The following is a 57,671-nucleotide window of genomic DNA, read 5'->3' on the forward strand; positions in this document are numbered from 1 at the left end:
GAGCGGGGAGATATCTGGCCGTACTCGGGGAATCCCGTGGCCGCAGATTGCGCCGTATGTGGCCGCCAGCTGGGAGGATGCCACGGCCGCCGTCAGTGCACAACCACAACGCGGGATCGCCCCGGAACGTGATCCAGGCGAAGAACATCGGCGCCGTCTATCTCGGCTCCGCCCCCGCTCCCCGACACGGAGGACCAGCCCTCGCCGACACCGAGGAAGACGCCTTGGAGGGGTTGGCCCGCGAGGTCCTGGAGCAGTGGCTTGACGAGGCCAACGTCCGCGGTCTGCGGGAGCGGGTTCCGATGCTGGTGCCGTGGGAGCTGGAACAACCACACGGGAGCGAGTCGCACACGGGGCTGCCTGAGCAGCTCGGGTTCGAGGACGTGGTCACTCGGGTCCGGGCGCTCGCACCGCACCAGTTGGTGGTCACCGGTCCTGGCGGGGCGGGGAAGTCCTCCCTGGTCGTCCTGATCGTGGTCGAGCTGCTGGAAACCCGAGCCAGGGTCCCCGGCTCACGGGAGAGCGTCCCGGTGATCCTGTCGATGTCCGACTGGGAGCCGGGGATCAGCATCCAGGACTGGGTCATCAGGCGTATCGGCGAGGAGTACGGGGGTCGCGTCGCAGGTCTGGATCGGCCCACCGTCGAGTCCCTGGTGCGGGGTCGGCGGATCGTTCCCGTGCTCGACGGCTTCGACGAGCTGTTGCCGCTGGCCCGCGAGAACGCGATGGAGGCGCTGAAGCGCGCACTCGGCACGAAGGACTCCCTGGTTCTGACGTCTCGGCCGGAGGCGTACCAGCACGCCGTGGACTCCTCGCCGGTGCTGCGCGGTGTGCCCGTCCTGCGCGCCCGCCCTGTCCCGCCGCAGGCCGACAGGGCCTACCTCGCCCAGATGCGCCATCAGGACCGCCTCGGCCCCTGGCAGTCGCTCTTCGACGCGATGGAGGGCGACCCCGAGGGCCCGGTCGCCACCGCCCTGTCCTCTCCGCTGATGCTCTGGCTCGCGGCGACGGTGTACGCGCCGAAGGAGTCCGATCCTCGGGAGCTGCTCGATGCGACGCGGCTGCCCACGCAGGCGGACATCGAAGGCCATCTCCTGGACGGGCTGATCCCGGCCGTCTGCGCGCAGGGGCCGCAGCCGTCCTACCTGCCCGGCCCGGTGCGCCGTTGGAGGCTCGACAGCGCGCCCGCGTACTTTCGCTTCCTCGCCGACGACCTCCACCGCCGGCGCACCCAGGACATCGCCTGGTGGCAGCTGCGGAGCCTGCCGACCGAGCCGGGCGTCTGGGGCGCCGTCGTCCTCGTGGCCGTGGCCACCTGCGGTACGGCGGCCGGCTACGCGGTCGCGGGACTGGCCGACCTCCTTGGGGCCGCTCCCCCGCGGCCCGGGCTCGGGATCCCGGGAGTGGGCCAAGTGCTCGGGGCAGTCGCCGCGGTCGCCATCATCGCCACGGCGTTCGGGCGGGTCTTCACGCCGCACTTGTTCAGCGGCTTCGACCACCGCCCACGACGGCCGGCGGCCGGAGTCAGCGGCCGGGTGCTCCTGGCCGCGTCGGCCGTTGCCACCACAGCCGTCGGCATAGCCCTGCCCGGCAGCACGCTGGCGAGCCTGTGCGTCTTCTTCCTTCCCGTCCTCTCCGGTGTGCTCCTGACGCGGTCGGCCGAGTTGGACATGGCCGCCAGGCCGAGGCAGTTGTTGCGCGACGAACGCAGGATCGCTCTTGTCGAAGCCGCACTGGTCGCGCCGGCCGTCGCAGGCACCTCGCTGGCGTTCTTCCACTGGCTCAACGGCGATCCGCTGCTCATCGGTGGCGGCCTCGTCATCAGCTCGTCGTGCTCGGCCGTGGTTCTGATGGCCCTCAGCCGGTGGGGCCGATGGACCGCCACGCTCCTCGTCCTGGCGGGGAGGCGACGTCTGCCACGGGACGTACTGGGCTTCCTGGAGGACGGCCGCCGGTTGGGCGTGCTGCGGCGGGTCGGCGGGGTCTACCAGTTCCGGCACGCCGAGTTGAGGTCACGGCTCACCGACGGGGCGCCGGGCGAAATGCCCGGCGGTGCCGTAGGACCGCACGAGGTGGTACTCAGAAGCAGTGTGCGGAGCTTCGGGGCCCTGATGGCATTCGCGTTCGAACTGTTGGCACTGGTCGCCGTCTTCCTCCTGGTGGTCTCCCCGATGTCCTCGGGATCGGGCTTCCTGGACGACTGGTACCGGACCTGGCTGTTGACGGTGCGCCAGGGGCCTGTCCTGCTCGGCTCGCTCGGCGTCCTCGTCCTGACGGCACTTGCCCTGCGGGTGGTCGCGACGCGGCTGCGCATCAACGGCGAGGGTGTGGAACTCGACGGTGGCCGCAAGCTGCGGCTGCGATGGGACGACGTGGCTGAGGTACGGGTGCTCAGGATCCGGTCCCACAGGAACAGGGAGACCGGCTCCCTCGGTCTGATCAGCTCGTACTACCTCGTGATGAGGCCGATGCCCGGACGGGAGTCGCCGCGATTCCGTACGACCTCGGACGGCTGGGTCCGGGTGTGGGAGCTGGGCCCCACCGAGGTGGTGCCGCTCGACCTGGAGGTCGCGCTGACCCGGTTCGCCGGCGACCGCTGGCGCCGTGACGTCTGAGGTCTGAAGACTGGAGCCCGCGCCAGGAATGCATCGGCCTGCCTTGATCGGACGCCCCGCGGAACCGACGGCGGCGGAACTCCCGCAGCTCAACCCTGACCGTCCGCACGGTGCTCCGCGGCTACTCGGACCGCATTGCCTCGCCGCCCTCCGGATGCCTCAGGATTTTCCGCGGAAAATTCCAAGGCATCCGGAGGGGCCCGGGCAGCACCGCGGTGTCGGGGTCCCGGTTCACGCGCTCGTGCGGGGGAGGCTGGACACGTCACTGCCGTGGGCGCACCGGGCACGAGGAATTTTCCGCGGAAAATCGTGCCCGCCTGCCGAGAGCCGCCCGGCAGGGCGATCCGTTCGGTACGGCTTGAGCAACTGTTGCCGCGTGGCTCTGTCGTACGGTCGGCGTCTGCGAGGGCTGGCGCTTGGACGGCCGATCGCTAAGGGCCGGGGCATTCGGCGGACGTGTACTCGTCCGCGATGGTGAAGACGCTGGCACAGCGTGGGCATTCGGCACGGCCGAAGAGATACCTGATCCCGGCGGCGAGTGCCTCCTGCCCGTCCCGGACGGCAGTGTCGTGCATCCATCGACCGCTCCCCGAGAGTTCCTCGCCAGCCGCCGACCGCAGGTCGCGTCGCTCCACGTCGCCCAGGTTCCAGTCCCGGATCGCCGAGTAGCGCCCGTAGCCACCGATGGCGATCGTCACCTCCGCACCGCAGTGGGGGCAGGCCAGGTGGTAGAAGTCGTCCGTGAAGTCCCCCAGGGCGGCGCTCCAGTGGTACTGCGCATTGACCGCCAGCAGGTCGCGGAACGCCGCGAGGTAGTCGTCCGGCCGCGACATCAGGTACTGGTCCAGCAATACACGGAACTCGGCGATCGTCCCGGCGCAGTCGGCGAACAGATCGTCGCAGCCATGGTGCCCTGCCGCGCGCCGTACGATCGTGCCGGCCAGTGCGCGCGCCCGAGGATCGCTCGACGCGAGCCGCACAAGGCGGGGAAGGGCTGCGAAGCTCGCGGGGAAGACGAGGTCGCCTTCCAGGCACAGCCGGTATCCGAGTTCCGTCCACGCCTCGGCATCGCCATCCTGTTCCACGCGGTCCAGAAGCTCGGGAACGCGATCAGCGTCCCCATAGCAGTCGTACATCCGTGTCCAGTTCGCCACCCGGGCATTCAATCGTCTGGAGGCCCGAGATGAATCCCCCGGGTACCGGTCGGCTCTCCTGGTAGCCGATCGGCGGGCCGACCGATGACAGGGGCGGACAGCTTCGACCGAACAAGAGCCGCAGAATTTTCTGCGGAAAATCGGTGAGGCCACGAAACGGCCGACCCCTCGGCGCCGGGAGTGGAACCGCGTCCTGCCGATCCGGGCCGGGCACGCATCGCGGTCTGCGGGCACTGTCCGTGCCCGTCCTTAGAGTGGGCTGATGTGAGATCACCTGAAGAGCTGCAGACGATCGACTGGCCGTCTTTGGGGCACTTCTTCGGCGACGGCCGTGACGTCCCTGGCTGGATACGCGCCCTGTACTCCGACGACGGGCACCTGGCGGACAGGGCGCTGTCCGAGTTCTTCGGCCGGGCGTTGCACCAGGGGTCGGTGTCCTCGGCCGCCGTGGCGGCCGTTCCCTTCCTCGCGCACGCGGCGGTGCACGCCCGCCACGAACGGGCGGACGTGCTGGCGGCTCTGGCCGGATGCGGAGGCACCGAAGCGGAGCCGAAGCACGAGGACGAGGTGCGGGGGTGTGCCCGGGTCGCCGCCGAGGTGACCGGGCTGCTGCACCTGTTGCGCGACGAGGACCCGCTGGTGCGCCGCAACACGGTGCGTGTTGCCCGCCGGGCCACCGGCGAGACCGTCCCCGTGGTGCTGCGTGAGCTGACCGCCTGCTCCGTGTCCGACCCGGCCGCCGCTGTCCGCGCCGAGGCGCTCACCGTCCTGACGCTGCTCGACCCGGACGGCGGCGCGGCCCGCCGCCGTCTCCGGTCGGCCCTGACGGATCCGGTGCCGGCTGTCCGCGCCGCCGCCGCTCTGGCTCTGCTGGAACGTTCGGAGGAGCCCTACCCGGTCGACGTGGTCGCCGTCCTGGCCGAGGCCGGAGGCGACCCCGGATTCGACCTCGGCAGCCACGAGTTCGCGCCGGGCATCGGCAGCACCGACGAACGCATCTGGATCCTGACCGAGGACGCGGACGCCCTGGCGACCGTGGCCCGTGGCTGGATCGCCCAGGGGGACCACCAGGGCCGGGGCACGCGCCGCGCCCGACACCTGTCGGCGATGTGGCGCGACCGCGAGGACGAGACCATCGGTCTGCTCGCCGAAGCCCTCCGCCACGAGCACGACCTCCGGGACCTCGGCGGCCTGCTCGACGTGATCTCCCAGTGCCTGTTCGGGACTTCCCACCCCGACCCGGCACTCGCCGACAACCTCCTCCCCCACGTCCACACCGGCACCCTCGCCGGCCGCCGCGCCCAGATGATCCTCGGTCAGCTCGGCGATCCGCGCCTCCTCACCGATGTCCCCGAGCCGGTCCCGGAGGCGCTGGCCGCGCTGGCGGTCCGTACCCGCGACCCCGAGCACCAGCGCCTCGCCCTACGGCACCGGGACGCCACCCACCTGGACAGCCTCTACACCGATCTCTCCGCCGAGGAAGCCCGCACCCACCTGCCCGACCTCACCCGCCTGCTGCGCGACCGCCCCACCCGGACCCTCGTCCGCCGGTTCAGCGACTGGGCGATCCGGGACGCCGGACTCCTCGACCCTCTGGAAGCCCTCACCCACGCAACCGATGACGAGCTCGCAGTCGCGGCAGCCGTCACCACCGCCCTCCTCACCGACGACCCCGCCACCGTCCTGCGCCTGCTGGCGCACCGGCTCGCCGAGAACAGCCGACACCTGGAGGAGGCCGGACGCCTGGGCGATGCCGCCGCTCCCCTGCTGCCGCTGATCGAGTGCTACCTCGTCGACGGCTACGACTGGACCCGGCTGCACGCCGCCGAGGCCCACTGGCGGATCGCCGGCGACCCGTCCGTCGCGCTCCCCGTCCTGACCGCGCTGGTCGACCCGTCCCGCCCCGTGGGCGTACGGGCCCTCCAGGCACTCCACCGGATCGGACCGCCCTACCCGCCAGACCTGCTACCGCAACTGCCGCACTGGGCGACCAGTGAACGCCGGCTGCTGCGCGAGTACGGCACCGGCTTCCCGGCCCAGCGGCACCGCGACGACCAGCTGCGCGAGACGGCACACCGGATGCTCGACTGACACCGGCACCAGGGGAGACCGAGCCCGACCCTCCGAGGGAAAGCCTGAACACCGGGGACGCCCTCCACATCCGCCCGGGTCCGCCGGGAGTGCCCTCGACCCGCACGGAGAATTTTCCGCGGAAAATCCGCGACCGCCGGTAGTCGCACCTGAGGACGTACGTCCTGCGGAGAGGCGGCACACTGCGGACGGCCAGTCGTACCGAGTTCCTCACAGCTCTCCGCCCCACGGAATTTTCCGCGGAAAATCGGAGGCCCTTCCCTGAGATCACCGCCGCGTCGGTACGCGACTGTTGCCGTTCGAGGAAGCTGACGGCCCGCCGTGGCGGGAAGGACAAGGGAGGGACGGCGCGGGGGAGGCGCAGTGATGCGGACGGCGCGGGTGGCGGGGCAGGCGGCAGCAGCGGTGGTGTTGGCCCTGGGAGCCGCGGCCTGTACGGGGCATGACGATGGAAGCGGCATCGGTTGGGGTTACGGCACGGTGCACTCGCCGGCCGTCGTCGTGCGGCCGACGCCGACGGGGCACGGGGTGACACTGTCGGAACCGGCCCCGGCGTCGGCGCAGTGGATCGTGGACGCCACGGCCGAACCGGGTGCCAGCCCGGAGAACTGTCCGGTGCCGTCCCTGGCGGACATGATCGTGCTCGACGACGAAGCCGGACACAGCCGCGCGGCCGCGGTGTGGCTGGGGGACGGCGGCGTCGAGTGCCTGGTCACGATCAGCAATCGCGACGGCATCAACCAGATCGTCCTCGCGACATCGCTCGACTCCCTGGCGGACAGACCGGTCCCGCTGTGGCTCGGAGGATGGGCGATCTTCACCGTCTTCCCCGGTGACGCGGGACGAGTCGTGGTCAAGGACGACGACGACCGCGTCTTCGGCCCGCCGCACCAGCGGTTGGTGGACTTCGGTGGCGGCCGGGAGTTCACGGTCGTCGAGTACGCCTACCTCCGCACAGGCCCGGAGCCCGAGGATCCGGCCTTCTCCGTCCGGGCGCGGGTGTGCCCGGACAGCACCGGCCCGTGCCTCCCGGCGCGCTGGATCGCCCCGTCGGCCTCACCGCTGCCGCTCCGGTCCACTTCCGAGGACCGCCCGCGACGGCACGTAGGGGCGGCGGGGGTCCTCGTGCGGAATGTTCACGGTGGACCGTGCCGGTGAACGGGTTCCGAGAGCGCGGTCCACTCGAAGGTGGGGAACCATCGGGCTGCGGAGTGACGCCGTTGACGACGGTACGGCCGTCCGGAGCGGCGGACGGCGGTGGGGGTGAGCTGCCGGTCGATCCGACGCCGGCGGTGACGGCCGGTCGCCGGCGGCGCGCCGCTCTGCCGGGTGGCCGGTCCACTCCTTCGTCGATTCCGGCGAACAGGGCAACCACCGGATCCCAGGGGTGACAGGATGACCGTCCACATCACGTTCTGGGAGGGGAAAGTGACACTACGTTCGGACGAGTGGGCAGTACTCGAGTCCCTCGCTCGGAAGAAGCAGGGCTGGACGATCGGCGAGCAGCCGTTGGAGGCCCGGTACCGGCCGAGCAGTATCGTGCGGACCCTGTCGGAGAAGGGCTTGTCCAAGCTCGCCACCGACCGCCGTCTCGACGCCCTTGCCAGGGACGGCGTCCGGCCCCCCTGGGCCGCGCGCATCACCCGGCTGGGCCGCAGCGTCCTGGAGTATCGGGCCCATCAGGAGAGCCCGCCCGAGCCGGTGCCGCCCGCCCCGACCTCCGCACCGGGTTCGGAGATCAACGTGCGCGCCGTCGACATGGACTTGTTCCGGACCACCCTCGCGGCCGCCGAAGCCGGCTCTCTCACCGACATCGACGTCACCGCGCTGCAGAGCGTCGTGTCCAAGGCCCGGCCGGTGCCGGGAACCCACCGCCATGCCCTGGCCCCGGACAAGGCCGAGCTGGCGGTGGTTCTTCACGTTCTCTTCCTGGAGTCCCTGTACCGGGATGCCTCGGGCTACCACCAGCTGCTGCGGGAGCTACCCATGTCGTGGCGTAGAGGGAGGCGGCAGGTCGTGATTCGGACGCCGCTCGACCGTTCCGCCGCGATCACCGCCCTCTGATGGATTCAGGAAGCGCATGACCTCCCGGGGCACAGGTACCTCATCCGCCTTGGGCGCCCAGGCGGCTACCCGGCAGACGAAAGCGCGGTGGCCGTCAGGTCGCGACCGGCCGACCACAATCGCGCCGCCTCCGCCGGGACGGACGGCGGGCCAGGGACGGGCGTCCTTGTGCGGACCGACGACGCTGTCTCCCTGAGGCAGTGGAATTTTCCGCGGAAAATCATCCGCCCTCAGCCTCAAAGCACCATCTGCAGCACGTTGCCGGGCTGGAAGTCCCGGTGCAGGAACCGCCCTTCGTAGCGCGGCGCGGGCCTGCGGATCACGTCGATCGCGGTGGCCCAGGCCGCGGCGTCGGCGCCCTCGGGGGTCACGATCGTGTCGGCGGTCGTCAGCGCCACGTACTCCCGGGGCCGGACGGCCGGCCGCACCGCGTGGATCGCCACGAGTTGACGGGCCAGCAGGGGCAGACGCGTCGCCTGCCCTCCGTCGTCGAGGACCGTCCGGCCCGGCAGGTGGGTCATGAGGAGCGAGGGGTACTCGCAGTGCGCGGCGGTCGGATCGACGGCGACGAGTCCGGGAGCCGGCACGCCGGTTCCGGTGAGCGTGCTCAGGGCGTCGGCCTCCCTGTGCAGGAGTTCCTCGGCAGGGCCCTGCCGGGTCGGGTCGACGAAGGAGCGCAGTACCAGGTACCGGGTGCCCCCGTCCCGCGTGCCGACGATCAGCCTCCGCATATCGGCGGTGGCACCGCCGTGCAGCACCTCGGCTCCGACGATCCGCTCGCCGGACTCCAGGTGTCGGCGCACCCAGGCCAGTGCCAACGGCCGGACGGTCGCCGCCTCGTCATGATCGGTCACCGTGCCACCTCAACATCCGGACGGCGGCACGCGCGAACCCTTCTGGGCCCGTCCGCACGTCAGTGCCGGTGGTGGGTGGGAACGTCAGGCGAACAGGACTGTCCGCACCCGCAGCGAGGGGTGGGGAACCTCAGGGCTGTCCACACATTTCGTGAAGGTCACGGGGGTGAGGGCGAAGAGGTGATCGAGGGTCGTCCAGGCCGCCGGTTCGGAGCCCCGGGGCTGCTCAGACCTCCGCACTGTGTACCGTCCATCGGGTGAATCGTCATCTTGCCGATGCGCCTGATGGGCTCTCCCGCCGGGCTCGATCCTTCGTCTCCGCGCACGGCCTCCGAGTCGGCAGCACGGGGATCGAGCAGTATCGGAGCCGCTGGCTGGAGTGCGGGATTCCGGCAGCGGAAGTCGACCGGGCCAGGGCCTTCGAGGAACGTTGGGGTGGCATGCTGCTTCCCCCGGCGCCGATGTATGACGGCGGACCGAGAATCCTCCGCCCGGACACGCCGGAGCGGACGCCGACGGACGGGTGGTGGTTCGAGGCTGGAGACCAGCGGACCGCGGTGCCCTTCTCCTTCATGATCGGCCCCCGTGGCGAGTTCGGAATCCATGCCGAGAGATGGGTGCCGCTGCATGCGAGCGTCGAAGGATGGGTCGAGTCGGTCGCGCTCGCACATCACGCCGCCATGTGGGCCATGCAGATCACCAAGGTCACCGGCGAGGACGTCGACGCCCTTCGACTCGGGCTCTACGAACCGGTTCCGGAGGTAGGAGCACTGGCCGATGGATGGTGGCGAGGCACGGACTCACTGATCGCGGTCTACATGTTGCTGACGCCTTTAGTCGACACATAGCGGGGATAGTTGTCACCAAGATCTAAAAGGCCCAGGCGAGCTTGACCCGATCAACCATGCCTCTGGCGCGCGAGCCTCACCGAAGCAATATCGGGCCATCCCTGCTGTCCATCAGCAATCGGCGGATTGCCGCCAGGCGTGGCCGCGTGCTGTCCGGCCCGTCGCAGTACCAGCGCCGGGCCCCGGGCTCCTCTTGCACCTTGGCCGTTCTCCTCGGGCCGCGTTCCGAAGGGTTCGACCCGGCCGGCGCGCATGCATCTGTTCTCCGCCCGCCTGCCAGGGTGGACCAGGATGCATGCACAGCCGATGATTACCGGTGTCGGCGCCCTGCGGCAGCCTTCAGCCTCATGGGCAGCCAGGCGCGGTAGCGGCGCAGGGCCTGGCGCTGCTGGCGTTGCTCCGCGAGGAGGGCGATGGCCGGGTGGATGCGGGGCCTGGGCTCGCTGCCGCGGGCGATGCGGCGCAGTTGGCGGCGGACCTGGGCCATGCTGGCGGCGGAGGCGAGGGGCTTGTCCTTCCAGGTGACTGGTCGCATCTGGCGGTCGGCTTCGCGGCCGACTGCCCAGCGGTTGGGCAGGTCTGGGGTGACGGCGAGGGCGGTGCCCATGCCGATGATTGCGACGCCGCTGGCCAGGACCTGTTCGGCGGTGGTGCGCCGGGTGATGCCGCCGGTGAGCATCAGCGGGACGGGGCTGGTGGTGACCAGGTCCTTGGCCAGTTCGAGGAAGTAGGCTTCGCGGGCCTGGGTGCGGGTGTCGGTGGCGCGGCCGGTCATGGCGGGGCTCTCGTAGCTGCCGCCGGAGAGCTCGACCAGGTCGACGTCGAGCAGGGACAGCCACTCGATCACCTGGCGGGCGTCGTCGGCGTCGAATCCGCCGCGCTGGAAGTCGGCCGAGTTGAGCTTCACGGCGACGGTGAAGGACGGGGAGACGGCGGCGCGGACGGCGCGGACGGTGTCCAGGAGCATCCTGGCCCGGTTCTCCAGGGATCCGCCCCAGGCGTCGGTGCGCATGTTGACCAGGGGCGACAGGAACTGCGACAGCAGGTAGCCGTGTGCGGCGTGGACCTCGACCCCGTCGAAGCCGGCCTGTTCGGCGCGCGCGGCCGTGAGGGCGAAGCGCTTGACGGTGGCGTCGATCTGCTGGGCGGTCATGGTGGTGGGGCGGCCGAAGCGGCCGCTGTGCTTGCCCAGGTCGACGCCGAGGTCGGACGGTCCCCAGACGACGCCGGGCATGTCGGAGGCGACCTGGCGGCCGGGGTGGTTGATCTGCATCCAGATCGCCCCGCCGGCGGACTTGCCGGCCTTTGCCCACTCGATGAACGGTTCCAGGGGTGCGGCCTCGTCCAGGACGACGCCGGCGGGGCCGGTCAGCGCTTCGGCGTGGACCATGACGTTGCCGGTGATCAGCAGTCCGGTGCCGCCGCTCGCCCAGCGCTGGTAGAGCCCGATCAGCTGCTGGTCCGGGAGCTGGCCGGTGCCGGCCATGTTCTCCTCCATGGCCGCCTTGGCGATCCGGTTGGGCAGCACCGCCCCGGAGCCCAGGCGCAGCGGCGTGAACAGTTCGCTGGCCATCTGATTCTTCCTCTTCCATCGACTAGGATGTGTACAGCGTTTACATTAAGGCAAAGAATGTAGGCACCGCAAACATCGGAGAGGGTGACCCATGACACAGGCGAATGCCTCGTACCATCACGGCGACCTGCGCGCAGCGTGCCTGCGCGCCGCCCGGGAGCTCCTGGAGGAGGACGGCAGCGCTGGCCTGTCCCTGCGGGCCGTGGCGCGACGGGCGGGGGTGTCGGCGACCGCCCCCTACCGCCACTACGCGGACCGCGACGCGCTCGTCTCCGCGGTCGCGGCTCAGGGCTACGTCGAGCTCGCCGACCACCTGGCGGCGGCGCACCCCTCACCCCGCACGCCCGAGGACCTCGCCGAGGTCGCCGTCGCCTACGTCCGCTTCGCCCTGGAGCGTCCGGCGCTGTTCCGGGTGATGTTCGCCGAGCCCTGCGACCCCACGAACGACGAGCGGGTCGCGGCGACCGCCGCCATATGGGAGTACGTCCGCGGCATCGTCCACGGCGTCTTCCCCGATTCCGACCCCGAGGCCCTGTCCACCGCCGTGTGGGCCGTCGTCCACGGCCTGGCCTTCCTGCACCTGGACGGCAAGCTCGACACCTCCACCCCCGAGACGGTGTCCGCCCAGGTTCACGCCGCCGTCCGGGCACTGCTCGCCGCGACCCCGGCACAACCCCGGCCGGAGGCCGGGGTGGCGGATCAGGTCGGCGCCTGACAGCGCGGGACGGACCGCTCCGGCCCGTCCCGCGAACCGCGGCCGCCCCCAGAATGTTGACACTGCACACTTTGCACCCTAATGTATGCAGTGAATACATTGGCTTGCCCATGCGAACGGACTTGCACCATGAAGGCAATCACGATCAAGGAACCCGGCGGCCCTGAGGTCCTGGAGTGGACCGAGGTCGAGGACCCGACCCCTGCGGCGGGCGAGGTGGTCATCGACGTGGCCGCCACCGCACTCAACCGGGCCGACATCATGCAGCGCTGGGGCCTGTACCCCCTCGCGCCCGGCACCTCCCCCTACCCCGGCCTGGAGGCGTCCGGCCGCATCAGCGCCATCGGCGAGGGCGTCACCGGCTGGAAGATCGGCGACGAGGTCTGCGCCCTGCTGACCGGTGGCGGCTATGCCCAGAAGGTCGCCGTTCCCGAGGGCCAGCTCCTGCCCGTCCCCAAAGGCCTCGGCCTCGTCGAGGCGGCCGCCCTGCCCGAGGCCGTCGCCACCGTCTGGTCCAACCTCGTCATGACCGCCCGCCTCGAGCACGGCGAGACCCTCCTCGTCCACGGCGGCGCCGGCGGCATCGGCACCGCCGCCATCCAGATCGCCAAGGCCCTCGGAGCCCGCGTGGTCACCACCGTCGGCGGCCCCGAGAAGGCCGCCCGCGCCCTGGAGCTGGGCGCCGACCTCACCATCGACTACCGCACCGAGGACTTCGCCAACCACGGCCCCTACGACGTCATCCTCGACGTCATCGGCGGCGAGTACCTCCAGCGCAACGTCCACTCCCTGGCCCCCGACGGGCGCCTGGTCGTCATCGGCCTGCAGAACGGCCTCGAAGCCCCGCTCAACCTCGCTGAACTGGTCTTCAAGCGCGCCTCCGTCCACGGCACCACCCTGCGCACCCGCCCAGCCGCCGACAAGGCCGCGATCATCGCCGAGGTACGCGAACGGGTCTGGCCGATGATCGAGGACGGGACTGTCAAGCTCGTCGTCGACCGCACCCTCCCGCTCGCCGACGCCACCGAAGCGCACCGCCTCATGGAAGCGGGCGGACACATCGGCAAGATCATCCTCGTCAACGACTGAGCGAAGGAACCCCATGGACACCCGAATCGATCTCGGTGACCTGCCCGTCGACACGAGTGCGCCGGCCCTGGTCACCGGAGCCACCGGCTACGTCGCCGGCTGGATCGTGAAGGGCCTGCTCGACGCCGGGGCCACGGTCCACGCCGCGGTCCGCGACCCCGGCAACGCCGACAAGGTCAGACACCTTCTCGCCGCCGCCGACGCCTCACCCGGGACGCTCCGCCTGTTCGCCTCCGACCTGCTGCAGGATGGCTCGTACCGGGAGGCCATGCAGGACTGTCGGATCGTGATCCACACGGCCTCGCCGTTCGCCCGGACGGTCCGCGATCCGCAGCGCGACCTCGTGGACCCGGCCGTGCACGGCACCCGCAACGTCCTGAACGCGGCGACGGAGGTCGCGAGCGTCGAGCGGGTGGTGCTCACCAGCTCGATCGCCGCGATGGTCGGCGACGCCCAGGAGGTCCGGCGCCTGCCCGGCCGGATCGTCACCGAGGAGGCCTGGAACACGACCTCGTCGCTGACCCACGAGCCCTACAGCTACTCCAAGACCCTCGCCGAGCAGGAAGCGTGGCGGATCGCCCGGGCCCAGGACCGCTGGCGCCTGGTCACCGTCAATCCCGGCCTGGTGATCGGCCCCTCGCTCAACCCCGACCCCACCAGCGAGAGCTTCGCCATCGCACGGCAGCTAGCCAGCGGCGAGGCCCGCTTCGGCGCGCCCCGCATCGCACTGGCCGTCGTGGACGTCCGCGAGGTCGCGTACGCGCACCTGGCGGCGGCCTTCCTACCCGAGGCCGAAGGTCGCCACCTCGTCGTGGCGGAGACCACCGACATCGTCGACCTCGGCCGCAGGCTGCTTCCCGCCTACGGAGCCGCCTTGGGGCTACCGCGCCGAGCGGTTCCCAAGCCCCTCGCGGTCGCCCTCGCGCCGGTGATCAAACTCCCCCGCGAGTACCTACGCCGCAACATCGGCTTCGACCTGCGCAGCGACACCGCCAAGAGCCGTCGTGTGCTGGGCGTGCGCTACCGGCCCGCGCAGGAGTCCATGGAGGAGATGCTCGGCCAGCTCGTCGCGCCCGGAGCGCCGAAGCGCTGAATCGGAGCCGGAGCAGGGTGGCGGACCGCGGGCCGCCACCCTGCTCCGTTTGCCCAGACCCGACGGGCCCGGCCCGCGTCCGAGTCAGCCGGCCAGGTCGGCCACCATGCGCGTGGCGAGCCGTTTGGCCGAGCCGGGGTTCTGGCCGGTGAAGAGGGTGCGGTCGACCTCGATGTGGGGCAGGAGCGGGAGAGTTCCCTTGACGTAGTGGGCGCCGCTCTCGCGCAGCCGGTCCTCCAGGAACCAGGAGGCCTTGCGTCCGAAGCTGTTCAGCTTCTCCTCGACGTTGGACAGCGCGGTGATCCGGTATCCGGCGAAGGGCCAGGAGCCGTCAGGGTTGCCGGCCGCGAGCAGCGCGGCCGGGCCGTGGCACAACAGACCCAGCGGCCTGCCGGAGGCGAGTTGCCTGGTGAGGAGCGCCCCCGACACCTCGTCGTGGGAGAGGTCCTCCATCGGGCCGTGACCCCCGAGGTAGAAGACCAGGTCGAAGTCGTCGGCGTCCACCTCGCTGAGGGAGGCCGGGGCGTCCAGTACGTCCTGGATCGTCGCGAGGTAGTCGGCGACCTCGCGCAGGGTGCCCGGCAGGCCCGCCGTACGGCCCATGCTGATCCTGTCCAGGGTGGGCCGCTTCCCGCCGGGGGTCGCGATGGTGATCTCCCACCCGGCCTCGGTGAAGATCTTGTGCGGCATCGCCAGTTCCTCGCCCCAGTAGCCCGTGGGGTGCTTCGTACCGTCCCTCAGCGTCCAGTACTCGGCCGCCGTCACGACGAAGAGGACTCGGGTCATGTTCTCGCCTTTCTGGGTGATGACGGGGCCGCTCTTCCGGTCAGCTGCCGTCGTGTTCCGTTCGCCTCGATCTTCGGCGCCATCGTGGGCGCCTGCCCGGTGAGAGCCGCGGTCCGCGGCCGGGGCTACAGGTTGCGCGTCGCGCGCGGGACCCGACGATAGGAGGAGGGGAGGTTCGGCCGGGGGTTCGTCAGGCGCGGCCGGTGAGGCCGCGCGAGCAGGGCACACGTGTGCCCGCGACATGGAGAGAACATGACTGAGCTTCCTCCGCCGCTTACCCCTTACCTGGAGCCCGCCGCAAAGGAGTTGTGCGAGGCGACCGATCCGCACCCGCGGCTCTACGAACTGCCGCCCGAGCAGGGCCGCGAGATCCTGCTCGGCCTGCAGGTCGACCCGGGCGTGCCCCGGCCCGAGGTCGACGAGGAGTGGGTCGAGGTGGCCACCGGCGAGTGGGGCACCGTCCGCACCCGTATCATCCGCCCCAAGGGCGTCACCGGGCCGCTTCCCGTGGTGTTCTACATCCACGGCGCCGGCTGGGTCTTCGGCGACGACAAGACCCACGACCGGATCTTCCGCGAGCTCACGGTCGGCGCGGGCGCCGCGGGCGTCTTCCCCGTCTACCACCGGGCGCCGGAGGCGAAGTACCCGACCCAGGTCGAGCAGAACTACGCCGTGGGCCAGTGGGTGCTCAAGCACGGCGAGGAACACGGCCTGGACACCTCCCGGGTGGCGGTGACCGGGGAGTCGGTCGGCGGCTGCATGTCGACGGTCTTCGCCCTGATGAACAAGGAGCGCGGCGGCATCGACCTCAAGGCTCAGGTCCTGCTCTACCCGGTGACCGACGCGAATTTCGATACCCCGTCCTACCTGCAGTTCGCCGAAGGCTACTTCCTCACCCGCGACGGCATGAAGTGGTTCTGGGACGCCTACACCACCGACCCCGCCCAGCGCGCCGAACACCACGCCTCGCCCCTGCAGGCCACCCTCGACCAGCTCAAGGACCTGCCGACGACCCTCGTCATCACCGACGAGGCCGACGTCCTGCGCGACGAGGGCGAGCAGTACGCCAACCGGCTTCGCGAGGCCGGTGTCGACGTCACGTCCGTCCGCGTCGCGGCGATGGTCCACGACTTCCTTCTCCTGGACAGCCTGCGCGACACCCGCGCCGCCAACGTCGCCCGCAAGCTCGCCATCGACGCCCTCAGGACGGCGCTCCACGGCGACTGAGGGACACCGCCCCCGGGCATTCGCCGGTCAGCGGACGCCGAATGCCTTCATGATCTTGAGCGTGCCGGTCAGCAGGGCGGCCCAGGTCTCGGGGCTGATGCGCTGCGGCGGGTAGAAGCCCTGGAGGCGCTGGTGGGCGATGGTCTGGGCCTCGGTGTACTTGAGGATGCCCTCGGCGCCGTGGCGGCGGCCGAGGCCGGAGTCGCCCATGCCGCCCATCGGCGCGTCGATGCTTCCCCAGGCGGCGGCGAAGGCCTCGTTGACGTTGACGGTGCCGGCGTGGACGCGGGCGGCGACGGCCCGGCCGCGGGCCCCGTTGCGGGTCCAGACGCTGGCGTTGAGGCCGTACGGGGTGGCGTTGGCCTGTGCGATCGCCTCCTCGACGTGGCGGAAGGAGTAGATGGAGACGACCGGCCCGAAGGTCTCGTGGTCGTTCACCGTCATCTCGGGGGTGACGTCGGTGAGGATGGTCGGCTCGTAGAAGAGGGGGCCGAGGTCCGGGCGGGCCCTGCCGCCGGCCAGGACGGTGGCGCCCTTGGCGACGGCGTCGTCGACGTGTTCGGTGACGGTCCTGAGCTGGGACGGGGTGGTGAGGGAGCCGACGTCGACGCTGTAGTCGTACGCCGCACCGATCTTGAGCCTCTTCGTGCGCTCGACGAACGCGGCGACGAACCTGTCGCGGACGGACTCGGCGACGTACAGGCGCTCGACGGAGACGCACAGCTGGCCGGCGGAGGGGAAGCAGGCGTTGACCGCGCCGGCGGCGGCCTTGTCGATGTCGGCGTCGTCCAGGACGATCATCGGGTTCTTGCCGCCGAGTTCGAGGGAGGCCCCGATCAGGCGCCGGCCCGCGTCGCTCGCGATCTGGCGCCCGCTGGCGGTGGAACCGGTGAACATCATGTAGTCGGCGCCTGCCATCAGGGCGCCGCCGATGGAACTGCCCCGGCCGACCACGATCTGCCACACGTCGGCTGGCAGCCCCGCCTCGTACATGAGGTCGAGCGACCAGAGGGCGGTGAGCGCGGTCTGGGTGTCGGGCTTCTGGACGACGGCGTTGCCCGCCATGAGCGCGGCGATGGCGTCGCTGGCGGCCATGCTCAGGGGGTAGTTCCACGGTGAGATCACCGTGACGACGCCCTTGGGGTGGCGCAGTTCGGTGGTGTGGGTGAGCAGCGGGATCGCGCCGCGGCGGCGCTTGGGGCTCAGGTACTTGGCGGCGTTGCGCGCGTAGTAGCGGGAGACGATCCCGATGTCGACGACTTCGAGGAACGCGTCGCGGCGGGTCTTGCCGTTCTCGGCCTGCATGAGGTCGAGCGCCTCCTCCTGGCGGGCCAGGACGAGGTCGTGGAAGCGCAGCATGATCCTCTTGCGCTCCGCGATCGGCGTGGCCGCCCAGGTGGCCTGGGCGGCGCGGGCGCGGGCGAACGCGGCCTCGACCTCTTCGGGGGTAGAGATGGGGAAGTCGCCCAGGGGGTGGCCGGAGTACGGGGCGCTGGTGGTGACGCGCGCGGCGTTCGGTGCGGCAAAGACCCGTGCGGTCAGCCGCTTGAGCAGCGCCGGGGTGATGGAGGCGGGCAGGCCCTGGGCGCGGGCGGCCGTGGGGCTGGCGGTTTGTGCGGTGGCCATGGCGGGGGTTCCTTGCTACTTGTTCCGGCGCTGGACCGAGGTGGGGACCGGCATGTGGAGGGCGAGCTGGCCTTCGGTCATCACGTCGAACTGGATGGTCCGCATCGGCTTGAGCGAGCGCAGGTCGTCGGACATCCGGCCCTCGCCGAGCTGGAGGCGGACGTCACGCGGCAGGCGCGTCGTGCCGGCGTTCAGCACGTTGGTCTGGCTCAGGGTGGAGTGCCATGCGCCGTTGATCGTCGTGTACGAGGTGAGCGAGCTGACGCGGTCGCCGCTCAGGTGGGCGGTCTGCTTCGGCGTGGTCGCCTGGAGCGACAGGTCGAGGCCGCCGGCGTCGTTGGTGACCCGGGCGGTGGTGCGGCGCTCGTCGATGTCGACGTCGAGGCCGGTGACCCACTTGGGGAAGCCGTAGCCGTCGTGGCCGCGGACCTGGGCGATCTCCGTGCTGACCGGCAGGGACAGCACGTAGGAGTCGAGGTGTTCGTTCTTGAGGCCGGCGACGAGGTCGAAGAATCCGAGCCTGCCGTGCCGCGCGGGCTTCACGGCGATGCCGACGGCGGCCTCGGTGTAGAAGTCGATGTCGCACACGTCGTAGCGGAAGAACATGACCGAGACCAGCCCGAGGCCCGGGGCGATCTCCAGCGGCGCGAGCTCTCCGGGCAGCCGGGTCCGGATCGCGCCGGAGGGCGCGAGCATGGTGATCCGGGCGGTCGAGACGCTGTAGTAGAAGTTCGGGGTGAGCGTGGGGCCGATCGGGGAGTCGACCTTGATCTTGGGCAGCTGCCGGAAGAAGTCCACCCCGCTGACGCGGGGGTCGCGGGCGATCTCGTCGAGGTCGGGGTTCATCCGGTACCGGTCGTACAGACCCCCCTTGGGGACGGTGACCGTACGGCCGCCCAGGTCGACCTTGACGGTGGTGTCCTTCTGCGCCGAAGACATGGCACGGCTCCTCACTAGCAATGTAAGCGGTGTACACATGACTATAGGTCGCGATGTAAGCACCGTCAACAATTGGGCGTGCGGGGATTCCGTGAACGGATACGACCACTGGGGTCGGCCTGCCCACCGTGCGGTCGCCGGCCGCTCTCGGCAGGGCGGGAACGCGGCGGCGGGTCGCATGCGGAACGGATTGGCGCGGCCGGACCTGGGTGCTGGGACTGCCCGCCTGCGGTCAGGTAGACGACCGTGTTCCACTGCGAGCGCGCCAGGCCGAACGCGTCCGCGTCACCGATCATGTGGCGCACCAGCGCGGTCGCCGGCGCAACGGCCGCTTTCATCGCGCCGGCCTGCGCCGCGACGTACTCGATCGTCGCATTCACCTAGGTCGCGGCCCTGGACGCGTCACCTTCGCGCATAGCGCCTCCACCGCCGCTGCCCGCACAGGTGACGCGTCCAGGGCCGTGGGTGGGGTGAGGCGGGTGGCAGCGGCGAACACCGTGGCCATGGTAGGTGTCAGGCCCAGGAGGTGGTCGGTGCTCAGGCGGCCGTTCCGGATCGGGCCGAGGCCGGCCAGTTCGGCGGTGCGGGCCGGGGTGCGGCGGATCCGGTAGGAGAGCCGTAGCAGGAAGCCGGCCATCGATTCCTCGGGCAGCGGGCCCAGGCTGCGGGCAAGCGGACGGCCCGTCACCTGGTCCGTCCTGTGGCGAATTCGGCCGCGGTCCGGGAGTCGCACTGGGCGGCGAGCTCGTCGGTATAGGGGGCCAGGCGTGCCAGGAGGCGGGCTTTGTCGCCCCTGCGCACCCCCAGGAGGTGGACCGTCTCGCGCACCAGATCGGCCCCACCGTCCAGCTGCGGCCCAGTGCCGTCGGCGCGGATCAGCGGGCTGAACAGGTATTCGCCCTCGGTCACGCGGGCCCAGACCAGGACCGAGGCCGGTAGCCGCATCGCGCGGGCGGTGGGCGTAGTCGATCCGCTGGTCGTGCCGGTCGAGTTCGCCAGCGATCGTCTCCACGCCGGCCAGGAACTGTCCCCAGTACGTGTCCGGGGTTCGTGCCCGCAGCTGTTTGAGGCCGGAGGCGGCGTGTCCGGGCGGGATGGCGAGCAGGAGTGCGCCGTCGGCCGGGGTGCCGCCCAGGGTCATCTCGGCGAGTTTCAGCGCCGCGGCCCGGCGAACGAGACGGCTGTTGTTGCGGCTGGTGGCCGTGAGGCGTGCGGTGAAGCCAGCGAGGTGGCGCTCGTACCAGTGGATGGGCAGGAGCTGGGGGATGTGCGCGGGAGTGAACCGGCAAGGGCGGGACGCCACCCGCAGGACGCCGGAGGTGCCGGCGCCGGCGAGGGCGTGGAAGCCGAACTGCTGGCGGGACAGCGCGCGGGCCAGTGGTGTGGACAGCTGGCGGCGGATGACCCCCGCGTAGCGGAGCCGGTCGGTGTCGAATGCCGTGCGGGCGAGGGTCTGCATCGCCTCGCGCAGGGTGGCCGCGTCCCGCTCGGCCAGGAGGTGCTCGCTCAGCGCGAGCAGGGCCGCCGTCGCGGCGGCCGGTGCAGGGAGGCCGATGACCTCACGGCCATTGTGCCCGTGGGGGAGGTCGGCGGTGCGTCGGCGTACGTCCTGGATGTGCGTGTCGAGTGTGTCCGACACCGCGGTGGGCAGCGGTGCGAGGTCGGCGGCGATGGGCCAGGTGATCTTGATGAGTTGGCTGACGGCCACTAGGTCCGGGAAGAACAGCGAACCGGTGCCCGTGTCCGCAGCGAGATGGTGGTCGAGGCGTTCCTGGAGCCGAAGGACGGTGGTCAGCTGGGCCGGGTCGAGGGGTCGCCGGCCGAGGTCGGACGTGGTGAGGTCAGCGCCGCACAACGGGCGGGGCCTGCGCGAAGGCGCGTCCAGTGCGAGGTTGCGGCACTGGGCGGGGTGCAGGCCGGCGCCCTGCAAGTGGAGGATGGCGCTGGCCCGCCCGTCGAAGGAGAGGTTGGCGGGCCGCCGGCAGTGCGGGCACAGGTGTTCCAGCAGCCGGCGGTGGCGGGTACAGGCGAAGACTACGGGAAGGTGCCAGCGATGGCGCCAGGCGCCGCCGTGCTCGTGCTCGATGGGGCTGCCGTCTCCGGCCAGGCAGTCGGGGCAGAACCGGCTGGCGGTGGTGAACGCCCATACGTTGAAGCCCACTCGCCCGTCGGTGCGGGTGCCGGCCTGGGCCATCGGCGGGTAGGCGGCGGCGTACTGGCGCAGGCTCAGGGCGGCGACTTCGCTCAAGCTCAGGCGGGTGGCGGCGGCGAACGCCGCCGCTCGCTCGGGCCCGAGGTCGACCAGCAGGTGCGCGGGCAGGCGGACCATGCGCCCCAGCCGGTAGGGGGCGAGGCCAGTCAGCACGCCGATGCGCCCGGGTGGTCGGCGAAGGCGATGGGCCAGCCGCAGTACGTAGCCGGCCAGGGACTCCTACGGCAGGGGCACGAGGCTACGGGCGAGCGGGGCGGGGGCGGGGGTCAACTCACCGCTCCGCTGGGGCCGGCGTCGTCGAAGACCGTGTTGCGCCCTCGCGCCACCTTCTTCCTGGCCGGGGCGGGGATGTGAGGCTGCTCGCCGGAGGCGGCGTCCAGGTCGGGCAGGTCGGTGGGGGTGACTGTGAAGGCGTCGAGCAGGTCGATCGTCAGCCGCTCGCTGCCATCGCGGATCGCGCGGCGGCAGCCGGTCTGGATGAGCTTCTCCAGCAGTCCCACCACCCCGCCGGTGCGGCGGAACAGGTACTCGGGCATGCCACCGGTGGTGAGCATGCCCTCGGTGTCAGTCAGCAGCCGCAGATGTTGTTCGAGCCCTGCCAGGTGCGCGGTCCACGCGGCGATCCGCGCGGGAGTGTCGTAGCCGAACGCGTCGAGGTCGATCAGGTCGAAACGCCGTTCGTGCTGGGTGGCGGCCTGGTCGTTGGGGCTCCTGCCGCGGTCCGGGACCGGCTTGAAGATCCACTGGCCGGTCTTGGCGTCCCGGCGCCCGTCGCGCAGCAGCCCGGAGTTCGGGATGCCGACGCCCACCAGGATCAGGGTGACGGGCATGCTCATCATCTCGCGGATCAGGTCCAGGACGTCCTGGTCCGCCTCCCGGTGCAGCTCCAACCTCGTGATGTCGTCGATCACCAGCGCCTTGGAGCCATGCGCGAAAATCGCGTCCTTCACGGTGCGGACCAAGTCCTCCAGGCGCATGCCCTTGTGGTCCTCACCGAAGAAGTCGAGGATCCGCTGGCAGGTGGAGATCGGGGTCGCCCGGACCGGACAGCGCACGTACGCCACCAGGGCGTGCAGGTCCCGCGTGCCCTCGATCGCCTCCGGGTTGACCTGCCGGTGCAGCTGGAGCCACTCGTCCTCGAACGCGGCGAGCGCCTCGCACACCGTCTCGGTCTTGCCCTGGGCGCCGCCGCCGTTGACCATCACGCCGGTGCGGGTGCCCCACTTGTGGCTGAACGCGCCGTCCTCGATGCGGGTCTTGACCAGGTCGGCGACGGCCTCGCTCATCGGGGTGGCCTGCACCGGCAGACTGCTGTGGGTGGCCAGGCGGTGCAGGTCGTGGATACGGGCCTGCCTGAGGCTCAGCCGCGCGTACTGCGCCGCGGTCAGCCGCGGCGCCGGCACGAACGCGTCCCGGCTCGCCCGCCACCGCTCCCAGCCCTGCCAGTGTGTGCGGTCCAGCGGTGGCCCGGGCAGGAACACCGGCGACGCCCCTTCCTCGCTCCCGCTCAACGGTTCTCCTCCGTCACCGTGTCGTCCTCGTCGGGCAGGGAGAGCAGGCTCACTGCCCGCAGCCGCTCCCCCAGCCTGGGCGGCGGCACCGGCCGGGCAGGCACCGCCTGCTCCCTCCTGCGCCGGCGCTCGGCGTCCACCGCGCTCTGGCCGGTCTCGGCCCGCTCCCGCCAGGCGAGCCGCGTCACCGTCGCGCCGCCCGCTCCGGCGGCCTCGTCGGCGGCGGGCGGCGCCGCCTGCGGTGCCGGTACCGGGCGGTCGGCCGCGGCGGCGGCCACCTGGGCGACCTCCCGCGCGTGTTCCACCTTCTGGCCCCGGCTCAGCCGGGCCGGCCACTGCTCCACCGGCACGGTGGCGCCGATGAGTTCCAGCAGCACCGGCAGCAGCTCGGCATCCGACTTCGGCGCCATGCCGCGGCGGCGGACCTCCCGCAGCACCTCCCGCACCCGGGCGTCCCCGAACGCCGGCACCCGGCCGTCCTCGGGCAGGCCGGTCCAGGGCAGGGTGTGCCAGTCGTGGGTGCGCGGGTCCTGAGAAGAACACGAAGCACGGGTCGCGCGGATCGCGGTGGAAGACGTACCGGTTGCGGGCCACCCCGCCCCGTCCGGAGGCGGCGAAGCGGTAGTCGTCCAGCGCGTCGCCGTCGTACCAGAGGTTCTTGATCTTCACGCCGCGCTTGCCGTGGATCATCACGCGATGGGTCGGCAGAAGCTGGTAGTACAGCTCGGCGGGCGGGATCTGCAGCGCGAAGCCGCCTTGCGCCATGGAAGCGGCGAACAGGCTGTTCGGACTGTGGTCCCCGGCCGGGTCCCAGCTCGGGGCATATGCGCCGAATCGGCGGTTCTGCCACACTTTGACGACCCACGTGGCGATCAGGTGTTCCATCTCGGCGACCGTCAGCACCGCGTCGCCCTCCGGGTCCACGCCCCGGTCGGCCACATCCACGCCCTGGTAGCCGGGCAGGATACGGAACAGCAGCGACTGGATCGCACCGAAGGCCCGCTCCACTGCCTGCTTGTCGGTCGGGCGAAGGACCCGGCTCGGGCGTATGTTCGCCCCGATCACGCGCTGCACCTCGGTGACGTGGTGGTTCTTGTAGACGGAGCCGTGGTCGGTGGTGACGGTCTCCGGGGCGAAGAACGGCAGACCGGCGACCCCGTGCCCGGCGAACTCGGCGACCAGCGTGGCCGGCACCCCCGGGTAGGCCCACTCCATGTCCTCGCCCCAGTCCGGGCGCATCGGCAACGGCATCATCACGTCCCGCAGCACCATCGCCACGTCGACCGCGGAGTCGGAGACCAGCGTGAGGCGGAACGCCACGATCGAGTGGGTGTAGACGTCCAGGGCCAGGGTCAGGTGAACGGACACCGCCTCGCCGAACACGTCCTCGCGGACCTTCACCGGCAGGATCGTGGTGTCCAGCGCGACGACCTGCCCGGGCCGGTGCACCACGACGTGCCGCCCGGTCGTGTTCTCCTGCACCCGGGCCGCCGAGCGGCTGTAGCGCTGGCGTGCGCCCGTGGAGCCGAACCACTCCCGCCACACCACCCGCAGCGTCTCGTAGCTCGGCACCGGCTCCTGGGCCCCGTAGGTCTCCCGGACGTACTGGTGGATCAGGCGCTCGCGGTCCTTGGCCGTCAGCTTCGAGCGGTGCAGCGTCTCCGCGCGGACCGCGAAGAGCGCCTCGCGCACCGCGGGAGAAATACGACGCCCCGTCGCCTCCCGCAGCCACCGGTCGTCCGCCACACCCACCGCGCCGAACCGGATCCGGCCGCGGTCCCAGCGGATCAGCGTGCGGTAGCTCACCCGGTCCAGCGCGAGCGCCCTGGCACCGGCCGGATCCGCCGCGGCGGCCTGCCGCAGCTCCAGCGCCTTGTGCTGCCGGCGCTGGGTCAGCGTGGTGGTGTCCGGGTCGTAGCCGGGGCGCGGCTCATCCACCGCCGGCCGCAGCGGGTCGCCGCTGCGGTAGCCGGTCTCCACTTCCAGCAGGTGTTCCATCCGCAGCGCGACCAGCGCCCGCCGCTGCGGCGGCAGGTCCGCGAGGGCTTTCGGCTGCCGGCCGCGGCTGGCAGCCGGCAGGTCGGCCCTGGTGCGAGTGGAGGGTCGGCAGCGCGGATGGTGCATCAACTCCCGCAGCGAGGTGTTCCAGGGCTCGGCGCCCTCCCGAAGCAGCGTCACCCGCCCCAGCCGCGGCTGGACCACATCCACGGTCCACTCGCGGCCGTTCACGATCAGCTCGATGCCGGGTGCGAGATCCCAGCAGGCCGCCGGCGTCAAGCTGCCGCCCCCGTCCCGGCGTCACGAGGAGCGAGACGGACCGGGCTCGTGTCGGTGAGCGGCGCCGACACGTCGATGCCCAGACGCCGGTGCCACATCAGGTGCACAGCGTGGGCGCGGGCAACGGCCGGCACGCTGCACCGCCCGACCAGGTCGCCGAAGTTCAGCGGCCCGGCTGCGACGGCGCCGAGCAGCTCGCCCTGCAGCCCGAGCGGGTCACTCAGCTGACGCCGCCCAGCGGACAGGGCGTCCGCCAGCTCCGGTACGTTCTCCCGCCAGCCAGATACCACGCTGTAACGCCACCCGGCGGCAAGCGCCGTCTCGGCCGCCGCCGCGAACTTCAGCGCGTCCTCGGGACGGATCCGATCGCTCGGCCGCACGTCCACCAGCCACGGCCCTGTCCCGGTCAGCAGCAGGAAGTCCGGAGTGTGCTCCTTCGAACCGGCCGCCGAATCGAACCGCAGCCGAAACGGCTGGGACAGCGCCTCCGTCAGGTCCGCGGCGAAGTCCGCCACCAGGAGCAGGCTCTCCTCCTCGAAGCTCTCGAACCCGTGGTGGCGGCCGGAGGACACCAGGTACTCCAGGCCCGGCCGGTGCCACTGCCCGGTCCGCCAGGTGAACCGCCGGACCGGCCGGCTCCGGACGATCTCCGCTTCAGCCTCGGCCAAGTCACGGACCGCGTACACCACTGGCGTCCGCCCGAAGCGCCACGTCGTCGTCCACCGGCGCGTCCACCCCGGCTCCAGAGCAAGGTCGCCGGCACACCCGCGAAAGCCCGTGTCCAGGTGGGCAAGGTCCTCCAGCCCTTGCTCATCCGACCACCGGACAGTCGACGCCGCTGCCTGCCCGCCACGTAACGCCATGACCGCCCACTCCTTCGCCGCCCCACGATCAACGAGCAACCTACGACGAAGATCCAGCTCTAGGTGCATGTTCCCGACAATCAGGCGGCACCGGCGCAGAGGCTGTCAGCACCGCCCTGTACGAATATGCCAACTAGATTCTGCCGATCATGCGTTTAGGTGCCACTCGGGACTGGCAAAACAGCAGCTCATGGGACCGACGGAGTGCCATCTACCGGCAGTGGTCGCACTACACGGGCGAGGCCGAGTGCTTCGCCGAACCCGGGTACCGGACCGCCGTCATCTACTCCGGCCTCGACAAGTGGGGCCTACACGGCTGAGCTTGTGACTTATCCGGTGCGGCGTGGTTTGGTGCCGACCTTGTGGTGAGCCGGTCGGCGGTAGGACTCTCCGGTGGCCAGGAGCAGGCCCACGTCGTAGCGGTTTGCGGGGCGGTGGTTCTTGGAGCCGGGCGGGCGCCCGGGGCCGGGGCGAGCGGGTTTCGGCACTGCGGCCGGCGTTGAGGTTCTGGCGTGCAGGTGTCGGAACCCGCGTCGGACTCGGGCTGGGGTGAGCTTGTTCGGTTCGGCCGGCTTCTCCCACGGCCGTCGCAGGTCGGTGGTCAGAGAGCGGACGAGGCGGAGCTGGGTGCAGGCGGTGATGATCAGCCAGGTCCATCGGTCCGCCGCCTCGGCTTCCCGCAGGCTCGGAGCGGTCCAGCCGAGTGTCTGCTTGACCATCCTGAAGAAGTGCTCGATGTCGAAGCGCCGCAGGAAGGTCTGCCAAGCCAGATCGGTCTCCGCGGGGTCGGCCGCGGGCCGTGACCACCACAACCACAGCGGCTTGGGGTCGCCGCCACTGGGCAGGTGGTCGACCTTCAGGCGGATGACGGTGCCCTCGATGACCGGGAGCGGGCCGGGGTGGTCGCGCCAGGCGGCGCGCCCTTGCAGCTCGGGGTGGAGCCGGTCCCAACTCTGGGCGTGGTCGGTGCCGTAGCGGGTGGTCGCCGTCTTCGTCTCCGCGTCCGGGGCGCCCCAGGACCTGGCGTCCTTGAAGATGAACTCGCTGCCGTGCTTGGGCGGCCGCCCACCGGCCGGGTTGGCCCGGGCGAACTCCGCGTGGGTCGGTGCCGGGCGGAGCATCACCCGGTCCGAGCGCAGGCGTCCCAGGATCTCCACGGGCAGGTCGCGCAGCAGGTAGGCCAGCCGCATCACGTCGTAGCCGGCGTCGGCCGCGATCAGCGCCGACGGGTCACCTGGGCTCCACTGGTCGGCGGCGACCAGGTGCTCGACCAGGTCCCGCAGCTGTGCGGCGGTGACCGCGGCGAGATCGTCGCCCGGCCTCAGCCGCACCGCGTCCAGCGGGGCGACCCGCGAGGTCCGGCCCGACTCCAGAGCGACGACCCACGAGTACGGCCAGCCCGGGATCATCTGGTGCCTGGCGTCGCCCCACCCGTAGGTGTGGCAGAACGAGCGGGCGTCGCTCGTGTCGGCGTCGGGCCGAAGCCACGGCAAGACGTCCACCGCCAGCACCAGGCGGCCACCGGCGGCACGGGGCAGCGGCAGACTGGCCAGCTCGGCCCGCAGCCGTTCAACGTCCAGGCGGCCCCGGTTCAGCGCGCCGTACAGGGCCCCGTGGCCGCGGCGGTGCTCGGGAGCCAATGCCAGGCCGACCAGGGTCTTCACCGGGCCGTCGGTGCACAGCACCGCGTCGGTGAGCTCGAACAGCGCGTCACGCCGCCCGGTCAGGCAGTCGTAGAAGACCCCCCGGAAGCGCGACAGCTCCGCGAACGACTCGTACTGCACGCCCTGTTCCACCACGGTCACCAGCACGGCCTTCGCGTCGAGCCTCTGAACCTCTTGGAGGTCCAGAATCAGGCGGGGCCGGGTCCGCTGTCCTGGAAATCCCCATGTGGGTGACCTGCGCTCGCCGTCGGACCGCTACCGCGGCAGGTAAGGATCCTCGACCGTCGGCCTTCTCCGATCACCCTCGGGGGTGAAGGTCAACGATCCACGGAACGAGCCGGCGCCGAAACGCACTGCGAGAAGCAACGGTTGCGCATGCTCGGGCGGCCACGGTTCGCTCCCCGGTTCGCTGCCGTTCCACAGATGGAAGACCACCATCGGCTGCTGCGGATCCCCCGAGAGGTAGCCAAGCGTCTTCCCGTACAAGGGATTGTTCCCTCCGAACAGCACAGAGGGAGGGCCGAACTCCGCCGTCACGTCAGCCCAGGTGCGGTCAGCCGCGGCCCACCCTCGCACCCGGTCTGTGACAGCCTCGTACTCCTCGGCTGTGAGAACCCGATCGGGCCCGAGCCAACCGCGTCGCTGCGCGAACTCCGCGTATACCGAGGCGACTTCGTAGCAGTCACCCTGCGCGGGGAAGATCTCCTGGAAGGCCCCGCTGGGGCCGATGGAGGTCCAGAGCCCCTGCTCTTCCCAGCTCTGCTTCAGCTGATTCCACGCCTCGGGCTGGCGCTCGACGAACAGCAGGTGGTCAATCAGGATCCGGAACGCCACCTCACCCCCGTGCATCCCGGGCCGGCGCAGGGCGAGGTTGAGCTGATCAATGAGGTGATCACGGATCTCCTCAGCAGCGGCAAGCGAAGTAGGAAGGGTCACGCACACAGTCTTCCGCAGGAAGATCAGCTCGATCACCCGTTCCGCCGACGAAGACGAGTGGATAAATCACAAGCTGAGCAGTTGCGATCGAGCCCTTGGGACTGTTGCCGGACTCCGTGGCTGGTTGACGGTCAGTCACTTTCGATCATTGTTCCGGGAGGTCTCCGCAGAACTGCAAGCGTTGGCTGCGCGTGGGACGTATGCGAGATCCGGAGCCTGGTCTGGCCCGAGGTCGAAGACCTGGTGGTCGTGGTGCGTAGATACGTCGCGGCCCTGCGGGCCGGGACCGCCGTCGAAGAACCGCGTCCGATCCCGCGACCGCACCGGATCGCGGCCTGGATCATGCGTCTTCCCGATTCCCTGACCACTGGCGAGCGCACCCGGCTCGACCGGGTCCTGGACGCCTGTCCAGGACCCGGTCGTGGCCGCCGAGCGGGCCGCGACTTCGCCGCCATCACCCGTGAACGACGCGACACCGAGCTGCCGATCTGTATGGCGGTGCCCCGGCCACTGCTGTCCAGGGCACCGGAGCTGATCGTCAGCAGCGGGTTCACGACCGGCCGCACGCGGTACTGCCGACCTGTCGTACACGGGCCCGGCCCCGCGCCGAGTGGGAATCGGCCCGAACGAGGCCCTACACACGGCGCGCCGGCAGACCCTCTCGGGCTCGCCAGAAGTCTGCGTCGCGAGGGTCGGCCAGCCAGGCCGTCATGCGCTCGGCGCAGGCTTCGAAGGCCTGGGGCAGCGAGATCTCGTCACCGACGGCGAGGGCGAGGACGTCGGCGTCATGAGTGCCGTGGTCGGTCTCGCACCAGCAGCCCACGTTGACCGAGGCGCTCACCTCGTGCTGGCCCTGGTCCGTCCAGCCCACCTGAAGCTGGAACTCCGGCGAGTCGCTTCCACTCACCGGCTGGACAACGCACAGAAGGAGGATCACGCAGGCCCGGGACTGCGGGCCTGCGAAGACCGCATGGTCCGGTTTCCACTCCCACGTCGCGGCGGCGGCCTCGGACCGAGCCGCGCCGACGCTGCGGGCCGCGCGCCGCAGTGATCCGACGTCGGCGGCGGACAGCCGGGGGAACAGCGTGCTCAGGGGGACTTCGTCGAAGGTGCCTCGGCTCATGGACATGAGCTGATCATCAGCTCGCTCCGGCAGGAGAACAAGGGCTCTCCGCCCTCAGCCCCGCAGGAGGCATGCGCCCTGACACATCACGCGGCTGAGCACGTTCATCTGTACCGTCCGAGTGCTTGAACGAGTACGTCGGCGCCTGGTCAGCTGGTGGCGGTGAACAGGCCGTTGAGCTCCGGGTAGTCGATGGTCCGCCGGAGGGAGTCGTAGCCGCCGGCGCGGTGCAGGTCGAGTGTCGCCTGCCGTGCGGCGGCGTAGGCGGCCTGTGGCACCCCCGAGCCGAGGCTGACCCGGGCCACGCCCAGGGCCCCCCAGTTCGTCCACGGGCGCGGTGCCCGGCCCCGCCATGATGTTGAGGGGCACCGTCAGACCCGCGGCCAGGTCCCTGATGACGCCAGGGTCCGTGACACCGGGGACGAAGGTCCCGTCCGCGCCGGCGTCCACGTAGCGGCGCGCCCGTCCCAGCGTCTCCCGCAGCCGGGTGGCGGGGGCCCCAGCACCGGGCCCCGGGGGACGCGGTCCCCGTCCGGGGCGCCGAGCGACCAGGCCACCCCGGCGCTGGGGGTGGCGATCGCGGCCGCCCCCGCCGCCTCGATGACACGGGCACTGGCCACGTCCCAGGCGTTCGCGAGTGCGAGCGGGGGTGTGGAGGGAGCGGAAGAGCGCGGACTTGCCGGCGTTGGACATGCGCCCCCAAGGCAACCAGCGGGTGTAGCCGTTGTCCGGCGGGAAACCGACACGAACGTGCGCAAGCCCGGGCCGCATCGGACCGACAGGCTTCGTGGCCACGAGACGCCGTCCGTCCCCGTGAGCAGAGCCGTCGAGTCTCATCCGCCGGGTCTCACTGCGGTTCATGGGAGAGGGGCGGCTCGTCTCCGATCCGCCCCTCTCCCATGAACCGCGTCCCCCGGGCTGTCAGGCCTTCGGAAGCGTTATCCCCAGTTCGAGCATGGCGGGGGAGGCCGGGCCGCCCTCGGAGCGCTCGGTCTTGTAGCCCTTGACGCCCGGGGCGACGGTGCGCGGGTCCACGGCCTCGGAGGGGGCGCCGGTGGTGTAGAGGCCTTCGGGGTCCTGGTCGCGGTCGTGCGGCAGGAGCCAGAAGACGCGCCGGCGGAAGGTGCCGGAGGCGCGCGAGGACTTGGCGTCGGGGCCGAGGATCGCGTAGCCGACCATGCGGCCGTCGCGGTGGTAGGCCGGGCGGCCGCGGCGGGTGGTGAGGCGGTCCAGCGACTGACGGACGTAGTCGAGGTCGGAGGTGTCCTCCAGCCAGACGAGGTCGGTTTCGTGGGCGAGCTCGGCCGGGTCGATCAGCGCGCTCACGCGTGGTGCTCCTCTGTGTCGTCGGTGATCAGGCCGATGCCCGGGTAGTACTTGCGGCTGTTGGACAGGACCATCTCCTTGGGAGATGTCATACCCAGTGTCTCCCGAACTCGTGCGGCGAAGGCACGCCCGGATACGGGATTGGCCCCCTCGAAGCCGCACCAACGGGTGTAGGCGCCGAAGAGCTGGGACTGTTCGGCCCGCATGCCCTCGCCTGTGACGCACGCCTCCTTGAGGAAGCGGCCCACGTGGTCCTCGGTCTCGGCGTAGGCCGTGGTCGCGGTCTGGACGGCCTGGGGGCCGGCGAGGTCCTTCTCCCCGGCGAAGTAGCGGCGGGCGCCCTCGATGAGCCAGGCCAGGATCCCGGGCCCCTCCTCGGCGACGAGGACGTGGGCCAGGTTGTCGATCTTGCGCTCCTCGGGCACGACCCGCTCGAACGGGATCAGGCGCATGCGCCGCCAGAAGGCGAAGCCGCCGGTGCCGACCTCGGGGCGGTGGTTGCCGAGCAGCCAGAGCTTGTGGGTGGGCTCGAAGGAGAAGAAGTCCTGGCGCATCCGGCGGGCCTTGATCTTGTCCCCGCCGGTGAGCAGCTTGACCCGGGCCTCGTCGAAGCGGTCGCCGGGCTTGAGCTCGGAGCAGACGATGATCCGGCGGCCGTGGAGCTCGGCGAGGTCGGTGGGGTGGCCGTCGAAGGTCTTGGCCATGAGGAAGCCGGGCGGGGCCGCGTCGGCGTAGTCGCCGAGGAGCTGGATCATGACGTCGAGCAGGACGGACTTGCCGTTCTTGCCCTGGCCGTAGAGGAAGGGCATGACCTGGGCGCCGACGTCGCCGCTGATGGAGTAGCCGAGCAGCAGGTGGAGGAAGTCGCGGGTCTGGCGGCCTTCCTTGTCGTCGCCGAAGGTGTCGGTGAGGAAGCGGTCCCAGCGGGGGGTGGGCATCCGGGCGGGGGCCAGGGTGGTGGAGCGGGAGTGGTGGTGGACCTTCGGGTCGGGCGGCACGATGGCGCCGGTGCGCAGGTCGACCACGCCGCTCGGGGTGCACAGGGCGTACGCGTCGGCGTCCAGGAGAGCTGCGTTGAGGACCATCCCCGGGGCGGACTTGGCCTGGGCGAGCATGGCGTTCATACCCGAGGTGGACAGGGCGCGGCGGCGGTGCCGACGCAGGTCGGTGTTGGTGTAGACGCCGCGGGGGTCGTGGGTGGCGATGCTCTCGGCCATCTCGCCGGCGGCCCACAGGACGGTGTCGTCCTCGTCGAGCTGCCAGCGGTGGGCGGCCCAGCGGTACCAGCCGAGTCCTGGGACGTGGCGGTAGTCGCGTCCGTAGAGGTGGACGAAGAGCTTGGCGTTGCCGCGGTCCGACAGGGAGTCCGGCAGGAGGCCCTGCGGGCTCGCCTGTGGGCCTGCGGGGGCGGAGGTGGACCGAATGACCGGTGAGGCCGTCGAGGGGCCCTGGACGGCCTGAACAGGCGTCTGCTGGGCCGCCACGGGGGCAGGTTCCTCCAAGAGGCTCTCCTGCACGGCGGTGCCGTGCCAGGGGGCCTGCGAGGGACCCGGGACCGGCGGGTACTCCAGGATCTGCTGCGCTGCGGCCACGGGGTCGAAGACCGTCCTCTTACGGGTGCTGTCGCTCATCCGCGCGCCTTCCCGATGTGCAGGGGCTGCCGGGCTCCGGCGGCGAGGCCGGAGCGGATGACGGCGGAGCTGTGCCGGTCCTGGGACGGGCGGGCGGTGTGTGCGGCATCGGTGAGCAGCCGCTCGGCGGCCGCGTGGGTGAGGTGCCCGGCGGCGACCAGGCCTCCGGCGGTGAAGGCGGCGCGGTTGAGCTTGCCGGTGAACCCGACCCCTTCGGCCGTGCCCGCGCAGTCGGTGACGTCCTGCAGAACGGTGTCGAGGACCCGATCGGCACCCCGCTTGCCGCCGCCGGCGGCCACGACGGCCTGACGGCCCCGGTGGGGGACGGCCTGCTGGGGGACGCTGTGCGTACCGGGCTGGTCCTTGAGGTGGCCGGTGCGGATGAGTTCCTCGGCGAGCCACCTGGGGAGCGGCGCGGGGACCGTGGCACCGGGCATCGGGGTGTAGACACCGTTGGCGGTCGCCGTGACGGGAGCGACGATGTAGCCGCCGTGGGCACGGACGTCGACCTGCCAGGCGAGGGCCCGGCCGGCGGAGGAGCCCGCGGAGCAGGCGAACCGGTGGTGGGCCTGGTCGCGGTACCAGATGTGCAGGCCCCCGGAGGGGGTTCGCACCCTCAGGGTCGCGGTGTCCCCGGCCGGGTCGGGAGCTCCGCGCAGAGCCGCCAGCAGGGCGAGGGTGTGGTAGCCGTTCTCCAGGCCGTCGAGGTTGACGTGCTCGTGGATCGGGATGCCTGGCAGGATCCGGTCCCGGGAGGGGACAGGGCCCGGGTGGCTGTCGACGTCGATGACGACCAGGCCCGCGGGGCCGCAGGCGACGCCCGTACCGAAGTCCGGGTTGGCTCGCCACCAGGCGGTGATGACGTCCTGGTCGACGGTGGCGGCGTGGAAGCCGTGGCACCAGCGACCCACCCGGGGGCAGATGCACTCGGTGGGGGAGTGCGGGGAGTCCTGGCAGGCCTGACAGTTGGCCGGCGGGGTCTTGCGTCCGGGAGCCAGCGGATGGACGGGCCACCCCTGGGCGGCACACCAGCGAGCGACGGCGAGCGCCTCCGGCTGACGCTCCGCTCGGTCGCTCCCCACGGCCTTCGGCGCCGTCACGCTGGTCCCTTCCCCTTGGTTCGGTAGCTGATCGGTAGCTCGGTAGCTGCCCGGACTTGAGTCGCTGGCTGAGTCGCTGAAGGCAAAAAGCCAGGTCAGAGCACTGGCGGATGCCGGATCAGCGACTGAAGCGACCGAAGTCCAGAAGATAGCTCACACAGACTAGCCGAGCGAGGACATACGAGCCCGAACCGGCGGAGCCCGTGGGAAGACTGAGCGACCGAACCGTTGGCCAGCGACCGAGTCGCTTCGGTCGCTGGTTCCGGTGCTCCGACGTTTCCGCAGGTAGAAGCCATTTTCCAAGCCCATCAGCGACTGAAGCGACTCAAGCCCGGGTCTATAACGCACACACGCACACGGGAATGTCTTTATATACCCGAGCTTGAGTCGCTTCAGTCGCTGATGGGGTGAGTATATGGGTTCTGACCTGGGGTTTTGTCCAGCGACTGAAGCTCAGCGACTGAAAGCGACTGAGCCTCTCCGGACAGAACGGCGGCGTGTCGCGCGTGTCAGGCACGGCTGAAGGTGCCGGGTTCGGTCGCTTGGGTCGCTTCAGTAGCTCCGCCGAGGACGAAGGGGAGCCGGCGGACTGCCCAGGAGTTCCGCTGCCGCGGGTTGCCGAGCCGCCGGCACCGGAACCGGTGAAGCCCCGTGGGCAGCGACCGAGCGACCGAAGCGACTCTGGTACCGACTTGCCGCAGGATCCGGTTCCGGCTGCCCTGCCTCAGTCGAGGAGAACGAGTCGGTACCGGCCCGAGACGTCCTCCGGACCCTGCACCGCCAGCACAGGCCGTCGTTCGCCGCGGGCCGGTCGCAGCGTGCGCTGCCGTCGCCGGTGCAGCGTTCGGCCGGGACTGCCGTGGGGGTGGTGGCCTTCGGGGTGTGCCGGCAACAGCCGCACAGACCTGACGTTCCCACCGGGCGGGGGCGTTCACAGCCGGGACAGCACTGGCCGAGCCTCGGGAGGCGGTCAGCCCCGGTGGGGGCGGTGCCGGCGGGTGCTGAGCGCACCACCGGTGGGCGGGACGCGGCCCGGCGGTCGGTGATGACTTCCCGGCACGTCCGGCACGCAGTACCGGAGGACCACAGCACTCCGGTCTCGCAGTCGGGGTCAGGGCACCCCCAGCGGGGCAGGGCGACGCCCAGCAGCCAGCGGCCGACGTCCCGGATGTCCGATGGCGTCGTGGCGGCCAGGCGGGCCGTCAGGCGGGCTCGAAGCCTCGCGTCGTCGGTACCCGTGCGCAGCTGGCGGCCGACTTCGCGGCCGATGAGCCGTTGGGTGAAGGTGTTGGCCCGGGGCAGGAGCCAGCGGACGGGTTCGAGGGCAGCGTGGACGCGGGGGCTGTAGGTGAGTTCGGGGGCGTTGCTGTCGGGGTGCTCCTCCGCGCGGAGCGCGAGACGCGGGCTCGGCAGTCGAGCCGCCACCGGCTCACCCGGGGGCACCGGTTCCGTGTGCACGGCCAGGCGGCCGTGCACCGACGCATCTACCGGTATCTCGCCTCCGGCGGGTGGGACAAGCGGACGTTCGTCCTCGGGTCGGTCAGTCATAGGGTCTTCTCTGTACGCGAGCGATACGTCATCAACGCGGGGACCCGATCCGTCACCAACAACAGGAGACGCGGGTGTGGCGAAGAGGTCGAACGGGTCGCCGGGGCGGGGTTCCGGTTCGACCGTGGCGAGGGTGAAGAGGTGCCGGCCCTGGGTGCCGGCGCGGCGCTCGACGGTGATCCAGCCGGTGGCCTCCAGGCCGTCGATCACCTTCCCGGCGGCTTCCGTGGTGATCGGGCTGCCCGCGCGGCTGCCCGTGTGGTGGCGCAGGTAGCCGGCGAGCTCGGCCTCGGTCAGGGCGATCTTCAGGGCCACGGCGTAGGCGATGGCGGCGTACGCGCGCAGTTGGCGCGGCGTGAGGTCCTCGCAGGCGGCGACGGGCAGCCAGACGAAGCGCTCCGAGGACGTCATCGGCCGCACCCGGCGCAGGCAGGTGGTGCCCCAGCCGCCGGGCATGGAGCGGCGGGTGTTCTCCGGCAGTTCGATCACGCCGTCGGGCGCGCTGGAGCGGAGCTGGGAGATGCCGCGTTCGACGGTGGACTTCGACAGCCCGAGGTAGGACGCGAGGGTGCGGGCGCCGGCGGTGCAGCCTTCGGGGCGCTGGGCGAGTGCCTTGATCTTGACGTAGACGCTGAGCGCCGCGTCCGCGTAGAACGGGGACTCCACGATGCGGATGGGGACTTTGACCCGTTGCCGGCGCTGTCGCGGGGGCAGCCCGTTCCAGGCGGCGATATCGTGCGACGGCTGGAAATCGCGTGGATTTTGCTTCATTATATTGCCTGTACATGTGGCATGTCCGGCCCGTACGGGAGTTGGATCACTCCAGTCGGGCGGCACGGTCCCTGTGTTCGTGTCATGTGGATGTCTCCGTGTCGGGAGGCAGAAGCCTTCATCGGCTTCGGTTCGGCAGAACCTCGTTGTTGTCCGGGTTGGCGCCCGGACGGGCTCGGCCCACTGAGTTGGCGCTCGGTGGGCGGTTTGATCTCTGGACCGCGTTCCAGGTGCCTGGCAGCGCCTGAAACGCGGTCGTCGGGGCGGCGGCCACCCGTGGCGGGGGCCGCCGCCGCCCCGTTTCTGCGGACTGTCAGGTGAGCGGGGCGGTCGCGACCTTGGCGAAGAACGCGAGACGCTCGTCCTGCCAGGCAGTGACGTTCACACAGCGCCCTTCGCCGGAATGCGGGGCGTTGGAGGTGGTCTTGATCCAGCAGGGGCTGTCGAACTCGACGTAGCGGTGGAACACGGCGTCCATCGAGACGGGGACGGTTCCGTTCCTGCCCGGCTCCAGCGAGTGGAGGGCCTGGCGTGCGGCCTCCAGCAGGACCATGCCGGGGACGTGGTCGACGGGGTGGTCGAACAGCACGGGGTGCGCGGTGTCGACCCTGAGCTGCCACCTGCCGGACTGGTCGGTGGGGGTGAGCACGACGTCCCGGGCCCGGTCGCGGCCGACGATGCTCGGGGTGACGGGCGTGGTGGGGGCTGGCGCGTCGGCGAACATGCGCTCGACGTCACCGCGGCCGGTGCGCAGCCGCTGGTAGAGCGCGGGCGCGTGGTTGCCGAAACGGGTGCTGGCCGTGGCCAGCGGGACGCCGTCGCGAAGGACCTGGAAGTCCATGGTCAGGGCCACCGGGACCGAGCGGCGGTAGCTGATCTCCGAGGCCGTCACGTGGAGTTCGATCTCGGCGGGGGCGTTCGTGACGGACATGGCCAGGGCGCCGGGGCTGAGCTCGTAGGAGAAGTGCGACCAGCTCATCTGGTGTCCGAAGGGGACGCCATAGGCGGTGTGCGTCAGGAGCAGCAGGGTCTGCCGGACCGTCTCGCAGAGCATCAACGGATCGTGCAGTCCGTGCTCCGAGAGGTAGAAGCTGTGGCTGCGCGGCCACTGGGCGGTGACGACGAAGGTGTCCTGGCCGGTGCTGCGCCAGCCGCTGAGGAACACCTCGGAGAACGCGGCACGGTGGACGTACTCGCGGGCCACCGTGGTCGTGAGGACCGGACCTGTGGCCGTGACCGGACGAACGTGTTCGAGCAGCATGATTGCCTCCCCCTAAGCAAACCAAGGCCTCCGGACGGCAATGACCGGGGCCGGATGTAAAATAAAGGGTGTTCGTTATGTTTGTCGACCGAGGGCGGGAGGACTGATGGCGGAACCCAAGCAGGAACGGGCGCTGAGGACGCGGGAGGTGATCCTGCGTTCGGCGGCGGAGGTGTTCGACGAGTGCGGCTTCAGCGGTGCGAGCATCAGCAAGATCATGGATCGCGCCGGCGTGACCCAGGGCGGGATGTACTTCCACTTCAAGTCGAAGCAGGGCCTCGCCCTGGCCGTGATGAACAGCCAGCAGGACCACGTGGAGATCCCGGCGGGGGAGGAGGGGCTGCAGCGGATCATCGACATCACCTTCCACGTCGCCCGGGAGCTGCGGCGCAACGTCGTGTTCCGGGCCGGTGTCCGGCTCGCCGTCGAGCAGGGGGAGATCGGCCTGCAGGACGCGACCCCGTACGAGCAGTGGGTGGACCAGTTCCACGAGCAGCTGCTGGTGGCGCGAGGCCGCGGCGAGCTGCTGCCCGACGTGGACGAGAAGGAGTTCGCCCAGGTGGTCGTGGGCTCCTACAGCGGCACCCAGCTCTTCTCGCAGATCGCGACCGGGCGGGAGGACCTCGCCCACCGCGTGGCCGCGCTGTGGCGCTACCTGCTGCCGGCGGTCGCCACCCCGGAGGCGCATGCGCGCCTTCGGGCCCGGGTGGAGGAGGCCGAGTGGGCCAAGGCGTAACGGCGCGTCGCGTCGTGCTGACCGGTGCCACCGGCTTCGTCGGTTCGGCGGTGCTGCGCGAACTCCGGGGCCGGCGCGCGGGGGACCGGTCGGATGCCGCCGCGTCACGGACGGTCGTCCGGACGGTCGGCAGGCGCCCTGCGGCCGAGGCCGACGGCGAGTGGTTCGCCGCGGACCTGGCGGACCCGGCCTCGCTGCGCGGGGCCTGCGAGGGGGCGGACGTGCTGCTGCACCTGGCCGCGTCGCTGAGCCCGGACGAGTCCGAGTGCGCCGCGGTCAACGTCGCCGGGACCGAGGCGCTGATGGCCGAGGCCGTACGGGCCGGTGTGGGGCGGATCGTGCACCTCTCCACGGCGGCGGTCTACGGGCCGGGGCCGCACCGGGGCGCCGCGATCGGTGAACTCGATCCCGCTCCGGTCTCGGCGGCCAGCCGGACCCGACTCGCCGCCGAGCGGCCCGCGTTGGCGGCCGGGGCGACGGTGCTGCGGCCGGGACTGATCGTGGGCCCGGGGGACCGCTGGGTGGTGGCCGCGCTGGCCGAGCTCGTCGGGCGGGTGCCCGCGCGCTGGGACGGCGGGCGGGGCCTGCTGTCGATGGTCGGCGTGACCGACCTCGCCCGGCTGGTCGCCGACCTCGCCGCCCGGCCCGCCCCAGGGGCCGGCGAGGTGTTCCACGCCAGTCATCCGGTGCCGGTGCGCAACCGGGACCTGATGGCGGTGCTGGCCGGACACGGGGTCCTGCCGGGGGTCGAGCGGGACCTCGGCTGGGCCGAGTGCGTGCGGCGCCTGGAGGAGGTACCCGGGCGCGTGAGCGAGCGTCAGTTCGCGCTGCTGGCAAGCGATCACTGGTACCGGTCCGAGGAGGTGTGGACCACGGCCGGATGCCGGCCGGGCCCGGGCCCCCTGGTCCGGATCGGGGAGGCGGCGCGGTGGTACCGCTCGCACCTGGCGGCGCTCCGGTCTGGCTGATCCCGTCCTCCCGGGTACCCGGGAGGACGCCTCACCGGCCGGGGTCGGAGATCCGCGGCCGGACGAGGCGCCACACCCGCGTCAGCTCGGCGGTGACGGCCTCGGGGGACGCGTCGGGCCCGTCGTCCCGGATCAGGGTCTCGGCGCCCGCGACGAGCATCCGGGCCAGGGCCGTGACGTCGTCGGGCGCCGCGGGAGGGAGCAACTCCACGTTCTCGTGCGCCAGTTCGGCCAGCCGCTTGATCTCGGGAAGCCAGAACGTCGACCAGTTGGGCGAGTCCGACCGCTCGCGTCCCAGCCGCGCCGTCGCCTGGACGAAGACGTCCTTCTCCAGGAGGCGGGACAGTTCGACCGTCAGGTTGGTGAGCAGGTCCAGCGGCGGGGCCGGCAGCGCTGTCACCCGCTCCAGAGTGCCCTGCACCGCGAACCTGCCTCTCTCCTCCACCGCGTCGGCCAGTTCGCCCTTGGTCTTGAAGTGGAACGTCAGCGCTCCCATCGACAGGTCGGCCGCCTGCTTGATCTGCACCAGGGACGTGCCCTCGTAACCGTTGTGGGCGAACCGCGACGCCGCCGCCCGTACAAGGACGTTGCGGGTACGCATCGCCCTCTCCTGCTTCACCATGCTCTCTCCGAGCCCAAGACCGTTAGCCAGTAGCAAGACTGCGCAGCGTACGAGCCTCCCGGCAAGCGCGAGTTGCCGAAGATGCGCCGGGTTCGATGGAAACCCGGCCGGTTCGGCCGACCGCTGCTGCCCGCGGAGGCGCGCTCCACCCGACGATGCGTCAGTACGACAAGGTACCCCCAACAAAAAAAAGAGGGTGTTCGCTATTATTTTGCCGTGCGCGCCAGTCTAGTGCGAGCACGGGGAGGTCATGTCATGCTCACAACCGCACTGTCGGGCTCCGGTGTCTCGGTCCTGGGGTTCGCCGAGAGGATCTTCGACGCGCTGCCGCGCGTGGACCAGCGCCGCTGGGCGCACGTCTACCTGCGCGGCATGCTCGAGACCCCGGGGCGCAAGTCGGTGCGGCGCCTCGCGGCCGGGGCCGAGGACGCGCCCAGGGTGCTCCAGTCGCTGCACCAGTTCATCAACGGCAGCCCCTGGGAATGGGCCCCGGTCCGTGCGGAACTGGCCAGGTGGACGGGGCAGGGCCTTGCCGCCCGGGCGCTGGTGATCGACACCGCCGTGCTCCGCAAGCGGGGCGAGCACTCCTGCGGAGTGCACCGCCGCTTCGTGCCCGCCAGCGGCCGCTCGGTCACCTGCCAGGTCGGCCTCGGGGCCTTCCTGGCAACGCTCGACGAGGCCGTTCCGGTCGACTGGAGACTGCTGCTGCCGTCCTCGTGGACCGAGGACGCCGAGCGCAGGGAGCGCACGAGGATCCCCGACGACGTGGGCCGCTGCTCGGCGGCGCGGCAGGCGCTCGAACTGGTCGACGCGGTGGCGGCAGCCGGGGTCGCTCCCGTGCCGGTGGTGGCCGACTTCAGCGGCGAGGGCGGGGCCGAGGCGCTGGTGCACGGACTCGGGCTGCGCAAGCGGGACTTCGTGGTCGCGGTCCCGGCCGGCCTGCGGGTCACGGTCGGCGGCCGCAGTGGCGTCCAGTCGCAGCGCGCGGGCGCGGTGCAGCCCGCCGTGGCGGAGGTCCGCTCCCTGCCGTTCGGCGGGTGGGCGGACGCGGCGGGGCGCAGCGCCGTGGTCTCCCCGGCCGGGCAGGCCCGCGTGGTGACCGTCCTGGGCGGCACAGTCGGACTGGCCGACGCACCCGGGAGCCCGCGGCAGTACCGGCTCTTCAGCGTCCGCACCCCCGGCTCGCGCGGCCCGGCACGACTCTGGCTGACCAACCTGACCCACGCCCGGCCGGAGAACCTCTGCGACCTGACGCTCCATCACGCGGTGGCGCAGCGCACGACGGCCCGGCTGGAGGCCGACTTCGGGCTGACCGACTTCGAGGGGCGCTCGTTCCCGGGCTGGCACCACCACATGACGATGGTGTCCGCCTCCTACGCCTACCAGCGGCTCGGCCGGGGCGTCGCCGCGCAGGCGCTGGCAGCGGCAGGGTGAGCCGGCGGGTGCGGCCGGGGCCCGGTGACTTCCCGAAGTCGCGGGATGTGCGCCTCCGGGCTCTGAAAACATAGCGAATGTTCTTTATGATTTGAGGGTCGGGCGCACGACCGCCCGGTCAGGATCACGGGTCCACGAGACCCGTCGCTACGGCATGGGGGACGTTGCGTGTCAACGGCAGTGGAATTCCGCATCCTGGGACCAGTGGGCGTCCGCGTCGGCGGGCAGGAGGTCCATCTCGGAGGGACCAAGCCCAAGACGGTGCTCAGCGCGCTGTTGCTGGCGGGGGAGCAGGTCGTCAGCGATGACAGACTGAGCTACGTGCTGTGGCGCGACCGGCCGCCGAGAACCAGCGACGCGCAGATCTACACGTACATTTCGCGGTTGCGGAAGGCCTTCGCCGGACACGCCAACATCGCCCGCCAGGGCCAGGGTTACGCGATGTCCATCGGCGCGGCGATGTTCGACTGGAAGCAGTTCACCCAGCTCTCCGCACAGGGGCGGTCCGCCCTTGCCAACCGCCGGTACCGGCTGGCCTCGCGGTACTTCACCGATGCCCTCGACCTGCAGAGCGGACCGGTGCTCACCGACACCACCGAGTACCTGCTCAGCGAGGAGGCCGCCGCGCTGACGGAGGCGAGGGTGGTGAGCATGGAGGGGCAGATCGAGGCGAACCTGGCCCTGGGACTCTACGAGGACGTGGTGCCCGACCTGTTCCGGCTGGTGGCCAAGTACCCGTTCCGAGAACGGGTGAGGGCGCAGCTGATGCTCGTCCTGCACCGCTGCGGCCGCCAGTCGGAAGCCATCGCCCTCTACCACCAGGGACGCCGGCTCCTGGCCGAGGAACTCGGCGTGGACCCGGGCATCCAACTGCGCGAGGTCTACCAGGGGATCCTGATGGGCCGCCCCGAACTCGGCGACGCGGCCTGATGACCGCCTACCGCCACGAACCGTACGGCCGGCAGACGTGCGCCTGGCAGGCGCAGATGACCGCGGCCGCCACCCACATCGCCGCCAGCGGGCCGGGGCTGTCCACCAGTGCCACGGACAGCCCGGACACGATCGCGACCAGCACGACCATCAGCAGCCAGGACCGGCGGCGGTACCGGCCGAGCCGCCCGGCGACCGCCGCGTCGAGGCTGTCGTCGAGCAGCGCGTCGACCGCCTCCGCGACGCGGTCGTCGATCAGGTCGCCGAACTTGTCGTTGAGATCACCACGCGACGTCTGAGCGGTCGTCATCATCGGCCTGTTTCCCGTTCTCGGCTGGTTGGTCGGTACGTCCACAACTCTGCCGGTCGCGGTCACCGCGGGCAGTCATGGAGACCCACGGGCCCGCGGTGGGTTTTCCCTACCCCATGTCCGTGGGTTGCCCTTGTGCCGCCGACGCGGCCCCCACACCTACTGTTTCCCGGAGTTCAGCAGATGGATGAGCAAGGAGCGTGGGTCGGCCGTGGACGAGCAGAAGCGCCGATGGGCCGGCCCCGACGGACGACGGGGCTGAGAACTGATGATGGACAACCCGAGGCCGACGGCCGTACCCGGGAGCCGGGGCCTGTCGCACAACCCCCTCAGGGCACTGCGCACCCCCGAACTGTGGCTGGCGTCCGCGCACCTGGCCACCGACGGGGTCATGGCGCTGGCCGGCTTCGCCGTCCTGGCGCTGCTGGCGACCGGCATCGTGCTGCTGCCCGTCGCCCTCACCGGAATCCCCCTCGTGGTCGGCGCCGGATGGGCGCTGCACCGGTTGGCGCGGGTCGAACGCGGCAGGTTCGCCATGCTCACCGGAGTGGAGATCGCCGGGCAGCAGGCCCCCGAGCTGTCGATGCGTCCGCTGCATTCCACGGCCTCGGTCCTCGGCAGCGAGCCGGTCTGGCGGCAGGCCGCGTACTTCACCCTGCTGATGCCGGTGTCGCTGCTGAACTTCTTCGCGGTGGCGCTCCTGTGGGCCGGCCCGGTGATGCTGGCGCTGCTGCCCTTCTACTACTTCGGCCTGCCGAACGGACAGGCGGCGATCGGCCCGCTGGTCGTCGACAATCCGCTGACCGCCCTGGCGGTCGCGATGGCGGGCCTGATCCTCGGTGCTACGGTGTCACCGGTCGCGGTGCGCGCCCTGCTGGCCATGGACACGGGCATCGCCCGGTCCCTGCTCGCCCCGGGGCGGGACGTGGAGCTCACCCGCCGGGTCGAGTACCTGACGCAGAGCCGGGCCAGGGCCATGGACGCGGCGGAGGCCGAACGCCGGCGCATCGAACGGGATCTGCACGACGGCGCGCAGCAGCGGCTGGTCGCCATGGCGATGACCCTGGGACGGGTCAGCTCCCGGCTCAAGGGTTCCGGCCAGGAGGCCACTGCGGAACTGGTCGACAGTGCTCGCGACGAGGCCCGCCAGGCCATCGTCGAGCTGCGGGACCTGACCCGGGGCCTGCACCCGCCGGTGCTCACCGACCGGGGCCTGGACGCCGCGCTCTCCGCGGTGGCCGCCCGCTCGCCGATCCCGGTGACGGTCGACGTCGAGGTGGAGCCGAGGCCGTCCGCCACCGTCGAGGGAGCCGCGTACTTCGTGGTGACCGAGGCACTGGCCAACGTCGGCAAGCACTCCGCGGCGACCAGCGCCTGGGTGCTGGTGCGGCGGATCGGCGACCGGCTGATGGTCGCGATCGGCGACGACGGGATCGGCGGTGCCGATCCCGCCCGGGGCAGCGGCCTCACCGGTCTGGCGGACCGGGTGGCCGGGCTGGACGGAAAGCTGACGGTCACGAGCCCGGTGGGCGGACCGACCACGATCGAGGTGGAAATGCAATGCGTGTAGTGATCGCCGAGGATTCCGCACTGCTGCGGCAGGGCATGGTGCTCCTCCTCGAGGAACAGGGCATCGAGGTCCTGGAGGCGGTCGGTGACGGAGAGGGCCTGCTGCGGGCGGTGGCCACACACCGGCCCGACGTGTGCGTGGTCGACGTGCGGATGCCGCCGACCTTCGTGGACGAGGGCCTGCGCGCCGCGCTGGTGATCCGCAACCGGTGGCCGGACGTCGGGGTGCTCGTGCTGTCCGCGTACGTCGAGCAGAGCTACGCCGTCGACCTGATCGGCGACGACGGGCAGGGAGTCGGCTACCTCCTGAAGGACCGCGTCTCGGACGTCGACGAGTTCGTCGGCGCGCTGAAGCGGGTGCTGTCGGGGGACACCGTGCTGGACCCCGAGGTCGTCAAGCAGATGCTGGCCCGCAGCCGCAGGAAGGACCCGCTGAGCTCGCTGTCCCCCCGGGAGAAGGACGTGCTGTCCGCCATGGCGGAAGGCCGCTCCAACTCGGGGATCGCCGCCCAGCTGGTCGTCGGGCCCGCCGCAGTCGAAAAGCACATCAGCAACATCTTCACGAAGTTCGGCCTGCACCCGGAGGACGGCGAGAACCGCCGGGTCCTGGCTGTCCTACGCTACTTGGGAGCTTGAAAGCATGTCCTCTGGCAAGAACAACAAGTCGCTCATCACGGGTACCGCGCTGCTCGTCCTGCTCGTCGTCATCGGGGCGGGCGCCTGGACGATGCTCAAGGTGCTGCCCGGTCAAAAGGACTTTTCCCAGACCGACCAGGCCGACGCCGCCTCCGTCACGCTGCTGACCGTCAACGCGGCCAACGCGGGTGTCTCACTGAGCCCCAGCAACGACTCCGCGGTGCACGTCACGGCGACCGGCAAGTACACCGACAGCCCGCCGACCGTCACCACCAGTACGTCCGGCGGGACCATCACCGTCTCGCAGTCGTGCTCGGGCGACTGCGACATCAAGATCGACATCACGCTGCCCGCCCAGCTCGCGGCGAAGGTGTCCTCCGGTGACTCCTGGACCACCGGGCACGACCTGGCCGGCAGCCTCGACATCACCACCCGCTCGGGCGCCATCGACCTCACCAACCCCTCCGGCCCGCTGACCCTGAAGAGCGGCAGCGGCCAGATCAAGGTGGCAGGCGCGGGCTCGGACACGATGGACGCGACGTCGAAGGACGGCGAGGTCCGGGCCGCCTTCCGCGCCGCCCCGACCACGGCGAACGTGACCACCCACGACGGTGGCGTGGACATCACCCTGCCGTCCTCGGACTACTACATCCAGGCGCAGAGCGCGAACAGCTCCCCGAAGATCGACCTGCCGATCGACCGGAACTCCAAGCACAGCGTCATGGTGAAGACCAACAGCGGCGGTATCGACATCCACCGCTGAGAGACCACCGCCACCGGTGAGCAGCACGGCGACCGCCGTTCTCGCGGCCGCCGGAGCCGGTGGCGGTTCGGACGGAGCCCAGACCATTACCCCCGGTGGTCTGGGCTCCGTCACCACCCTTCCCGGGGACGCACGGACGCCCCCGGTCCGCGCGGGGAGCGGCGGCCGGAGGCGTCGTGACGGGCAGGGTGTCGAGCAGTGGGTGTTCAACCGCTCCCGGCGAGCGCCGGGTCGGCGGGGACGGTGACCGCCGTCACCAGGAGTCCGCGGCAGGCGGACCAGGCCCCCTCGAAGCCGGCCAGCCGCACACCCGACACGACGGGGCCCGGTACCAGCAGACGGGCCGTGAAGACCGGGGAGTCGGCCTCGAAGGTGATGACGGCCTGGTCGAAGTCCAGCCAGTTGCCGGTCAGTGGGTACCAGGCCTTGTAGACGCTCTCCTTGGCGCTGAAGAGAAGCCGGTCCCAGCGTACGTCGGGGCGGCGGTCGAGGAGGACCGCCACCATCGACCGCTCCTCCTCGACCGCCACCATCCCCAGCTTGAAGGGCAGCGGTTCGTCGGGTTCGGCGTCCAGGCCCAGGGAGGCCACCGTGGCCGCGGGTGCCACCGCGGCGGCCCGGTACCCGGGGCAGTGGGTCATGGAGCCGACAAAGCCGGGCGGCCAGGACGGGGCGCCGGACGGCCCCGGCACCAGAGCCGCCGGGGGCGTCCCCAGCCGTGCCAGCGCGGTTCGGGCGCAGGCGCGGACGGTGGCGAACTCCCGGCGCCGGCGCCGCACGGCGTGCGTGAGCACCGCCCGCTCCTCGGGGAAGAGCGGGACCCCGTCGAGGTCGGCGAACGCCTCCGCGACCTCGACCGGCGGGGAGAACAGGTCCGCGACCAGCGCGCCGCCGCTCACACCAGGACGCTGCCGTTGCCGGGCCGCCGTCCGCGGGTGCGGCGGTTGTCCAGGTTCACGAAGGTGCGGTGCAGCCAGCGGTCGAAGCCGTCGTAGCTCGGCTCGAACGCGGTGCGTCCGTGGAGGGTGACCCGGTTGTCGACGAAGGCCATCTCGCCCTGCTGGAGGACGAGCGTGCGCGCGGTCCGCAGGAAGGCGTCGCGCAGCGCGGTCAGGGCGGACCCGGCCTCCTCGTCCAGCGCCTCGGTGGCGTGGAAGTCGACGCGGACGTTGGGGTCCGCCGGGCTGCCGCTGAACACCGGGTGCACCGGGCCGGAGTCCCCGCTGCCGAAGGACGGCGGCGGCGCGGTGCGGAAGCGCGGCTGGCCCAGCACCTCGACGACGTGCTCGGGCAGCAGGCCCAGGGTGTTGCGCACCGAGGTGACGAGCGTGCCGGCGGTGCGGGTGCGGTCGTTGCGCAGGCACAGCAGTCCGACGAAGTCGGGGCGGTGCGGGTGGAACGCGTTCTCCACGTGGAGTTCGAGCGGGACGGAGCCGGCGTTGCTCTGCGAGGTCTCCCGGCCGGGAACGGGCACGACGTTCTGGACGAGGGCGCCGAACTTCTCCTCGCGGTAGGCGACGATCTCCCCGAGGTTGAGCGCGACGAGTGCGGCGATCGCGGCCGGCACGGCTGCCTCGCGCTCGACCGAGTCCGGTACGGCCGGGGTGAACGGCAGCTCCTCCTCGACGACCGGCAGGTTGCGCAGCGCGAGGATGCCGTCCTCGCCGGGGTCGTGGCGGTAGGCGCGGATCACCTCCTGCAGGCGGTGCGGCAGCCGGCACGAGAGCTCCCGTGCCGCTTCCACCCACACGGGGTCGTCGATCAGCCGCGGCGCGGTGTAGGCCAGTTGCGTCGCCAGCAGCGCGACCTCGCGCCGCTCCTGCTCGGACAGCGTCAGCGTGAGCCGGTTGTCGGCGGGCGCCAGAACCGGTTCAGGCAGCAGTGTGGTCATGGGGTTTCCTCTTCTCCCGATCTTCTAGGGGCCGTACGGGCGGTCAGGGCCTCAGCTGGACATCGCCACCAGGACGCGGCGGTCGCCGGTGAAGGGCCGGCGGCCGTGGGCGACCAGGAGGTTGTCGATCAGCAGCAGGTCGCCGGTGCGCCAGTCCACGTCGACCGCGGCCTCCAGACCGCGGTCGCGGATCTGGGTGACGTACTCGGGCGGGATGGCGCCGCCGTCGGCGAAGCTCACCGACTGCGGCAGCTCGTCGGCGGGCATCACCCTGGCCAGGGCGGCGGCGTCCGCGCCGAGCATCGCCGGGTGCCACTGGTCGGCCTGGTTGAACCAGACCTCCGCGCCGGTGACCGGGTGCCTCACGGTGGCGGGGCGGTTCTGGACCACGCGCAGGGCGTTGCCGGGACGCCACTGCCACTCGGCCTCGGCGCCGGCCAGGAACCGCTCGACCTCCGCCGGGTCGTCGGTCTCGAAGGTCTCCTGCCAGCTCTTGCCGAGACCGCGGCCGCCGTGCAGGTTCTGGGTGTAGCGGACGCCGCCCGCGAAGGCCTCGCGCACCTCGGCGTCCAGCGACTCCAGCCACAGCGCGGCGTCGACCACCGGGGTGGCCCCGCCGGTCCCGGGCTGGACGGCGCAGAAGAACAGCAGCCGCTCCGGCCAGGCATGGGCGTACGAGAGCTCGTTGTGCATCGAGATGACGAACTCGGCCGGGTACTCCGTCGAGGTGTACACGTTCCGGCCGACCTTGGTCCGCGGTGAGTTCCCGTGGACGTAGGCCGCCCGGTTCGGCAGCAGTTCGTCCATGACGGTGCCGAGCGTCTCCTCGGTGATGCCGAAGCCCCGGAACACCAGTGCCTTCCGTTCGGTCAGCAGCGCGGCGACATCCGTTCGCCGGAGCTCGGCGAGGAGCCCCTCCGCGTCGCCGGCCACGCCCGAACTCTCCGGGCCGATCTCCAGGGGCTTCCACGCCAGGCGATCCGTCATCACAGCCTTTTCCCTTTCTCCGCCATCGGCGGCACCTCCGCCGCGAGCAGCGCACGGAATCACTGAGTAGAGAGGATCTTTCGCTTTTCTATATTCCGTCTACAAAATTCAATCCTTTGAATATAGGGCCGATCCAATCGCTCTGACCTGGGCATATGTGTAAATTCCGAGTGTCCATGTCACATATCTGGAGGCTCGTCCGCGCCGCTCGGGGTGAGATATAGACCACCTATAGGGCCACTCGGAGAGTAGGTATTCAAGCATTGCCGCCGTCCGTCACCAGGCGGACGAAGACACGTATTGGGAGCGAAATGTCCGAGCAGAACGCGCAGGAGTACCTGGTCGTGCTCAACGACGAGGAGCAGTACTCGATCTGGCGGGCCGAGCGTGAGCTGCCCGCCGGCTGGCGCGCCGAAGGTACCCGCGGCACCAAGGAGGAATGCCTGTCCCACATCGGCACGGTGTGGACCGACATGCGCCCGCTGAGCCTGCGTCAGCGCATGGCCGAGAACGCCGCCTGACCCTCCGCCCTCCCCACCCCCTTTCCCCGTCCCTCCTGACCACGCTCGGAGCACTCGTGGCACGTCAGACGCCCCTCACCCGTCTCATCGCGGACCTGGCAGCCCAGGCTCCGGACACGGTCGCCGTTCGCCACGGCAACCAGGAGATCACCTACGCGGCGCTCGACGAGGCGGCCAACCGGCTCGCGCACTACCTGCGCGACGCCGGTGTCCGCCCGGAGAGCCTGGTCGGCACCCACTTGCCGCACAGTGCCGAGCTGCCGTCGGCCGTCCTCGGCGTCTGGCGGGCCGGCGCGGTCGCCGTGCCGCTGGACGCCGACGGGCCGGCCGCGCACCTGCGCCGGATCCAGCAGGGCAGCGCCGTCGGCGTCGTCCTCACCCTGGAGCGGTTCGCGGCCGAGGTGGCGGGCGAGGGCGTGCGGGTGGTGCTCCTGGACGCGGACGAGGAGGACATCTCGTTCTTCCCGGCGACCGACCCCGGGGCGACCTCGGAGAGCGCCTGGGTGAGCCGGGGCCCGGACGGCACGGCTCTGGTCGTCGAGCACGCGGCCCTGGCCAACCAGGTCCGTTGGACGGCGCGCCGGCACGGGATCGGCGCCGCCGACCGGATCCTCCACCTGGACCGCGCCGTCGACGCCCCGTGGCCGGTGTTCACCGCACTGGCCGCCGGCGCGACCGCGGTGCTGGCGACGCCGGAGGAGGCCGCCGAGCCGGGACGGCTGGCGCACCTCGTCGCCGGACAGGCGGTGACCGTCCTGCCGGCCACTCCCGACCTGCTCGCCGACCTGGCGGGCGGCCAGGAGACGGCGGACCGCTCCGCCGTCAGGCTCGTGCTCGCCGCAGGCACCCCGCTGGAGGCGGACCTCGGCCGGTCGGTTCTCAAGGCCCTGCCCGGGGCCGCGCTCTGGCACGTCTACGGACCGGGCGCCCTCGCCGTCACCGCCCACCCCTTCGACGCCGGGCAGGACGCGCCCCACGCCGTCCTCGGGCGTCCGATCGACAACGTCCGCGTCCTCGTCCTGGACGAGGAGGGCAGCCCGGTCCCGCCGGGTGTCCCCGGCGAGATCCACGTCGCCGGCCTCGGTGCCCCCCACGGCTACCTGGGCGCTCCCGCCCTGACCGCGGCGGCCCTCGTCCCCGCCCAGTACGGTCCCCCCGGCTCCCGCCTCCACCGCACCGGCGACCTGGCCCGCTGGCGCACCGACGGCGCCCTGGAGTACCTGGGCCGCACCGGAGAGGTCACCGCCACCGCCGGCGACGACCGGCAGGCACCGCGCACCGCGGGGCGCCCGCCCTACACGGCCCCCGCCACCGAGGCCGAGCAGATCGTCGCCCAGGCGTGGTCCCGCCTCCTGGAGGTGGAGCGGGTCGGCGCCGACGACAACTTCTTCCAGCTCGGCGGCTACTCGCTGGTCATCACCCAGCTCGCCGAGCAGCTGCGCGCGGCGACCGGCCGTCAGATCGCCCTCACCGACCTGTTCACCGCGGTGACCGTGCGCGAGCAGGCCCGCCTGATCGATCCCGACGGCGGCGCCGACCGGGCGACCCCGCCCGCCGTCACCGCCGTGCCGCGCGACACCGCGCTGCCGCTGTCCTACGGCCAGCGCCGCCTGTGGTTCATGGACTCGATGCAGCCGCAGAGCCCGGAATGGGTCTCCTCGCTGTCCCTGCGCGTGGCCGCGGACACCGGGCCGGAGGCCGTCCGGGCCGCCCTCGACGCCCTCGGCGAGCGCCACGAGGCCCTGCGCACCCGCTACCTGAGCCAGGACGGCGAGCCGCTGCAGGTCGTCGAGGCCCACCGGCCGATCGAGCTGAAGGTCGTCGAGGGCACTCGCGAGGAGCTGCTCGCGGCCTGCCAGGAGCAGTTCGACACCGGCTTCGACCTCTCCTCCGGGCGCCTGTGGCGGGCCCTGCTCTGCGGTGAGGGCGACGGCGACCGGCTGCTCCTGATCACCTTCCACCACATCGCCTGCGACGGCTGGTCCACCGCGGTCCTGGAGAGCGAGTTCCGCGAGCTGGTCGAGGCGCACCGCGCGGGCCGCAGCGCCGAGCTGCCCGAACTCCACCTGCAGTACGCCGACTTCGCCGCCTGGCAGCAGGAGTGGCGCAGCAAGGAGAGGCTCGCCGAGAGCCTCGACCACTGGCGGACCGCCCTGGCCGGGGCCGCCCCGCTGGAACTGCCCGTCGACCACCCCCGCCCGGCCGAGCGCGACGGGCGCGGCGGCGTCGTCACCTTCACCGTCCCCGGCCCGCTGGCCGCCGCGGCCAAGGCGTTCGGCCGCCGGCACGAGGCCACCCCGTTCATGACCCTGCTCACCACCTTCGGCACCCTGCTCGCCCGGCACACCGGGCAGTGGGACGTCGTGGTGGGCGCGCCGGTCGCCGGCCGCACCCGCGCCGAGACCGAGCCCATGGTCGGCTTCTTCCTCAACTCCCTGGTGCTGCGCTGCCGCCTCGACGACCGGCAGTCCTTCGCCACCGCCCTGCAGGACGTCCGCACCTCCTGCCTGTCCGCCTTCGCCCACCAGGACCTGCCGTTCGAGCACCTGGTCGAGGAGCTGCGGCCCGAGCGCGACCTCTCCCGGACCCCGCTGTACCAGGTCGCGTTCAACATGCACGACGAGCAGCTGGCCGCGGGCATGCCCGACCGCGAGGACATCGGCTTCCTGCGCGACGCCCGCCGGGTCGCCAAGACCGACCTGACCCTGTACGTCCGCGCGGAGGCCGACGGCAGCTGGACCGGCGCCTTCGAGTACGCCAGTTCGCTGTTCGAGCACGCCACGATCGAGCGGCTGGCCGACCACTTCCTGCGGCTGCTGGAGTCCGCCGTCACCGACCCCGGTTCGGCGCTCGCCGAGCTGGACATCCTCACCGACGCCGAGCGCGAGGAGCTGTCGACCGGCTGGAACGACACCCGGCAGACGTGGGAGCCCGGCTCGGTCATCGACCTGTTCGAGGCCCGTGCCGCCGAGACCCCCGACGCCCCCGCCCTGATCAGCGGCGGACAGGTGCTCACCTACCGGGAGCTCGACGAGCAGGCCAACCGGATGGCCCACCACCTCATCGCCAACGGTGCCCGCCCGGACACCCTGGTCGGCGTCTGCCTGGAGCGGGGCCCCGGGCTGGTCACCGCCCTGCTCGGCGTCTGGAAGGCCGGGGCCGGCTACGTCCCGCTGGACCCGGCCAACCCGGCCGAGCGGCTGAGCCACGTCCTGGCCGACTGCGGCGCCCCCGTCCTGGTCACCGAGTCCCCGCTCACCGCCCTCACCGAGTCCTTCGCCGGCGCCCGGGTCTTCGTCGACCGGGACGAGCAGGCCATCGCGGCCCGCCGCGCCGACGCCCCGGCGCGTCCCGGCGACCCGGACCACCTCGCCTACGTCATCTACACCTCGGGCTCGACCGGCAAGCCCAAGGGCGTCATGGTCACCCAGCACGGCCTGGTCAACCACCTGCGCTGGGCGGCCCGCGACCTGGTCACCGGCGAGGGCGGCGCGCCGCTGTTCTCCTCCGTCGCCTTCGACCTCCCGGCGACCAATCTCTACGTCCCCCTGATCACGGGGCAGCCGGTGCACGTCCTGCCGGCCGACCTGGACCTGTCCGGCCTCGGCCCCGCCCTCGCGGCGGCCGGCCCGTTCAGCTTCGTCAAGCTCACCCCCGGCCACCTGGAACTGCTCAGCCACCAGCTCACCGCCGAACAGTGCGAGCGGCTCGCCCGGCTGATCCTGGTCGCCGGTGAGGCGCTGACCGCCCGCACCGCCAACCACTGGCGGGAGATCCTCGGCGCAGGCCGGCTCATCAACGAGTACGGGCCGACCGAGGCGTCGATCGGCTCCACCGCCCACCCGGTGGTCACCGCCTACGACCAGCCGGTGCCGCTGGGCGGCTCCCTGCCCAACACCACCGGCTACGTCCTGGACGGCAACGGCCGGCTCGCCCCGGTCGGGGTCGCCGGCGAGCTCCACATCGGCGGCGACGGAGTGGCCCGCGGCTACCTCGGCCGGCCGGACCTGACCGCGGAGAAGTTCGTTCCGGACCCGTTCGGCCCGGCCGGCTCCCGGCTGTACCGCACCGGCGACCTGACCCGCCGGCTCCCCGACGGCGCCATCGAGTTCCTCGGCCGCATCGACGATCAGGTCAAGCTGCGCGGCTACCGGATCGAACTCGGCGAGATCCAGGCCCAGTTGACCGCGATCCCGGGCATCAGGGACGCCGTGGTCGTGCTGCGCACGGACGACCGGGGGGAGAAGTCCCTCGCCGCCTACGTCGTCCCCGAGAGCGGCACCGCCGACCCGCAGGCCATCCGCGCCCACCTGGCCGGGGCGCTGCCGGAGTACATGGTCCCCGCCACCGTCGCGGAGCTGCTGGCCATCCCGCTGACCTCGAACGGGAAGCTGGACCACCGGGCCCTGCCCGCCGTCGAGTCTCCGGCCGGCGACCACTGCGCGCCGGCCACCCCCACCGAGGAGCGCATCGCCGAGATCTGGGCGGACATCCTCGGCCTGGAACGGGTCAGCGTCCTGGACAGCTTCTTCGAGATCGGCGGCCACTCGATCCTCGCGATCCGCATGACCGCGCAGCTCCAGGACGAGTTCGACGTCAACCTCACCATTCGAACGGTGTTCGACATGCCTACGGTCCGCGGACTGGCCGAGGCGATCGAGAACGAGATCAAGGCGGAGATCGAGCGGCTTGCCGACTCCGAGCTCATCGACAACTAGCGCTGGCGGGAGACCAGGGATCATGAACACCGGCGACAAGTCGTCCACCAAGCAGAACGCGGCCAACCTGCGGGAGGAGCTGCTGCGCCGCCGCCTGGCGGGCAAGCGCGGCAACCACCGGCCGGCCATCACCGCCGCCGACCGCGAGCAGCCGCTGCCGCTCTCGTTCGGTCAGGAGCAGATGTGGGTCCTCAACCGGATGGACCCCGAGAGCCCTGAGTACCTCGTCCCGCTGGCGCTGCGGCTGACCGGCGCGCTGGACGTCGGCGCCCTGCGCACCGCCTGGGACCGGATCGTGGCACGGCACGAGATCCTGCGCACCCGGTACGCGCTGGTGGGCGAGCGCCCGGTGCAGCGGGTCGACGCGGCCCGGCCGCTGGACATCGCCGTCGTCGACCTGTCGCACCTCCCGGCCGACGACCGGGAGGTGCGGGCCCGCGCCCTGGCGGAGGAGGAGGCCACCGCCCCCTTCGACCTGGAGCGCGAGTGGCCGGTGCGGGCGAAGCTGTTCACCCTGGCCGACGACGACCACCTGCTCGTCGTCACCCTCCACCACATCGCCTGCGACGCCTGGTCGGTGGGCATCGTCACGCGGGAGCTGGACCGCTTCTACCGCGCGGCCGTCACCGGCCAGGACGACCAGCCGGCCCCGCTGCCCCTCCAGTACGCCGACTATGCGGCCTGGCAGCGCGGCGAACTGAACGGCCCCGCCCTGGAGCGCCAGCTCTCCTACTGGCGCGAGCAGCTTGCCGGTCTGCCGGTACTGGACCTGCCCACCGACCGTCAGCGGCCCGCCCTGCGCGACCCGAGCGGCGCCTCGGTGCCGTTCAGCATCCCGGCCGACCTGGCCGGGCGCGTCGGCGAACTCGCCCGCCGGCACGGCGTCACCCGCTTCGTCGTCCTGCTCACCGCCTACCAGGTGCTGCTCTCCCGCTACACCCGCAGCACCGACATCCCGGTCGGCGTGACCGTCTCCGGACGCAACCGCCCCGAGCTGCAGGAACTCGTCGGCTACGGCATCAACGTCCTGGTGGCCCGCGCCGCCTGGACCGGCGACCCGTCCTTCGCCGAACTGGTCACCGCCGGCCGCGGCACCGTCCTCGACGCGTACGAGCACCAGGCCGTGCCGTTCGCCCGCCTCGTGGACGAGCTGCAGCCCGAGCGCGACCTCTCCCGCACCCCGCTCTACCAGGTCGACTTCATCATGCGCGAGCAGCGTGACGCCGGCCTGGAGTTGCCCGGCGTCTCCGTGCGGCGCGAATCCGGTGAGGGCATCGCCAAGGTCGACCTCACCCTGGACGTCGAGGACGTCCAGGACGGCCCGCTCAACGCCCGGCTGGACTTCGCCACCGCGCTGTTCGACCGGACCACCGCCGAGCGCTTCGCCCGCCAGTACGTCCAGGTGCTGGAGAGCGCCACCGCCGACCCCGGGGCGCCGCTGTCCACCTTGGAGATCCTCCCCGAGGAGGAGCGCCGCCTGGTGCTCGGCACCTGGGCCGACGGCGGAGCCGCCGAGCGGCCGCAGCTCACCGTCGACCTGATCCGCGCCCAGGCCGCCGCCACCCCCGACGCGGTCGCCGTCGTCGTCGGCGAGGAGCACCTCACCTACCGCGAGCTGGACGAGCAGTCCAACCGGATCGCCCGGTGCGTGCTCGAACTGGGCGCCCGCCCCGACATGCTCATCGGCGTCTGCCTGAACCGCGACGTCCACCTCGTCCCCACCCTGGTCGGCATCTGGAAGGCCGGCGCCGCCTACCTCCCGCTGGACCCGAGCGTCCCCATCGACCGCCTCCGCTTCATGCTGGAGGACACCCAGGCGTCGATCGTGGTCACCACCGGTCAGCACATCCCCACCCTGGCCGGCATCCACTACGGCACCTTCCTCGTGCTGGACCAGGACCAGTACCTCGTCGACGAGCAGCCGGACACCGACCCCCTCGTCCCGCTCGACCCGCAGGCGCTGGCCTACGTCATCTACACCTCCGGCTCCACCGGGCGCCCCAAGGGCGTCATGATCCACCAGCACGGCCTCGCCAACTACCTGCGGTGGACCGTCGGTTCGTACGCCGCCCATGGGAACGCCGGCGCGCCGCTGTTCTCCTCCATCTCCTTCGACCTCGGCATCCCCGACCTCTTCACCCCGCTGATCACCGGCCAGTCGGTCCACCTCATGCCGATGGACCTCGACACCGCCACCCTCGGCCCCGCCCTCGCGGCGGCCGGCCCGTTCAGCTTCATCAAGCTCACCCCCGGCCACCTCGACCTGCTCACCCACCAGCTCACCCCCGAGCAGGCCCACGGCCTCGCCGGCCTGGTGATCGCGGCCGGCGACACCTTCCCCACCTCGCTCGCCGACCGCTGGCAGCGGCTCGCCGGCCCCGGCGGCACCATGGTCGGCTCGGAGTACGGCCCGACCGAGATCACCATCGGCAACTCCGGCAGCCCGATCACCGACCTGCCCGCGGCCGAGCTCATCCCGCTCGGGGAGCCCATCCCCAACAGCACCATGTACGTCCTCACCGACGACCTCGCCCCCGTCCCCGTCGGGGTGCCGGGCGAGATCTACATCGGCGGCGACGGTCTGGCCCGCGGGTACCTGGGCCGCCCGGACCTGACGGCGGAGAAGTTCGTCCCCAACCCCTTCGGCCCGGCCGGGTCCCGCCTCTACCGCGCCGGCGACCTGGCCCGCTGGCTCGCGGACGGCTCGCTGGACTTCCTCGGCCGCATCGACAACCAGGTCAAGATCCGCGGCTACCGCATCGAACTCGGTGAGATCGAGGCCCGCCTGCGCCTGCACCCGACCGTCGGGGACACCGTCGTCAGCGTGCGCGAACCCAGCCCCGGCAACAAGCGGCTCACCGCCTATGTGGTCGCCGCCGACGGCGACACCTTCGACCCGGAGGTGCTGCGCGCCCACTTGGCCGCCGCGCTGCCCGAGTACATGGTGCCGACCGCCTTCGTCGCCATCGACAGCATCCCGCTGACCGGAAACGGCAAGGTCGACCACCGCGCGCTGCCCGCCCCGGGCGAAGCGGCCGCCGGCGGCCACCGCGCGCCGGCCACCGCCCTCGAGGAGGAGCTGACCGGGATCTGGGGCGAGGTGCTCGGCCTGCAGCGCATCAGCGTCCTCGACAGCTTCTTCGAGCTCGGCGGCGACTCCATCGGCGTCGTCCGCCTGGTCGGCGCCCTGCGCACCGCCGGCTACGACCTCACCGTCCGGGACGTCTTCCAGCACCGCACCGTCGCGTCCCTCGCCGAGCACCTCACCGGCCAGGCCACCGACGGGTCGCTGGTCACCGCCGTGGAGCCGTTCGCGCTGATCGGCGACGAGGACCGCGCCGCGCTGCCCGAGGGCGTCGTGGACGCCTACCCGCTGTCGCAGATCCAGACCGGCATGCTGGCCGAGATGCTGGCCGCCCAGGACGACGGCGCGGGCAAGGACGTCTACCACAACGTCAACCTCTTCCGGATGGCCGACGGTCGCCCGCTCGACCAGGACGCGCTGCGCGGAGCCCTGCGGGAGGTCCTGAACCGCCACCAGGTGCTGCGCACGTCCATCCACCTCAACGGCTACTCCCAGCCGCTCCAGCTCGTCCACGCCGAGACCGGTGACCTCCCGCTGCGCGTCGAGGACCTGCGCGGCCTGGACACCGCGGAGCAGGAACGCCGCGAGGCCGCTGGCCTCGCCCACGAGCGCGACAGCGCCTTCGACCTGACCGTCGCCCCGCTGCTGCGCGTCGGCGTGAACATCGAGTCGGACGACGCCTGGTCGCTCACCCTCAGCCACTGCCACGCCGTCACCGACGGCTGGACCCTGAACACGCTGCTGATGGAGCTGGTGGAGTGCTACCGGGAGCTGCGCGACGGCCGTGAGCTGCCCGCCTACGAGGCGCCGGCCGTCCGGTTCGCGGACTTCGTCGCGGCGGAGCTGGAGTCGCTGGCCTCCGAGGAGGACCGCGCCTTCTGGCGGGACGTGGTGGCGGAGCACGCGCCGCTGCGGCTGCCGGAGTCGTGGGCCGACCCGCAGGGCGGTACGCGCGACCGGCACGGCGTACGGGTGCCCTTCCTCGATCTGGAGGAGGAGCTGCACCGGCTCGCCAACGACGCCAAGGCCTCGGTGAAGAGCGTGCTGCTGGCGGCGCACCTCAAGGTGCTGGGCATGCTCAGCGCGGAGGAGGCCATTCACGCGGGCGTGGTCTACCACGGGCGTCTGGAGGCGCCGGGTGCGGAGCGGGTGCTGGGCATGCACCTGAACACGCTGCCGTTCCCCGCCACCCGTGCGTCGGGCACCTGGCGCGAGGTGGTGGAGCGGGTCTTCGCGCAGGAGTCGGAGATCTGGGCCCACCGCCGCTACCCGCTGCCCGCCATCCAGCGCGACAGCGGCACCCGCGAGCGGCTCGTCTCCGTCCTCTTCGAGTACCAGGACTTCGGCCAGCTCGGCACCGCGAGCGTCGGCACCTCGGTCCAGCAGGACATCGGCGGCAACGAGTTCGCGCTCAACGTGACCGCCTCCGACGGGCACATCGCCCTCAACACGACGTCGGACGTCGTGAGCCGGGCCGCACTCGAGCGGCTGGGTGCGCTGTACCGGCTGGTGCTGGAGGCGATGGCGGCGGATCCGGACGGTGACGCGTCGGGTGTGGTGTTGCCGGAGGCGGAGCGGGCCGCGCTGGTGCGTGGTGGTTCGTC

General features: G+C 71.6%; 42 protein-coding genes and 3 pseudogenes (1 of these 45 running past the window's edge). 19 read left to right on the forward strand and 26 right to left on the reverse strand.

The window, feature by feature from the left end; all coding sequences use genetic code 11:
* Positions 1–128 precede the first annotated feature (128 nt).
* Positions 129–2,615, forward strand: coding sequence for a hypothetical protein (locus ACWDCZ_RS19135; protein ID WP_449816457.1), 2,487 nt, complete (start codon positions 129–131; stop codon positions 2,613–2,615).
* A gap of 431 nt (positions 2,616–3,046) precedes the next feature.
* Here the strand turns inward: ACWDCZ_RS19135 and ACWDCZ_RS19140 are convergent, their stop codons facing one another.
* Complete coding sequence (locus tag ACWDCZ_RS19140; protein ID WP_449816458.1) at positions 3,047–3,769, reverse strand: hypothetical protein; 723 nt, start codon at positions 3,767–3,769, stop codon at positions 3,047–3,049.
* A gap of 264 nt (positions 3,770–4,033) precedes the next feature.
* On the opposite strand from ACWDCZ_RS19140, the gene ACWDCZ_RS19145 reads away from it, so the two are divergent.
* The 3 genes from ACWDCZ_RS19145 to ACWDCZ_RS19155 all read left to right on the forward strand — a co-directional run bounded on the left by ACWDCZ_RS19145 (position 4,034) and on the right by ACWDCZ_RS19155 (position 7,924).
* The gene (locus ACWDCZ_RS19145; RefSeq protein WP_449816459.1) at positions 4,034–5,860 is read left to right on the forward strand and encodes a hypothetical protein; all 1,827 of its coding nucleotides are present in this window, start codon (positions 4,034–4,036) and stop codon (positions 5,858–5,860) included.
* Positions 5,861–6,388: 528 nt separating this feature from the next.
* The gene (locus ACWDCZ_RS19150; RefSeq protein ID WP_449813830.1) at positions 6,389–7,018 is read left to right on the forward strand and encodes a hypothetical protein; all 630 of its coding nucleotides are present in this window, start codon (positions 6,389–6,391) and stop codon (positions 7,016–7,018) included.
* A gap of 237 nt (positions 7,019–7,255) precedes the next feature.
* Positions 7,256–7,924, forward strand: coding sequence for a hypothetical protein (locus ACWDCZ_RS19155; RefSeq protein ID WP_449816460.1), 669 nt, complete (start codon positions 7,256–7,258; stop codon positions 7,922–7,924).
* 251 nt (positions 7,925–8,175) lie between these two features.
* On the opposite strand, the pseudogene ACWDCZ_RS19160 reads toward ACWDCZ_RS19155, so the two are convergent.
* Positions 8,176–8,778: pseudogene (locus tag ACWDCZ_RS19160) on the reverse strand (phosphotransferase family protein); the annotation flags it as partial.
* Between the two features lie 257 nt (positions 8,779–9,035).
* Between ACWDCZ_RS19160 and ACWDCZ_RS19165 the strand changes: the two are divergent.
* Positions 9,036–9,626, forward strand: a complete 591-nt coding sequence (locus ACWDCZ_RS19165; protein WP_449816461.1) for a hypothetical protein — start codon at positions 9,036–9,038, stop codon at positions 9,624–9,626.
* A gap of 310 nt (positions 9,627–9,936) precedes the next feature.
* On the opposite strand, the gene ACWDCZ_RS19170 is transcribed toward ACWDCZ_RS19165, so the two are convergent.
* A complete protein-coding gene (locus ACWDCZ_RS19170; RefSeq protein WP_449816462.1) occupies positions 9,937–11,199 on the reverse strand; it encodes an NADH:flavin oxidoreductase/NADH oxidase family protein in 1,263 nt (420 codons plus the stop codon).
* 91 nt (positions 11,200–11,290) lie between these two features.
* Here ACWDCZ_RS19170 and ACWDCZ_RS19175 point away from each other — a divergent pair, with 91 nt between their 5' ends.
* The 3 genes from ACWDCZ_RS19175 to ACWDCZ_RS19185 all read left to right on the forward strand — a co-directional run bounded on the left by ACWDCZ_RS19175 (position 11,291) and on the right by ACWDCZ_RS19185 (position 14,096).
* Positions 11,291–11,914, forward strand: coding sequence for a TetR/AcrR family transcriptional regulator (locus tag ACWDCZ_RS19175; RefSeq protein ID WP_449813826.1), 624 nt, complete (start codon positions 11,291–11,293; stop codon positions 11,912–11,914).
* Between the two features lie 129 nt (positions 11,915–12,043).
* Positions 12,044–13,003, forward strand: a complete 960-nt coding sequence (locus tag ACWDCZ_RS19180; RefSeq protein WP_449813825.1) for an NAD(P)H-quinone oxidoreductase — start codon at positions 12,044–12,046, stop codon at positions 13,001–13,003.
* A gap of 13 nt (positions 13,004–13,016) precedes the next feature.
* Positions 13,017–14,096, forward strand: a complete 1,080-nt coding sequence (locus ACWDCZ_RS19185; RefSeq protein ID WP_449781437.1) for an NAD-dependent epimerase/dehydratase family protein — start codon at positions 13,017–13,019, stop codon at positions 14,094–14,096.
* 84 nt (positions 14,097–14,180) lie between these two features.
* Here ACWDCZ_RS19185 and ACWDCZ_RS19190 read toward each other — a convergent pair whose 3' ends face one another.
* Positions 14,181–14,882, reverse strand: a complete 702-nt coding sequence (locus ACWDCZ_RS19190) for a type 1 glutamine amidotransferase domain-containing protein (RefSeq protein WP_449816463.1) — start codon at positions 14,880–14,882, stop codon at positions 14,181–14,183.
* A gap of 252 nt (positions 14,883–15,134) precedes the next feature.
* Between ACWDCZ_RS19190 and ACWDCZ_RS19195 the strand changes: the two genes are divergently transcribed.
* Positions 15,135–16,109 carry an alpha/beta hydrolase gene (locus tag ACWDCZ_RS19195; protein WP_449816464.1) on the forward strand — a complete coding sequence of 325 codons (975 nt, stop codon included), beginning with the start codon at positions 15,135–15,137 and terminating at the stop codon, positions 16,107–16,109.
* Positions 16,110–16,136: 27 nt separating this feature from the next.
* On the opposite strand, the gene ACWDCZ_RS19200 is transcribed toward ACWDCZ_RS19195, so the two are convergent.
* The 17 genes and pseudogenes from ACWDCZ_RS19200 to ACWDCZ_RS19280 all read right to left on the reverse strand — a co-directional run bounded on the left by ACWDCZ_RS19200 (position 16,137) and on the right by ACWDCZ_RS19280 (position 36,897).
* The gene (locus ACWDCZ_RS19200) at positions 16,137–17,735 is read right to left on the reverse strand and encodes a succinic semialdehyde dehydrogenase (protein ID WP_449816465.1); all 1,599 of its coding nucleotides are present in this window, start codon (positions 17,733–17,735) and stop codon (positions 16,137–16,139) included.
* 15 nt (positions 17,736–17,750) lie between these two features.
* Entirely contained in the window at positions 17,751–18,674 is a 924-nt protein-coding gene (locus ACWDCZ_RS19205) for an acetoacetate decarboxylase family protein (RefSeq protein WP_449816466.1), read from the reverse strand.
* Positions 18,675–18,739: 65 nt separating this feature from the next.
* A complete protein-coding gene (locus ACWDCZ_RS19210) occupies positions 18,740–19,054 on the reverse strand; it encodes a hypothetical protein (protein ID WP_449813820.1) in 315 nt (104 codons plus the stop codon).
* Positions 19,051–21,099, reverse strand: a complete 2,049-nt coding sequence (locus tag ACWDCZ_RS19215) for a TniQ family protein (protein WP_449816484.1) — start codon at positions 21,097–21,099, stop codon at positions 19,051–19,053. The genes ACWDCZ_RS19210 and ACWDCZ_RS19215 overlap by 4 nt, the downstream gene beginning before the upstream one ends.
* Positions 21,100–21,152: 53 nt before the next feature.
* Positions 21,153–24,674, reverse strand: coding sequence for an AAA family ATPase (locus ACWDCZ_RS19220; RefSeq protein ID WP_449816467.1), 3,522 nt, complete (start codon positions 24,672–24,674; stop codon positions 21,153–21,155).
* Positions 24,671–25,537, reverse strand: a complete 867-nt coding sequence (locus tag ACWDCZ_RS19225) for a TnsA-like heteromeric transposase endonuclease subunit (protein WP_449816468.1) — start codon at positions 25,535–25,537, stop codon at positions 24,671–24,673. Before ACWDCZ_RS19225 ends, ACWDCZ_RS19220 begins: the two co-directional genes overlap by 4 nt.
* A 329-nt stretch (positions 25,538–25,866) precedes the next feature.
* Positions 25,867–27,342, reverse strand: coding sequence for an NF041680 family putative transposase (locus tag ACWDCZ_RS19230; protein WP_449816469.1), 1,476 nt, complete (start codon positions 27,340–27,342; stop codon positions 25,867–25,869).
* 114 nt (positions 27,343–27,456) lie between these two features.
* Positions 27,457–28,173, reverse strand: coding sequence for a hypothetical protein (locus ACWDCZ_RS19235; RefSeq protein WP_449816470.1), 717 nt, complete (start codon positions 28,171–28,173; stop codon positions 27,457–27,459).
* A gap of 598 nt (positions 28,174–28,771) precedes the next feature.
* Entirely contained in the window at positions 28,772–29,260 is a 489-nt protein-coding gene (locus ACWDCZ_RS19240) for a hypothetical protein (protein ID WP_449816471.1), read from the reverse strand.
* A gap of 149 nt (positions 29,261–29,409) precedes the next feature.
* Entirely contained in the window at positions 29,410–29,565 is a 156-nt protein-coding gene (locus tag ACWDCZ_RS19245) for a hypothetical protein (RefSeq protein ID WP_449816485.1), read from the reverse strand.
* 70 nt (positions 29,566–29,635) lie between these two features.
* Positions 29,636–29,710 (reverse strand): annotated as a pseudogene (locus tag ACWDCZ_RS19250) (hypothetical protein); the annotation flags it as partial.
* A 119-nt stretch (positions 29,711–29,829) separates the two neighbouring features.
* Positions 29,830–30,006 (reverse strand): annotated as a pseudogene (locus ACWDCZ_RS19255) (hypothetical protein); the annotation flags it as partial.
* Positions 30,007–30,181: 175 nt separating this feature from the next.
* Positions 30,182–30,586: a DUF6009 family protein gene (locus ACWDCZ_RS19260; protein WP_331768794.1), complete on the reverse strand. Its 405-nt coding sequence runs from the start codon at positions 30,584–30,586 to the stop codon at positions 30,182–30,184.
* Positions 30,583–32,217: a phage/plasmid primase, P4 family gene (locus ACWDCZ_RS19265; RefSeq protein WP_449816472.1), complete on the reverse strand. Its 1,635-nt coding sequence runs from the start codon at positions 32,215–32,217 to the stop codon at positions 30,583–30,585. Before ACWDCZ_RS19265 ends, ACWDCZ_RS19260 begins: the two co-directional genes overlap by 4 nt.
* On the reverse strand, positions 32,214–33,317 hold the full coding sequence (locus ACWDCZ_RS19270) for a bifunctional DNA primase/polymerase (protein ID WP_449816473.1): 1,104 nt from the start codon (positions 33,315–33,317) through the stop codon (positions 32,214–32,216). Before ACWDCZ_RS19270 ends, ACWDCZ_RS19265 begins: the two co-directional genes overlap by 4 nt.
* A gap of 552 nt (positions 33,318–33,869) precedes the next feature.
* Positions 33,870–35,636, reverse strand: a complete 1,767-nt coding sequence (locus tag ACWDCZ_RS19275; RefSeq protein WP_449816474.1) for a hypothetical protein — start codon at positions 35,634–35,636, stop codon at positions 33,870–33,872.
* Between the two features lie 313 nt (positions 35,637–35,949).
* The gene (locus tag ACWDCZ_RS19280; protein ID WP_449816475.1) at positions 35,950–36,897 is read right to left on the reverse strand and encodes a ScbA/BarX family gamma-butyrolactone biosynthesis protein; all 948 of its coding nucleotides are present in this window, start codon (positions 36,895–36,897) and stop codon (positions 35,950–35,952) included.
* A 106-nt stretch (positions 36,898–37,003) separates the two neighbouring features.
* On the opposite strand from ACWDCZ_RS19280, the gene ACWDCZ_RS19285 reads away from it, so the two are divergent.
* Together ACWDCZ_RS19285 and ACWDCZ_RS19290 are read left to right on the forward strand one after the other, a co-directional pair.
* Entirely contained in the window at positions 37,004–37,633 is a 630-nt protein-coding gene (locus tag ACWDCZ_RS19285) for a ScbR family autoregulator-binding transcription factor (protein ID WP_375875783.1), read from the forward strand.
* A complete protein-coding gene (locus ACWDCZ_RS19290; RefSeq protein ID WP_449816476.1) occupies positions 37,618–38,601 on the forward strand; it encodes an NAD-dependent epimerase/dehydratase family protein in 984 nt (327 codons plus the stop codon). The genes ACWDCZ_RS19285 and ACWDCZ_RS19290 overlap by 16 nt, the downstream gene beginning before the upstream one ends.
* Positions 38,602–38,632: 31 nt before the next feature.
* On the opposite strand, the gene ACWDCZ_RS19295 is transcribed toward ACWDCZ_RS19290, so the two are convergent.
* On the reverse strand, positions 38,633–39,202 hold the full coding sequence (locus ACWDCZ_RS19295) for a TetR family transcriptional regulator (protein ID WP_387736786.1): 570 nt from the start codon (positions 39,200–39,202) through the stop codon (positions 38,633–38,635).
* Between the two features lie 276 nt (positions 39,203–39,478).
* On the opposite strand from ACWDCZ_RS19295, the gene ACWDCZ_RS19300 reads away from it, so the two are divergent.
* Complete coding sequence (locus tag ACWDCZ_RS19300) at positions 39,479–40,657, forward strand: IS701 family transposase (RefSeq protein WP_449816477.1); 1,179 nt, start codon at positions 39,479–39,481, stop codon at positions 40,655–40,657.
* A 204-nt stretch (positions 40,658–40,861) separates the two neighbouring features.
* Positions 40,862–41,587, forward strand: a complete 726-nt coding sequence (locus tag ACWDCZ_RS19305) for an AfsR/SARP family transcriptional regulator (protein WP_375875779.1) — start codon at positions 40,862–40,864, stop codon at positions 41,585–41,587.
* Positions 41,588–41,594: 7 nt separating this feature from the next.
* Here ACWDCZ_RS19305 and ACWDCZ_RS19310 read toward each other — a convergent pair whose 3' ends face one another.
* Entirely contained in the window at positions 41,595–41,900 is a 306-nt protein-coding gene (locus tag ACWDCZ_RS19310; protein ID WP_375875778.1) for a hypothetical protein, read from the reverse strand.
* 265 nt (positions 41,901–42,165) lie between these two features.
* Here ACWDCZ_RS19310 and ACWDCZ_RS19315 point away from each other — a divergent pair, with 265 nt between their 5' ends.
* From ACWDCZ_RS19315 to ACWDCZ_RS19325, 3 genes are read left to right on the forward strand one after another with little or no spacing between them, the layout of a single operon-like run.
* Positions 42,166–43,467: a sensor histidine kinase gene (locus tag ACWDCZ_RS19315; RefSeq protein WP_375875776.1), complete on the forward strand. Its 1,302-nt coding sequence runs from the start codon at positions 42,166–42,168 to the stop codon at positions 43,465–43,467.
* Positions 43,458–44,102, forward strand: coding sequence for a response regulator transcription factor (locus ACWDCZ_RS19320; protein WP_449816478.1), 645 nt, complete (start codon positions 43,458–43,460; stop codon positions 44,100–44,102). The genes ACWDCZ_RS19315 and ACWDCZ_RS19320 overlap by 10 nt, the downstream gene beginning before the upstream one ends.
* Positions 44,103–44,106: 4 nt before the next feature.
* Positions 44,107–44,865 carry a DUF4097 family beta strand repeat-containing protein gene (locus tag ACWDCZ_RS19325; RefSeq protein WP_449816479.1) on the forward strand — a complete coding sequence of 253 codons (759 nt, stop codon included), beginning with the start codon at positions 44,107–44,109 and terminating at the stop codon, positions 44,863–44,865.
* A gap of 206 nt (positions 44,866–45,071) precedes the next feature.
* On the opposite strand, the gene ACWDCZ_RS19330 is transcribed toward ACWDCZ_RS19325, so the two are convergent.
* The 3 genes from ACWDCZ_RS19330 to ACWDCZ_RS19340 are packed head-to-tail and all read right to left on the reverse strand — an operon-like array spanning position 45,072 to position 47,743.
* Positions 45,072–45,764: a 4'-phosphopantetheinyl transferase family protein gene (locus ACWDCZ_RS19330; RefSeq protein ID WP_449816480.1), complete on the reverse strand. Its 693-nt coding sequence runs from the start codon at positions 45,762–45,764 to the stop codon at positions 45,072–45,074.
* Positions 45,761–46,756: a TauD/TfdA family dioxygenase gene (locus tag ACWDCZ_RS19335; protein ID WP_449816481.1), complete on the reverse strand. Its 996-nt coding sequence runs from the start codon at positions 46,754–46,756 to the stop codon at positions 45,761–45,763. Before ACWDCZ_RS19335 ends, ACWDCZ_RS19330 begins: the two co-directional genes overlap by 4 nt.
* A 51-nt stretch (positions 46,757–46,807) precedes the next feature.
* On the reverse strand, positions 46,808–47,743 hold the full coding sequence (locus ACWDCZ_RS19340) for a TauD/TfdA family dioxygenase (protein WP_375875771.1): 936 nt from the start codon (positions 47,741–47,743) through the stop codon (positions 46,808–46,810).
* A gap of 311 nt (positions 47,744–48,054) precedes the next feature.
* Between ACWDCZ_RS19340 and ACWDCZ_RS19345 the strand changes: the two genes are divergently transcribed.
* From ACWDCZ_RS19345 to ACWDCZ_RS19355, 3 genes are all read left to right on the forward strand, one after another.
* Entirely contained in the window at positions 48,055–48,264 is a 210-nt protein-coding gene (locus ACWDCZ_RS19345) for an MbtH family protein (RefSeq protein WP_375875770.1), read from the forward strand.
* Between the two features lie 56 nt (positions 48,265–48,320).
* Positions 48,321–52,982 carry an amino acid adenylation domain-containing protein gene (locus tag ACWDCZ_RS19350; RefSeq protein ID WP_449816482.1) on the forward strand — a complete coding sequence of 1,554 codons (4,662 nt, stop codon included), beginning with the start codon at positions 48,321–48,323 and terminating at the stop codon, positions 52,980–52,982.
* A gap of 22 nt (positions 52,983–53,004) precedes the next feature.
* Positions 53,005–57,671 carry part of the coding region annotated (locus ACWDCZ_RS19355; RefSeq protein ID WP_449816483.1) for an amino acid adenylation domain-containing protein on the forward strand (this coding region is incomplete at its 3' end). Its footprint extends 1,098 nt past the window's final position, so 4,667 of the 5,765 annotated nt are shown.

Source organism: Kitasatospora sp. NPDC001225, assembly GCF_053597855.1.

Coding starts and splice junctions, on each gene's coding strand:
- ACWDCZ_RS19190 (WP_449816463.1), bottom strand. CDS start 14,882: ATGACCCGAGTCCTCTTCGTCGTGACGGCGGCCGAGTACTGGACGCTG.
- ACWDCZ_RS19240 (WP_449816471.1), bottom strand. CDS start 29,260: ATGAGCCGAGGCACCTTCGACGAAGTCCCCCTGAGCACGCTGTTCCCC.
- ACWDCZ_RS19200 (WP_449816465.1), bottom strand. CDS start 17,735: ATGGCCACCGCACAAACCGCCAGCCCCACGGCCGCCCGCGCCCAGGGC.
- ACWDCZ_RS19345 (WP_375875770.1), top strand. CDS start 48,055: ATGTCCGAGCAGAACGCGCAGGAGTACCTGGTCGTGCTCAACGACGAG.
- ACWDCZ_RS19295 (WP_387736786.1), bottom strand. CDS start 39,202: ATGCGTACCCGCAACGTCCTTGTACGGGCGGCGGCGTCGCGGTTCGCC.
- ACWDCZ_RS19205 (WP_449816466.1), bottom strand. CDS start 18,674: ATGTCTTCGGCGCAGAAGGACACCACCGTCAAGGTCGACCTGGGCGGC.
- ACWDCZ_RS19310 (WP_375875778.1), bottom strand. CDS start 41,900: ATGATGACGACCGCTCAGACGTCGCGTGGTGATCTCAACGACAAGTTC.
- ACWDCZ_RS19275 (WP_449816474.1), bottom strand. CDS start 35,636: ATGAAGCAAAATCCACGCGATTTCCAGCCGTCGCACGATATCGCCGCC.
- ACWDCZ_RS19320 (WP_449816478.1), top strand. CDS start 43,458: ATGCGTGTAGTGATCGCCGAGGATTCCGCACTGCTGCGGCAGGGCATG.
- ACWDCZ_RS19315 (WP_375875776.1), top strand. CDS start 42,166: ATGATGGACAACCCGAGGCCGACGGCCGTACCCGGGAGCCGGGGCCTG.
- ACWDCZ_RS19195 (WP_449816464.1), top strand. CDS start 15,135: ATGACTGAGCTTCCTCCGCCGCTTACCCCTTACCTGGAGCCCGCCGCA.
- ACWDCZ_RS19180 (WP_449813825.1), top strand. CDS start 12,044: ATGAAGGCAATCACGATCAAGGAACCCGGCGGCCCTGAGGTCCTGGAG.
- ACWDCZ_RS19285 (WP_375875783.1), top strand. CDS start 37,004: ATGGCGGAACCCAAGCAGGAACGGGCGCTGAGGACGCGGGAGGTGATC.
- ACWDCZ_RS19155 (WP_449816460.1), top strand. CDS start 7,256: ATGACCGTCCACATCACGTTCTGGGAGGGGAAAGTGACACTACGTTCG.
- ACWDCZ_RS19175 (WP_449813826.1), top strand. CDS start 11,291: ATGACACAGGCGAATGCCTCGTACCATCACGGCGACCTGCGCGCAGCG.
- ACWDCZ_RS19225 (WP_449816468.1), bottom strand. CDS start 25,537: ATGGCGTTACGTGGCGGGCAGGCAGCGGCGTCGACTGTCCGGTGGTCG.
- ACWDCZ_RS19265 (WP_449816472.1), bottom strand. CDS start 32,217: ATGAGCGACAGCACCCGTAAGAGGACGGTCTTCGACCCCGTGGCCGCA.
- ACWDCZ_RS19325 (WP_449816479.1), top strand. CDS start 44,107: ATGTCCTCTGGCAAGAACAACAAGTCGCTCATCACGGGTACCGCGCTG.
- ACWDCZ_RS19340 (WP_375875771.1), bottom strand. CDS start 47,743: ATGACGGATCGCCTGGCGTGGAAGCCCCTGGAGATCGGCCCGGAGAGT.
- ACWDCZ_RS19300 (WP_449816477.1), top strand. CDS start 39,479: ATGCTCACAACCGCACTGTCGGGCTCCGGTGTCTCGGTCCTGGGGTTC.
- ACWDCZ_RS19185 (WP_449781437.1), top strand. CDS start 13,017: ATGGACACCCGAATCGATCTCGGTGACCTGCCCGTCGACACGAGTGCG.
- ACWDCZ_RS19170 (WP_449816462.1), bottom strand. CDS start 11,199: ATGGCCAGCGAACTGTTCACGCCGCTGCGCCTGGGCTCCGGGGCGGTG.
- ACWDCZ_RS19335 (WP_449816481.1), bottom strand. CDS start 46,756: ATGACCACACTGCTGCCTGAACCGGTTCTGGCGCCCGCCGACAACCGG.
- ACWDCZ_RS19280 (WP_449816475.1), bottom strand. CDS start 36,897: ATGCTGCTCGAACACGTTCGTCCGGTCACGGCCACAGGTCCGGTCCTC.